52 protein-coding genes and 2 tRNA genes (1 of these 54 only partly in view) are annotated in these 56,748 nt (G+C 70.2%); 11 read left to right on the top strand and 43 right to left on the bottom strand.

The genetic code is table 11. The features are described 5' to 3' along the window. The 4 genes from clpA to KAH28_RS04675 form a co-directional block, all read right to left on the bottom strand. Nucleotides 1-2,191: the 5' portion of an ATP-dependent Clp protease ATP-binding subunit ClpA gene (gene clpA / locus KAH28_RS04690; RefSeq protein WP_290574712.1), read on the bottom strand. It extends 74 nt beyond the left edge of the window; only the first 2,191 of its 2,265 coding nucleotides appear in the window; its start codon is at nt 2,189-2,191; its stop codon lies off the left edge, out of view. Then, nucleotides 2,191-2,508, bottom strand: a complete 318-nt coding sequence (gene clpS, locus KAH28_RS04685; protein ID WP_290574710.1) for an ATP-dependent Clp protease adapter ClpS — start codon at nt 2,506-2,508, stop codon at nt 2,191-2,193. Before clpS ends, clpA begins: the two co-directional genes overlap by 1 nt. A 50-nt stretch (nt 2,509-2,558) precedes the next feature. Beyond that, nucleotides 2,559-3,701, bottom strand: a complete 1,143-nt coding sequence (locus KAH28_RS04680) for an acyl-CoA dehydrogenase family protein (RefSeq protein ID WP_366918128.1) — start codon at nt 3,699-3,701, stop codon at nt 2,559-2,561. A gap of 94 nt (nt 3,702-3,795) precedes the next feature. Continuing rightward, the gene (locus KAH28_RS04675) at nt 3,796-4,632 is read right to left on the bottom strand and encodes a YetF domain-containing protein (protein ID WP_290574707.1); all 837 of its coding nucleotides are present in this window, start codon (nt 4,630-4,632) and stop codon (nt 3,796-3,798) included. A 290-nt stretch (nt 4,633-4,922) separates the two neighbouring features. Between KAH28_RS04675 and gspC the strand changes: the two genes are divergently transcribed. Genes gspC through gspF form a run of 4 tightly spaced genes read left to right on the top strand, consistent with a single transcriptional unit; the run spans nt 4,923 to nt 10,608 of the window. Then, on the top strand, nt 4,923-5,795 hold the full coding sequence (gene gspC, locus KAH28_RS04670; RefSeq protein ID WP_290574706.1) for a type II secretion system protein GspC: 873 nt from the start codon (nt 4,923-4,925) through the stop codon (nt 5,793-5,795). After that, nucleotides 5,795-7,864 (top strand): type II secretion system secretin GspD, encoded by a 2,070-nt coding sequence (gene gspD / locus KAH28_RS04665; RefSeq protein ID WP_290574705.1) that lies wholly within the window; start codon nt 5,795-5,797, stop codon nt 7,862-7,864. The genes gspC and gspD overlap by 1 nt, the downstream gene beginning before the upstream one ends. Continuing rightward, nucleotides 7,861-9,375 carry a type II secretion system ATPase GspE gene (gspE, locus tag KAH28_RS04660; protein WP_290574704.1) on the top strand — a complete coding sequence of 505 codons (1,515 nt, stop codon included), beginning with the start codon at nt 7,861-7,863 and terminating at the stop codon, nt 9,373-9,375. Before gspD ends, gspE begins: the two co-directional genes overlap by 4 nt. Nucleotides 9,376-9,384: 9 nt before the next feature. Next, nucleotides 9,385-10,608, top strand: a complete 1,224-nt coding sequence (gene gspF / locus KAH28_RS04655; RefSeq protein WP_290574702.1) for a type II secretion system inner membrane protein GspF — start codon at nt 9,385-9,387, stop codon at nt 10,606-10,608. 258 nt (nt 10,609-10,866) lie between these two features. Here gspF and alr read toward each other — a convergent pair whose 3' ends face one another. The 9 genes from alr to rnr all read right to left on the bottom strand — a co-directional run bounded on the left by alr (nt 10,867) and on the right by rnr (nt 20,999). Beyond that, nucleotides 10,867-12,009 carry an alanine racemase gene (gene alr, locus KAH28_RS04650; protein ID WP_290574700.1) on the bottom strand — a complete coding sequence of 381 codons (1,143 nt, stop codon included), beginning with the start codon at nt 12,007-12,009 and terminating at the stop codon, nt 10,867-10,869. A gap of 21 nt (nt 12,010-12,030) precedes the next feature. Continuing rightward, nucleotides 12,031-13,395 (bottom strand): replicative DNA helicase, encoded by a 1,365-nt coding sequence (dnaB, locus tag KAH28_RS04645; RefSeq protein ID WP_290574698.1) that lies wholly within the window; start codon nt 13,393-13,395, stop codon nt 12,031-12,033. A gap of 97 nt (nt 13,396-13,492) precedes the next feature. After that, nucleotides 13,493-13,954 (bottom strand): 50S ribosomal protein L9, encoded by a 462-nt coding sequence (gene rplI, locus KAH28_RS04640; RefSeq protein ID WP_290574696.1) that lies wholly within the window; start codon nt 13,952-13,954, stop codon nt 13,493-13,495. Between the two features lie 7 nt (nt 13,955-13,961). Then, nucleotides 13,962-14,192 carry a 30S ribosomal protein S18 gene (gene rpsR / locus KAH28_RS04635; RefSeq protein ID WP_290574694.1) on the bottom strand — a complete coding sequence of 77 codons (231 nt, stop codon included), beginning with the start codon at nt 14,190-14,192 and terminating at the stop codon, nt 13,962-13,964. A 2-nt stretch (nt 14,193-14,194) separates the two neighbouring features. Further along, a complete protein-coding gene (gene rpsF, locus KAH28_RS04630; protein ID WP_290574693.1) occupies nt 14,195-14,644 on the bottom strand; it encodes a 30S ribosomal protein S6 in 450 nt (149 codons plus the stop codon). 204 nt (nt 14,645-14,848) lie between these two features. Further along, nucleotides 14,849-16,954: a hypothetical protein gene (locus KAH28_RS04625; RefSeq protein WP_290574691.1), complete on the bottom strand. Its 2,106-nt coding sequence runs from the start codon at nt 16,952-16,954 to the stop codon at nt 14,849-14,851. A gap of 164 nt (nt 16,955-17,118) precedes the next feature. Further along, nucleotides 17,119-17,871 carry a 23S rRNA (guanosine(2251)-2'-O)-methyltransferase RlmB gene (gene rlmB, locus KAH28_RS04620; protein WP_290574690.1) on the bottom strand — a complete coding sequence of 251 codons (753 nt, stop codon included), beginning with the start codon at nt 17,869-17,871 and terminating at the stop codon, nt 17,119-17,121. Nucleotides 17,872-17,878: 7 nt separating this feature from the next. Further along, on the bottom strand, nt 17,879-18,574 hold the full coding sequence (locus KAH28_RS04615) for an OmpA family protein (protein WP_290574688.1): 696 nt from the start codon (nt 18,572-18,574) through the stop codon (nt 17,879-17,881). A 22-nt stretch (nt 18,575-18,596) separates the two neighbouring features. Continuing rightward, nucleotides 18,597-20,999 carry a ribonuclease R gene (rnr, locus tag KAH28_RS04610; RefSeq protein ID WP_290574686.1) on the bottom strand — a complete coding sequence of 801 codons (2,403 nt, stop codon included), beginning with the start codon at nt 20,997-20,999 and terminating at the stop codon, nt 18,597-18,599. Between the two features lie 39 nt (nt 21,000-21,038). On the opposite strand from rnr, the gene KAH28_RS04605 reads away from it, so the two are divergent. After that, nucleotides 21,039-21,124: transfer RNA gene (locus KAH28_RS04605), tRNA-Leu, on the top strand. Between the two features lie 151 nt (nt 21,125-21,275). On the opposite strand, the gene KAH28_RS04600 is transcribed toward KAH28_RS04605, so the two are convergent. The 9 genes from KAH28_RS04600 to mutL form a co-directional block, all read right to left on the bottom strand. Further along, entirely contained in the window at nt 21,276-22,568 is a 1,293-nt protein-coding gene (locus tag KAH28_RS04600; RefSeq protein WP_290574685.1) for an adenylosuccinate synthase, read from the bottom strand. A 39-nt stretch (nt 22,569-22,607) separates the two neighbouring features. Continuing rightward, nucleotides 22,608-23,591 carry an ATP phosphoribosyltransferase regulatory subunit gene (locus KAH28_RS04595; protein ID WP_290574684.1) on the bottom strand — a complete coding sequence of 328 codons (984 nt, stop codon included), beginning with the start codon at nt 23,589-23,591 and terminating at the stop codon, nt 22,608-22,610. After that, nucleotides 23,588-23,779 carry a DUF2065 domain-containing protein gene (locus tag KAH28_RS04590; protein WP_290574683.1) on the bottom strand — a complete coding sequence of 64 codons (192 nt, stop codon included), beginning with the start codon at nt 23,777-23,779 and terminating at the stop codon, nt 23,588-23,590. The genes KAH28_RS04595 and KAH28_RS04590 overlap by 4 nt, the downstream gene beginning before the upstream one ends. Before the next feature lie 8 nt (nt 23,780-23,787). Beyond that, nucleotides 23,788-24,657 (bottom strand): protease modulator HflC, encoded by an 870-nt coding sequence (hflC, locus tag KAH28_RS04585; protein ID WP_290574682.1) that lies wholly within the window; start codon nt 24,655-24,657, stop codon nt 23,788-23,790. Continuing rightward, complete coding sequence (hflK, locus tag KAH28_RS04580) at nt 24,657-25,832, bottom strand: FtsH protease activity modulator HflK (protein ID WP_290574681.1); 1,176 nt, start codon at nt 25,830-25,832, stop codon at nt 24,657-24,659. Before hflK ends, hflC begins: the two co-directional genes overlap by 1 nt. Nucleotides 25,833-25,964: 132 nt before the next feature. Next, entirely contained in the window at nt 25,965-27,260 is a 1,296-nt protein-coding gene (hflX, locus tag KAH28_RS04575; RefSeq protein WP_290574680.1) for a ribosome rescue GTPase HflX, read from the bottom strand. An 18-nt stretch (nt 27,261-27,278) separates the two neighbouring features. Next, nucleotides 27,279-27,527, bottom strand: a complete 249-nt coding sequence (gene hfq / locus KAH28_RS04570) for an RNA chaperone Hfq (RefSeq protein ID WP_290574679.1) — start codon at nt 27,525-27,527, stop codon at nt 27,279-27,281. A 72-nt stretch (nt 27,528-27,599) separates the two neighbouring features. Beyond that, complete coding sequence (miaA, locus tag KAH28_RS04565; RefSeq protein ID WP_290574678.1) at nt 27,600-28,556, bottom strand: tRNA (adenosine(37)-N6)-dimethylallyltransferase MiaA; 957 nt, start codon at nt 28,554-28,556, stop codon at nt 27,600-27,602. Nucleotides 28,557-28,562: 6 nt separating this feature from the next. After that, nucleotides 28,563-30,428: a DNA mismatch repair endonuclease MutL gene (mutL, locus tag KAH28_RS04560; RefSeq protein ID WP_290574677.1), complete on the bottom strand. Its 1,866-nt coding sequence runs from the start codon at nt 30,426-30,428 to the stop codon at nt 28,563-28,565. Between the two features lie 203 nt (nt 30,429-30,631). Between mutL and KAH28_RS04555 the strand changes: the two genes are divergently transcribed. Together KAH28_RS04555 and KAH28_RS04550 are read left to right on the top strand one after the other, a co-directional pair. Next, nucleotides 30,632-31,468 (top strand): DUF6544 family protein, encoded by an 837-nt coding sequence (locus tag KAH28_RS04555; protein ID WP_290574676.1) that lies wholly within the window; start codon nt 30,632-30,634, stop codon nt 31,466-31,468. Further along, nucleotides 31,465-32,406, top strand: coding sequence for a peptidoglycan DD-metalloendopeptidase family protein (locus KAH28_RS04550; RefSeq protein WP_290574675.1), 942 nt, complete (start codon nt 31,465-31,467; stop codon nt 32,404-32,406). The genes KAH28_RS04555 and KAH28_RS04550 overlap by 4 nt, the downstream gene beginning before the upstream one ends. A gap of 71 nt (nt 32,407-32,477) precedes the next feature. Here KAH28_RS04550 and KAH28_RS04545 read toward each other — a convergent pair whose 3' ends face one another. Together KAH28_RS04545 and KAH28_RS04540 are read right to left on the bottom strand one after the other, a co-directional pair. Further along, nucleotides 32,478-32,726, bottom strand: coding sequence for a hypothetical protein (locus tag KAH28_RS04545; RefSeq protein ID WP_290574674.1), 249 nt, complete (start codon nt 32,724-32,726; stop codon nt 32,478-32,480). Continuing rightward, complete coding sequence (locus tag KAH28_RS04540; protein WP_290574673.1) at nt 32,719-33,495, bottom strand: DUF899 domain-containing protein; 777 nt, start codon at nt 33,493-33,495, stop codon at nt 32,719-32,721. The genes KAH28_RS04545 and KAH28_RS04540 overlap by 8 nt, the downstream gene beginning before the upstream one ends. A gap of 98 nt (nt 33,496-33,593) precedes the next feature. On the opposite strand from KAH28_RS04540, the gene KAH28_RS04535 reads away from it, so the two are divergent. Both KAH28_RS04535 and KAH28_RS04530 read left to right on the top strand, forming a co-directional pair. Then, nucleotides 33,594-34,814: a helix-turn-helix domain-containing protein gene (locus KAH28_RS04535; protein WP_290574672.1), complete on the top strand. Its 1,221-nt coding sequence runs from the start codon at nt 33,594-33,596 to the stop codon at nt 34,812-34,814. A 10-nt stretch (nt 34,815-34,824) separates the two neighbouring features. After that, nucleotides 34,825-35,463, top strand: a complete 639-nt coding sequence (locus KAH28_RS04530; RefSeq protein ID WP_290574671.1) for a PQQ-binding-like beta-propeller repeat protein — start codon at nt 34,825-34,827, stop codon at nt 35,461-35,463. Nucleotides 35,464-35,594: 131 nt separating this feature from the next. Here the strand turns inward: KAH28_RS04530 and KAH28_RS04525 are convergent, their stop codons facing one another. From KAH28_RS04525 to KAH28_RS04490, 8 genes are all read right to left on the bottom strand, one after another. Continuing rightward, nucleotides 35,595-36,587 carry an oligopeptide/dipeptide ABC transporter ATP-binding protein gene (locus tag KAH28_RS04525; protein ID WP_290574669.1) on the bottom strand — a complete coding sequence of 331 codons (993 nt, stop codon included), beginning with the start codon at nt 36,585-36,587 and terminating at the stop codon, nt 35,595-35,597. Then, entirely contained in the window at nt 36,584-37,552 is a 969-nt protein-coding gene (locus tag KAH28_RS04520) for an ABC transporter ATP-binding protein (RefSeq protein ID WP_290574667.1), read from the bottom strand. The genes KAH28_RS04525 and KAH28_RS04520 overlap by 4 nt, the downstream gene beginning before the upstream one ends. Then, the gene (locus tag KAH28_RS04515) at nt 37,549-38,409 is read right to left on the bottom strand and encodes an ABC transporter permease (RefSeq protein WP_290574665.1); all 861 of its coding nucleotides are present in this window, start codon (nt 38,407-38,409) and stop codon (nt 37,549-37,551) included. Before KAH28_RS04515 ends, KAH28_RS04520 begins: the two co-directional genes overlap by 4 nt. Then, a complete protein-coding gene (locus KAH28_RS04510; protein ID WP_290574663.1) occupies nt 38,406-39,359 on the bottom strand; it encodes an ABC transporter permease in 954 nt (317 codons plus the stop codon). The genes KAH28_RS04515 and KAH28_RS04510 overlap by 4 nt, the downstream gene beginning before the upstream one ends. A gap of 7 nt (nt 39,360-39,366) precedes the next feature. After that, nucleotides 39,367-41,148, bottom strand: a complete 1,782-nt coding sequence (locus KAH28_RS04505) for an ABC transporter substrate-binding protein (RefSeq protein WP_290574661.1) — start codon at nt 41,146-41,148, stop codon at nt 39,367-39,369. A gap of 95 nt (nt 41,149-41,243) precedes the next feature. After that, the gene (locus tag KAH28_RS04500) at nt 41,244-42,617 is read right to left on the bottom strand and encodes an N-acetylmuramoyl-L-alanine amidase (protein WP_290574659.1); all 1,374 of its coding nucleotides are present in this window, start codon (nt 42,615-42,617) and stop codon (nt 41,244-41,246) included. Between the two features lie 95 nt (nt 42,618-42,712). After that, nucleotides 42,713-43,201, bottom strand: coding sequence for a tRNA (adenosine(37)-N6)-threonylcarbamoyltransferase complex ATPase subunit type 1 TsaE (tsaE, locus tag KAH28_RS04495; RefSeq protein ID WP_290574657.1), 489 nt, complete (start codon nt 43,199-43,201; stop codon nt 42,713-42,715). Next, nucleotides 43,198-44,727 (bottom strand): NAD(P)H-hydrate dehydratase, encoded by a 1,530-nt coding sequence (locus tag KAH28_RS04490; RefSeq protein WP_290574655.1) that lies wholly within the window; start codon nt 44,725-44,727, stop codon nt 43,198-43,200. The genes tsaE and KAH28_RS04490 overlap by 4 nt, the downstream gene beginning before the upstream one ends. Before the next feature lie 126 nt (nt 44,728-44,853). Here KAH28_RS04490 and queG point away from each other — a divergent pair, with 126 nt between their 5' ends. Continuing rightward, nucleotides 44,854-45,930: a tRNA epoxyqueuosine(34) reductase QueG gene (queG, locus tag KAH28_RS04485; RefSeq protein ID WP_290574654.1), complete on the top strand. Its 1,077-nt coding sequence runs from the start codon at nt 44,854-44,856 to the stop codon at nt 45,928-45,930. 8 nt (nt 45,931-45,938) lie between these two features. Here queG and KAH28_RS04480 read toward each other — a convergent pair whose 3' ends face one another. The 11 genes from KAH28_RS04480 to pcnB form a co-directional block, all read right to left on the bottom strand. Further along, a complete protein-coding gene (locus tag KAH28_RS04480; RefSeq protein WP_290574652.1) occupies nt 45,939-47,342 on the bottom strand; it encodes a hypothetical protein in 1,404 nt (467 codons plus the stop codon). A 175-nt stretch (nt 47,343-47,517) separates the two neighbouring features. Next, nucleotides 47,518-48,660, bottom strand: coding sequence for an alanine--glyoxylate aminotransferase family protein (locus KAH28_RS04475; protein ID WP_290574651.1), 1,143 nt, complete (start codon nt 48,658-48,660; stop codon nt 47,518-47,520). Nucleotides 48,661-48,743: 83 nt separating this feature from the next. Next, entirely contained in the window at nt 48,744-49,586 is an 843-nt protein-coding gene (locus tag KAH28_RS04470) for a PA2778 family cysteine peptidase (RefSeq protein WP_290574650.1), read from the bottom strand. A gap of 1 nt (nt 49,587) precedes the next feature. Further along, entirely contained in the window at nt 49,588-49,974 is a 387-nt protein-coding gene (locus tag KAH28_RS04465; protein WP_290574648.1) for a PA2779 family protein, read from the bottom strand. A 38-nt stretch (nt 49,975-50,012) separates the two neighbouring features. After that, nucleotides 50,013-51,647 carry a glucose-6-phosphate isomerase gene (gene pgi, locus KAH28_RS04460; RefSeq protein WP_290574646.1) on the bottom strand — a complete coding sequence of 545 codons (1,635 nt, stop codon included), beginning with the start codon at nt 51,645-51,647 and terminating at the stop codon, nt 50,013-50,015. Nucleotides 51,648-51,696: 49 nt separating this feature from the next. Next, a complete protein-coding gene (locus KAH28_RS04455) occupies nt 51,697-52,338 on the bottom strand; it encodes a TIGR02466 family protein (RefSeq protein WP_290574644.1) in 642 nt (213 codons plus the stop codon). Continuing rightward, nucleotides 52,335-52,715, bottom strand: coding sequence for an aspartate 1-decarboxylase (gene panD, locus KAH28_RS04450; RefSeq protein WP_290574642.1), 381 nt, complete (start codon nt 52,713-52,715; stop codon nt 52,335-52,337). The genes KAH28_RS04455 and panD overlap by 4 nt, the downstream gene beginning before the upstream one ends. 183 nt (nt 52,716-52,898) lie before the next feature. Further along, nucleotides 52,899-53,738, bottom strand: a complete 840-nt coding sequence (panC, locus tag KAH28_RS04445) for a pantoate--beta-alanine ligase (RefSeq protein WP_290574640.1) — start codon at nt 53,736-53,738, stop codon at nt 52,899-52,901. A 9-nt stretch (nt 53,739-53,747) separates the two neighbouring features. Further along, a complete protein-coding gene (gene panB, locus KAH28_RS04440; protein ID WP_290574639.1) occupies nt 53,748-54,563 on the bottom strand; it encodes a 3-methyl-2-oxobutanoate hydroxymethyltransferase in 816 nt (271 codons plus the stop codon). Nucleotides 54,564-54,591: 28 nt separating this feature from the next. Then, the gene (gene folK, locus KAH28_RS04435; RefSeq protein ID WP_290574638.1) at nt 54,592-55,101 is read right to left on the bottom strand and encodes a 2-amino-4-hydroxy-6-hydroxymethyldihydropteridine diphosphokinase; all 510 of its coding nucleotides are present in this window, start codon (nt 55,099-55,101) and stop codon (nt 54,592-54,594) included. After that, nucleotides 55,098-56,372 (bottom strand): polynucleotide adenylyltransferase PcnB, encoded by a 1,275-nt coding sequence (gene pcnB / locus KAH28_RS04430; protein ID WP_290574920.1) that lies wholly within the window; start codon nt 56,370-56,372, stop codon nt 55,098-55,100. Before pcnB ends, folK begins: the two co-directional genes overlap by 4 nt. Before the next feature lie 124 nt (nt 56,373-56,496). Here pcnB and KAH28_RS04425 point away from each other — a divergent pair. Then, a tRNA-Glu gene (locus KAH28_RS04425) sits at nt 56,497-56,572 on the top strand. The last annotated feature ends 176 nt before the right edge of the window (nt 56,573-56,748 follow it).

Below are 56,748 nucleotides of genomic sequence, written 5' to 3'. Positions count from 1 at the left end.
CACCGTCGGCCAGCCGCCCGAAGAGCAGCTCCTCGGCCAGCGGCCGCTTGATGTGTTCCTGGATGACGCGCGCCATCGGGCGGGCGCCCATGGTGGCGTCGAAGCCGTGCTCGGCCAGCCAGGCGCGGGCGTCCTCGTCCACCTCGAGCTGCACCTTCTTGGCCCCGAGCTGGGCTTCGAGCTGCATGATGAACTTGTCGACCACGCGCGCCACCGCCTCGGCCGGCAGCGAGTCGAAGGACACGATGGCATCCAGCCGGTTGCGGAACTCGGGCGAGAACGACTTGCGGATGATCTCCATGGCGTCGCTGGCGTGATCCTGCTCGGTGAAGCCGATCGAGCGCCGAGCCTGGACTTCGGCGCCGGCATTGGTGGTCATCACCAGGATGATGTTGCGGAAATCGACCTTGCGGCCGTTGTTGTCGGTCAGCGTGCCGTGGTCCATGACCTGCAGCAGCAGATTGAACACGTCCGGATGCGCCTTCTCGATCTCGTCGAGCAGCACGACCGCGTGCGGATGCTTGAGGGCGGCATCGGTGAGCAGCCCGCCCTGGTCGAAGCCGACATAGCCGGGCGGCGCGCCGATCAGCCGCGACACGGTGTGGCGCTCCATGTACTCGGACATGTCGTAGCGCAGCAGCTCGATGCCGAGGATTTCCGACAGCTGGCGCGTGACCTCGGTCTTGCCGACACCGGTGGGACCGGCGAGCAGGAAGGCGCCGATGGGCTTGTCCGGGTTGGCGAGACCGGAACGCGACATCTTGATCGCCGACGCCAGCGTCTCGACCGCCTGATCCTGGCCGAAGATGACCAGCTTGAGGTCGCGCTCGAGCCGCTCGAGCCGCTCGCGGTCGTCGGTGGAGACCGACTTGGCGGGGATCCGGGCGATGCGTGCCACGGTGTCCTCGATGTCGCGCACCTGCACCGTCTTGCGCTTGCGCGAGCCGGGCAGCAGGCGCAGTCGCGCCGCGGCCTCGTCGATGACGTCGATGGCCTTGTCCGGCAGGAAGCGGTCGGTGATGTGGCGCGAGGCCAGATGCACCGCGGCTTCCAGCGCCGGATGCGAGAAGGTGACCTCGTGATGTGCCTCGAAGCGGCTCTTGAGGCCCTCGAGAATGCGCACGGTGTCCTCTTCGGTGGGCTCGACCACGTCCACCTTCTGGAAGCGGCGCGCCAGCGCGCGGTCCTTCTCGAAGATGCCGCGGTACTCACTGTAGGTGGTCGAGCCGATGCAGCGCAGCTCACCAGCCGCCAGCAGCGGCTTGAGCAGGTTGGACGCATCCATCACGCCGCCCGAGGCCGCACCGGCGCCGATCAGGGTGTGGATCTCGTCGATGAACAGCACCGCGCCGGGGATATCGCCGAGCTCGGCGAGCACGGCCTTGAGCCGCTTCTCGAAGTCGCCGCGATACTTGGTGCCGGCGATGAGGGCACCCAGATCGAGGCTGAAGATGGTGCTGTCGCGCAGCGCCTGCGGCACGCGACCCTCGGTCACCAGCCAGGCCAGGCCCTCCGCGATGGCGGTCTTGCCGACACCGGCCTCGCCCACCAGCAGCGGGTTGTTCTTGCGGCGGCGGCAGAGCGTCTGCATGACGCGCTCGACCTCGTGCTCGCGGCCGATCAGCGGGTCGACCGAGCCCTTGCGGGCGCGCTCGTTGAGATTGGTGGCGTACTGCTCCAGCGCCGAGGCCTCGTCGCTGCTGCGCGTCTGCGCACTGTTGGCGGCGGAGGCCCCTTCCTCGCCGGATTCGGTGCCCGGCACCTTGGAGATGCCGTGCGACAGGTAGTTGACCACGTCGAGGCGCGAGACGCCTTCCTGGGCGAGCAGGAACACGGCGTGGGTGTCCTTCTCCGAGAAGATCGCCACCAGTACATTCAGGGTCGAGACCTGCTTCCGGCCCGCCGACTGCACGTGGTAGATGGCGCGCTGGAGCACGCGCTGGAAGGACAGCGTCGGCTGGACGTCGCGGTCGGCGGCCTCGCCGTCGGCCTGGACGTTGTGGGCAATGTACTCGCGCAGGGCGTTCTCCAGCTGCTCGAGATTGGCCCCGGTCGCGCCCAGCACCTCGCTGACGTTGGCGTCGGAGAGCAGCGCCAGCAACAGGTGCTCGACGGTGAGCATGTCGTGATGCTCATTGCGCGCCTGGACAAAGGCGGCGTCCAGGGCTTTCTGCAGTTCATCGGAGAGCATCAGGCTTCCTCCATTACGGTCAGCAGCGGGTGCTGGTGGCGACGGGCGTAGTCATTGACCTGCGCCACCTTGGTCTCGGCGATCTCGGCGGGGAAGATGCCCGCCACGCTTCGCCCCTGGGTATGGACCTGCATCATGATCTGCACCGCCTTCTCTCGCGAGTGACGGAAGAACTGCTGCAAAACCTGGACCACAAACTCCATCGGCGTGTAGTCATCGTTGAGCATGATCACCTTGTAGCGCGGCGGCTCCTGCAGCCGCGGCTTTGCCGTCTCGGTGGCGACGCCGGTTCCATGCTGATCGTGTGACTCGCTCATGACTCCATTGTAGCGATGCTGATTCGCGAAACCCGGCGGGTTGGACAACGTCAGAAAGCGGCGATTCCCGTCTGGGCACGGCCCAGGATCAGCGCATGCACGTCGTGGGTGCCCTCGTAGGTGTTCACCGTTTCCAGATTCACCATGTGGCGCATCACCGGATAGGCGTCGCTGATCCCGTTGGCGCCCAGCATATCGCGGGCCTGCCTGGCGATGTCGAGCGCCTTGCCGCAGTTGTTGCGCTTGAGCATTGACACCGCTTCGTGCCGGGCGTTCCCGGCGTCGAACAGGCGCCCGAGCTGCAGCGCGGCCTGCAGACCGAGCGCGATCTCGGTCTGCATGTCGGCGAGCTTGCGCTGCACGAGCTGGTTGGCCGCCAGCGGGCGATCGAACTGCCGCCGCTCCACGGTGTAGTCGCGGGCCGCGTGCCAGCACGCCTCCGCCGCCCCCATGGCACCCCAGCAGATGCCGAAGCGTGCCTTGGTGAGGCAGGCGAACGGCGCCGCCAGTCCCTCGGCGTCGGGCAGACGCCGGCTGTCCGGCACGAACGCATCGTCCAGCACGATCTGCCCGGTCGGCGATGCGCGCAGCGACAGCTTGTCGTCGATCGCGGGGGTATCGAGGCCGGGGGTGTCCCGATCGACCAGAAAGCCGCGCACCGTGCCGGCCTCGTCGCGCGCCCAGACCAGGAGGACGTCGGCCAGTGGCGCGTGGCTGATCCAGGTCTTGGTGCCACTCAGACGCCAGCCGCCGTCGTCGCTCCGACGGGCACACGTGCGCATGCCGGCCGGATCCGAACCGTGGTCGGGCTCGGTCAGACCGAAGGCGCCCAGCAGGCGACCGGAGGCGAGCGCGGGCAGATAGTGCTGGCGCTGCGCATCACTGCCGAAGCGGTGGATCGGGTACATGACCAGACTGGACTGCACCGAGAGCAGCGAACGGTAGGCCGAATCGACGCGCTCGATCTCGCGCGCCACGGCCCCGTAGAGCACGTGACTGCCACCCGGGCAGCCATGGCCGTCCAGCGTGAGGCCGAACAGGCCCATGGCCCCGAAATCCGCGACCAGGGTGCGGTCGAAGGACGCCTCGCGGAATGCCCGCGTGACCCCGGGGGCCAGCCGCTCGCGCGCGAATCGTGCCGCCGACTCGGCCGCCGCGGCCTCCTCGGGTGCGAGCTGAGCCCGCAGCTGCAGCGGATCCTGCCAGTCGAAGGCCACGCCGAACTCCGTCGAATGCGAATGCACCGACGATCATGCCATCACCGCCCGGCCGACAGCCCCCGGTCAGCTAGGGGTCGAAGCGCCGCTCCTCGCGGAACGCCGCGCCGGCTTCGTCCTGCACCAGCACGCGCGCCACGCGGCCGTCCGCCTGCGAGTTCTGGGCGGACAGAATCGCCGCCGACACCGCCGCTTCCTTGTCATCGTAGAGCGGCAGGTCGGCATCGCCCTGCGACTCGTCCGTCACCACCCGCCAGACCGCATCCTCGGGCACGACGTAGAGGATGTCCCTCGACATGGAATCTCCGTTGTCCTGAATGGCGCCCGCAGGATGCGTGGTCGAACTGGACGGCGGGTGAATGCCCCGACTGCCGTCGTGATCGCGCACATCCCGCAGCAGCCACGCACCGGGGGCCGGAGCCGGTCCGTTGCCGTGCAGCACGTGGATGCTGCCGGTGCCCTCCATCACCACGGCGTGCACGCGGCCCGGATCGACGACATTGGCGCCCCGGAGATGCGCGCGCAGGTCGTTCTCGGTTACGCGCGCAATGCGGAGGTTCTCGTGAAGGATGCGACCGCCGGCCCCCATCAGGAGGATGGGCGCGTTGTCGGTGGCCCGTTCGACCGGGCGGTAGCGACGCCGCAGGCGCGAGACCAGCAGCTGGACCGTGTACAGCGTGGCCAGCGCGGCCATGCCGTGCAGCAGCGGGGGTTCGCGCGCGACCACGGTGGTCGCCATCAGCGAACCGATGGCGATGGTCACGGCAATGTCGAAGGTCGACATCTGCGCGAAGCTGCGCACCCCGGACCAGCGCGCGAACAGGATGATCGTCGCGTACATGACCAGGGTGCCGAGCACGACCAGAAGTAGCGGGGGCAGCGATGTAACGAACCAGTCGGTGGGCATGCGGTCTCCGGGTGGACGATCGAAGCCGCGCCGTTCGGCGGCCCGGAATCGGCAACGCGGGCGCGGATGCGGCGGAGACGCTGCGGCCCGCCCGCTTGCGCGCCACTGAAGCGCCCCGTCCCGGGGCACGAACCGTCGGATACGCGATCGCCCGCCGCGGCACCGGCGACCGGAGCGCCGCCGGGGAACGGATGCCCGGCAGCAGGCCGTTCCCGGGCGGCACGATTCGCGCGGCATCACTGCGCAGCGCTCTGCCGGCAAGTATCATCACGCCGGTGGATGCCTCCCGCATGATCAATCTCTACGAGCAGCACGCCGGCCGCCTGGCGGGCGCGGTCTCGCTCGTCCTCGCGATCGCGCTCGGCGTGCTGGTCGCGCGCCTCGGCTGGGCGCTGGTACCGCCGCCGGAAGGCATCTGGCAGCCGGCACCGGTGCAGCCGCGCACCGAGAGCGGTGGCGGACCGGCCTACGACATGCAGCGGCTGGTATCGGCCGAGCTCATGGGCAGCTACGAGGCGCCCGAGCAGACCGCATCGGAGCAGGCCGTGGAGGACGCGCCCGAGACACGGCTGTCGCTGACGCTGCTGGGCGTCTATGCGGCCGACGAGGACTCGATGTCGCGCGCCATCATCGCGTCGTCGCAGGGCGACGAGGACATCTACGCCATCGGCGACACCATCTCCCGCAACGTCACGCTGCACTCGGTGTTCGCCGATCGGGTCATCATTTCGCGCGAGGGGACGCTCGAGACGCTGCGCATGGAGCGCGACGGGGTCGGCGACGCGCGCACGGCCGGCAGCGGTGCCTCGCGCACGCCGGTCAGCAACAGCGGCAACCTGCAGGCGCCCAACCCCGAGCGGCTCGGCGACATCCGCAACGAGCTGCTGTCGGACCCGAGCAAGGCCAGCAACTACATCCGGGTGGTGCCGGCATCGTCCGGCGGCGCCCAGCGCGGCTACCGCATCTACCCGGGACGCGAGCGCGCGCTCTTCGAGGCGGCCGGCCTGCGGCCCGGCGACCTGGTCACCGCCGTCAACGGCATTCCGCTCGACAGCGCCCAGCGCGCGCTGTCGCTACTGAACGAACTGAGCAACGCGCAGTCGATCAATGTCACGGTCGAACGCGGCGGCTCCGTCCAGAACTACACGCTGAGTACCAACTGATGCGCCTTACGCTGATCCGACCGCTCGCGGTCTTAGTGGCCCTGCTGCTGGCCGCGCCCCTGCAGGCCCAGAACGCGGTCACCCTCAACCTCAAGGACGCGGATATCAGCGCGCTGATCGAGACCGTCAGCGATGTCACCGGGCGCAACTTCATCGTCGACCCGCGCGTGAAGGCCAAGATCAACGTCGTCAGTGCCTCGCCGATGACGCCGGATGCAGTCTACGAGACCTTCCTGTCCATCCTGCAGGTCTACGGCTTCGCCGCGATCCCGGCCGGCAACGCCACCAAGATCGTGCCCGAGACCAACGCGCGCCAGGACGGCGGCAGCGTGGAAGAGGTGCGCGGGGCGCCCGATGACGAGATCATCACCCGCGTGGTCGACATCGAGAACGTGCCGGCCGCGCAGCTGGTGCCGATCCTGCGCCCGCTGGTTCCGCAGTGGGGGCACCTGGCCGCGTACTCGCCGTCGAACATGCTGATCATCTCGGACCGCGCGGCCAACATCCGGCGCCTCGACCGCATCATCGCCGAGATCGACCGCGCCGGCGACGACGACATCCAGCTCGTCCGGCTCGAGCACGCCTCGGCCAGCGAGGTGGTCGAGATCCTGAGCTCGCTGGCGCAGGGCGACCGTCAGGAAGGGGAAAGCGCGTCGGCCCTGATCGCCGACGAGCGCAGCAACTCGGTGCTGGTGGGCGGCGACAAGGCACGGCGCCAGCGCCTGATGGAGCTCATCCGCTCGCTCGACGTCGAGGTCGATGCCGGTGGCGCCACCCAGGTGGTCTACCTACGCCACGCCAGCGCCGAGGATCTGGCGTCGATCCTGCAGGGCTTCGCGCCGAGCGGCGATTCCGAGAGCGGCAGCGGCGGCGGACAGGCCCGCACGGCCAGCAGCAACCGCTCGCAGAGCAGCGGTGGCGGCAGCTCCATCGCGGGCGACGCCAACATCATCGCCGAGCCCGATACCAACTCGCTGGTCATTACCGCCCCCCCGAAGCGGATGCGGGCCCTGAAGAGCGTGATCGACCAGCTCGACATCAAGCGCGCCCAGGTCATGGTCGAAACGCTGATCGCCGAGATCAGCAGCAGCAAGCAGGCCGAGCTCGGCCTCGACTGGGTGGTATTCAACGAGGACCGCGTCGCCGCCGCCGGCATCTTCGACCCGGACACCTCGTCCATCCTCTCCGGACTGGGCAACAGCGCGGGATCCTCCAACATCGACGCCAGCGCCCTCGCCGGCCTCCTCGGTCAGGGCGTGACCGCGGGCTTCGGGCGCATCAACGACGGCGGCACCAGCTTCGGCGTCCTGGTCAAGGCGCTGCAGGGCGACGGAGACACCAACATCCTGTCGGCCCCCACCCTCCTGACCATGGATAACGAGGAGGCCGAGTTCTCGGTGGGCCAGGAAGTGCCCTTCCTCACCGGTCAGTTCACCAACACCGGCACCCAGACCGGCAGCATCAATCCGTTCCAGACCATCGAGCGCCGCGACGTCGGCCTGACCCTGACGCTGACGCCGCAGATCAACGAGGGCAGCCAGGTGAAGCTCGAGCTCAGCCTCGAAATATCCAGCCTGGGCGCATCCTCGGCCGGCGACCTGACGCAGACCACGAACACGCGCTCGATCACCAACACCGTCACCGTCGAGGACGGCCAGGTGCTCATCCTCGGCGGCCTGATCGATGACAACGTCACCGACTCCAAGTCCGGCATTCCCTTCCTGAGCCAGATCCCGCTGATCGGCTCGCTGTTCCGCTTCCAGTCGGTGCAGAGCGAGAAGCGCAATCTCATGCTGTTCATGCGCCCGCGCATCCTCCGCGACCGCGAGACCGCCGACTACTACACGCGCCGCAAGTACGAGCAGACCCAGCGCGCGCAGGCACAGACCAAGAAGGACGTGCCCATCATCAACCGCGCCTACCCGCGCCTCGAGGATTTCGAGATATTCCTCGACGGACCGGACGGCCCCGGCAAGCCGCTCTCCGGCAACGTCGGCGCCATGCCCGAGGACCGCATGCCCGCGCCGGCCTCGCAGCGCAAGCCCGGGAGCGCCGCGCCCAGCCGATGAACGCGCCGGATACGCCAACCGAGGCCGCCGCCATCCAGCGGCCGAGCTACTCCTTCTGCAAGCGCAACGGCGTCCTGATCTCCAGTGACGGCGAAGGCCACCCGGTCGTGCTGGTGCGCGAGGGCGCCTCGATGGATGCCTTTACCGAGATCCAGCGCCTCAACGCCGGCGCCCTGCCGGTCAAGCCGTGCGATGCGGCCAGCTTCGACCTCGAGCTGCAGCGCGCCTACGAACAGGGCGAAGGCGCCGCCGCCGAACTGGTCGAGGGGCTGGGCGGCGACGAGCAGCCGGACGATCTCGACGCGCTGGCCCACGCGCTGGCCGAGAACCAGGACCTGCTCGAGGCCGAGGACGACGCGCCGGTCATCCGCTTCATCAACGGACTGCTGATCGAGGCCATCAAGGACAACGCCTCGGACATCCACATCGAGACCTTCGAATCGCGCTGCAGCGTGCGCTTCCGCGTCGACGGCGTGCTGCGCGAGGTGATGGCGCCGCCGCGCGCGCTGGCGCCGCGCCTGGTGTCGCGCATCAAGATCATGGCGAAGCTGGACATCGCGGAGAAGCGCCTCCCGCAGGATGGCCGCATCACCCGCGCCATCGGCGGCCGCAAGGTCGATCTCCGCGTCTCGACCATCCCTACCGGCACCGGCAACGAGCGCGTGGTGCTGCGTGTCCTGGACAAGCAGACCGAGAACATCGACCTCGAGCATCTCGGGCTGGGCGAGCGCCAGACGCGCGTGCTCAAGCGCATCATCCACAAGCCCTACGGCATCATGCTGGTCACCGGCCCCACCGGCTCGGGCAAGTCGACCACCCTCTACGCGGCGCTGTCGGTGCTCAACGACAAGTCGCGCAACATCATGACGGTCGAGGACCCCATCGAGTACAACATCGAGGGGATCGGCCAGACCCAGGTCAACACCAAGGTCAACATGACCTTCGCGCGCGGGCTGCGGGCCATCCTCCGTCAGGATCCCGATGTCGTCATGATCGGCGAGATCCGCGACCTGGAGACCGCCGAGATCGCCGTGCAGGCATCGCTCACCGGCCATCTGGTGCTGTCCACGCTGCACACCAATACCGCGGTGGGTGCGGTGACCCGCCTGCGCGACATGGGCGTCGAGCCCTATCTGCTGTCGACCTCGCTGATCGGCCTGATGGCGCAGCGCCTGGTGCGCGTCCTCTGTCCGCACTGCAAGGAACCCTATGAGGCCGAGCAGGTCGAGCGCGAGACGCTCGGCGTCAACGACCGCGACAGCGTCGTCCTCTATCGCGAGAAGGGCTGCTCGCAGTGCCGCGGCACCGGCTTCCAGGGGCGCACGGGCATCCACGAGATCATCGAGGTGGACCAGGACATGGAAGTCCTCATCCACGACAACGTCGGCGAGCAGAGCCTGGAGCAGCACGCGCGCAAGCAGACACCGGGCATCATGCAGTCCGGGCGCGACAAGGTACTGGCCGGCACCACGACGCTGCGCGAGATCCTGCGCGTCACCAGCGAAGACTGACGGCGCGTCATGGCCGCATTCGAATACGTCGCCCTCAACGCCAAGGGCCGGCAGCAGAAGGGCCTGATCGAGGGCGATACCGCGCGCCACGTGCGCGAGCAGCTGCGCGGCAAGGGACTGATACCGGTCTCGCTGCGCGAAGTGGCGGACCGGAGCGGCAGCGAGGGCGGCGGCGGCTTCTCGCTGCGCCGCAGCGGCAACCTCAGCACCACCGATCTGTCGCTGTTCACACGGCAGCTCTCCACGCTGCTGCGCTCGGGGCTGCCGCTGGACGAGTCGCTCTCGGCCGTGGCGCAGCAGTCGGAGGGTCGCAACATCAAGCGGGTGGCGCTGGGCGTTCGCGCGCAGATCGTCGAGGGCGCCAGTCTGGCCTCGGCCCTCCGCGAGTTCCCCGCCGCCTTTCCGGCGCTCTACCGCTCCACGGTGGAGGCGGGCGAGCAGTCGGGCAAGCTGGATGCCGTTCTGGTGCGCCTGGCCGACTACGTCGAGGGGCGGCAGGCCATGCGCCAGAAGATGATGCTGGCCGCCTTCTACCCCGCCATCCTCACCGTGGTGGCGATCACGGTGGTCATCCTGCTGCTGTCCTACGTGGTGCCGCAGGTGGTGGGCGTGTTCGACTCCATCGACCAGCCCCTGCCCGGCCTCACCCTCGGGCTGATCGCGGTGAGCGACTTCCTGCGCGCCAACGGCCCGCTGCTGCTGCTGGCGCTGGTCGCCGGCATCGTGGTGTTCGCGCTGGCCATGCGACGCCCGGCCTTCAAGCGACGCGTGCACGCCTGGCAGCTGCGCATTCCGCTCATCGGGCGGCTGACGCGGGGCGCCAACACCGGACGCTTCATGCGCACGCTGGGCATCCTGTCGCAGTCCGGCGTTCCCATCCTGGAAGCCATGCGCATCGGCGCCCAGGTGGTGTCCAACGTGCCCATGCGCGAGGCCATCGAGGTCGCCGCGAAGAAGGTGCGCGAGGGCGGCTCGGTCTACCGCGCGCTGTCGGAATCCAGGCTGTTCCCGCCGATCACGCTGCACCTGCTGGGCAGCGGCGAGCAGTCCGGCAAGCTCGACGAGATGCTGGAACATGCCGCCGAGAACCAGGAACGCGAGGTCGAGACCACGGTCTCGGCGCTCATGGGCATCTTCGAGCCAGTGCTCATCCTGGTCATGGGCGGCGTGGTGCTGCTCATCGTGCTCGCCATCCTGCTGCCCATCTTCGACCTCAACCAGCTCGTGCAGTAGCGCCCGCCACGGCGAGCGCCCGATCGTGCCGAAGGGAATGCGCGCTGTTCAGGATCGGGAACCGCAGATATGAAAAGAACCACAGATTCCACCGATTGAAGGGATTGTTTACTGGTGGCGCTGACGCTGTCAGCGCACACCAGAACCGAAACAGAATCTGTGGAAATCTGTGCAATCTGTGGTTGATGTTGCTCTTGAAGCTGCGCAATCTGCGCGGTTCATCCACCCCGCAGGATTGCCCCCGCCACCGCAACGCACTCACGCGCCGGCCGCAATCTCCGGCATCCCGGTTTCGGTGATCTTGCGCACGCGCTGGGTCAGTCCGCACACGAGTTCGTAGCCCAGCGTGCCGGCGGCGGCAGCCTGCTCCTCGACCGGCAGCCCCTCGCCCCACAGCAGCACTTCGTCGCCGACCGCGACATCGGGGATGCCGGTGGCGTCCACCGCCGTCATGTCCATCGAGACGCGCCCGACCACCGGTGCCGACCGGCCACGCAGCAGCACCCGCCCGCGCCCGCCCAGGGCGCGCTGGAAGCCGTCGGCGTAGCCCACCGCGATGGTCGCGATGCGCCGGTCCCGGTCGCACACGTAGGCGCCGCCGTAGCCGATGCGATCGCCCGGCGCGCAGTCCCGCAGTGACAGCACCCGGGTGTGGAGGCTCATCGCCGGGCGCAGTCCGATCTCTTCGGCGGTGCGGCCCGCCCGCGGCGAGATGCCGTAGAGCATCAGGCCCGGACGGACCCAGTCGCGATGCAGCGCGGCATCGGCGAGCACTCCGGCCGAATTGGCGATCGAGCGCGCACCGGGCGTATCGCCCACCGCATCGTCGAAGCGCCGCGCCTGCGCCAGCGCGGACGCGGTGTCATCGTCGGCGCAGGCGAGATGGGTCATGAAACCGTGCAGCGCCCACTCCGGCCGCGCCTGTACACGCCCCAGTGCTGCCGGCACCGCCCCGGGATCGAAGCCGAGCCGATGCATGCCGCTGTCGATCTTGAGCCAGAGATCGGCGCGCGCACCGCGCGGAAGCTGCTCCAGCAGTGCCAGCTGCCAGTGATCGTGCACCACGATCTGCAGTCGTTCGCGCAGGCAGACGCGCGCCTCCTCCAGCGACAGCACGCCCTCGAGCACCACGATCGGGGCGTAGACGCGGGCCGCACGCAGCGCCAGCGCCTCCTCCAGGCAGGCCACCGCGAAGGCATCCGCCTCCCAGTCTGCGCGCGGGTGCGCATCGCCGGGCACGCGCAGATCGCGCAGGGCGCGGGCTGCGGTATCGGCACCGTGGCCGTAGGCGTTGGCCTTGACTACCGCCATCACCCGCGACCGCGGCGCCATGCGCCGGATGCGCGCGAGATTGTGGCGCAACGCCTCCGGGCTGACATGCGCCCAGACGCGCGGCGTCACGGCCCGGTCTCCGGCGCGCGCTCAGTCATCGTCGTGCCGGTACGACAGGTTCTCGAAGCGCGTGGAGGCCCCCAGGAACGCCACGTGCACGGTGCCGGTGGGACCGTTGCGGTGCTTGGCCACGATGATCTCGGTACGGTTGTCGTCGTCGCCCGCCATCTCGCCCTCCTTGCGCCGATAGTAGGCGTCGCGGTAGATGAAGATGACGATGTCGGCATCCTGCTCGATGGAGCCGGACTCGCGCAGGTCGGACATCACCGGGCGCTTGTTCTCGCGCTTCTCGACTTCGCGCGAGAGCTGGGAGAGGGCGATCACCGGGACTTCGAGCTCCTTGGCCAGGGCCTTCAGATTGCGCGAGATCTGCGAGATCTCGTTGGTGCGGTTCTCGCGCGTGCCCGGCACCTGCATGAGCTGGATGTAGTCCACCACCAGCAGCGACAGGCCGTGACGGCGCTTCATGCGGCGGGCCCGGGCGCGGAGCTCCAACGGCGACAGCGCCGGCGTCTCGTCGATGTAGAGCGGCGCCTCGCGGATGTCGCGGCTCGCCTGCGCCAGCCAGTCCCATTCGTGGTCGGCGATCTGCCCGGAGCGCAGGGCGGACTGGTCCATGCGGCAGTACGACGCCAGCACGCGCATGGCGAGCTGGTCGGCGCCCATCTCCATGCTGAACACGCCCACCGGATGCCCTTCGCGCAACGCCACGTTCTCGGCGATGTTCATCGCGAAGCTGGTCTTGCCCATGCCGGGGCGGCCGGCGACGATGAGCAGGTCGCCGGGCGACAGACCGTGGATCTTGCGGTCGAGATCGGACAGGCCCGTGGGCACCCCGGTGAGCTGATCGGGGTTGTCGCGCAGCGTCTGCAGGCGCTCCTCCACCTTGTCCAGCGCCTGCCCGACGTGCTGGAACTCCTGATTGCCGCGCTCGCCCTTTTCGCGGATCGCGAACACACGCTGCTCCGCGCTCTCCATGAGGTCGGAGTAGGTCTGCTCGCCCGGGCGGAACCCGAGGTCGGCAATCTCCTGCCCGACCTTGATGAGGCTGCGCAGGACCGCCCGTTCGCGCACGATGTCGGCGTAGGCCAGCACGTTGGCCGCGCTCGGAGTGTCGTTGGCGAGCGCACCCAGATAGCTCAGCCCGCCGGCCGGATCGAGTCCGCCGCGGCCGCGCAGATACTCGGAGAGGGTGACGAAATCGCAGGGCTTGCCGGTTTCCAGCAGCTCGCGGATGCCGCGGAAGATCAGCCGGTGATCCTCGCGGTAGAAATCGTCCTCGGCGAGACGCCCGGCGAGCTCCAGCCAGGCGTTGTTGTTGAGCATGAGCCCGCCGAGGACCGACTGCTCGGCCTCGATGGAATGCGGCGGTTGCTTGACCGGAATGTCGTCCACGTTCGAGCTCGCGTACCCGCCGGGCGGGCCTCCGGAAACGAAAACGCCCCGGTCGGCCGGGTGGCCGCCGGGGCGTCAGGATACGACGAAAGCGGCCCTACTCGTCGCTGGCGTTGGCGTCCTTCACGACCACCGTGATCTGGCACTCGATCTCCGAGTGCAGCATCAGGCGCAGCTCGTACTCGCCGATCACCCGGATCGGGCCGTCCGGCATGTCGACCTCGGCACGCTCGATCTCGAGCCCCTGTGCAGCCGCCGCGTCGGCGATGTCCGCGGGCGCGACCGAGCCGTAGAGCTTGCCCTGGTCGGCGACGCGCGCCTCGATGGTGATGACGGCGCCGTTGATCTTGTCGCCGCGCATCTTCGCAGCATTGAGCGATTCCTCGGCCCGCTTCATCAGCTCGGCCTTGCGCTCCTCGAAGACCTTGCGGTTGGCGTCGTTGGCCGGCAGCGCCTTGCCCTGCGGCAGCAGGTAGTTGCGCCCGTAGCCGTTGCGCACCTTCACGGTATCGCCGAGGTCGCCCAGCTTGTGGATCCTTTCCAGAAGAATGACGTCCATGGCGGCCTCAGAGGTCGTGCTTGTCGGTGTACGGGAGCAGCGCGAGATAGCGCGCGCGCTTGACGGCCGTGGACAGCTGGCGCTGATAGCGCGAGCGCGTCCCGGTGATGCGCGACGGCACGATCTTGCCGTTCTCGGCGACGTTCTGCTTGAGCATGTTGAGATCCTTGTAGTCGATCTCGGTGATGCCCTCGGCGGTGAACCGGCAGCTGCGCTTCTTGCGGAAGTAACGGGCCATGCTTACGCTCCGGCGGTTTCGGCCTTCTCGGCCGCGTCGTTGTCGGAATCCTCGTCACCATCGGCGGTATCGGCTTCGCCGTCGTCACCGCTGTCGGAGGCACTGTCGTCACGGGCCGCGGGCTTCTTGTCGTCCTCGGACTTGAACAGCGGCGACTGCTCGGTGACCGCCTCGTCCTTGCGCACGACCAGGCGCCGCAGGACGGCGTCGTTGAAGCGGAATGCTTCCTCGATCTCCGAGAGCGCGCTGCCGCTGCACTCGATGTTCATGAGGAAGTAGTGCGCCTTGTGCAGGCCGTTGATGGTGTAGGCCAGCTGACGGCGGCCCCAGTCCTCGAAACGGTGCACGGCCCCGCCTTCGGCGGTGACCATGGTGCGGTAGCGGTCGACCATGGCGGGCACCTGATCGGACTGATCAGGATGCACCAGGACGACGATCTCGTAGTGACGCATATCGTCGGAACTCCTTGTGGACACGCCGCGGGCGGCGCGGTCCCCCGTCGGAAAGCGGTGGGACAAGGTGGTGGAATCGCGCCCGCAGGCGCAAAGCGAGCGCGGATTCTACGCGCGGCCCGTGGCGCGCGCAACGCCGCGGTGCCCGTGCGACCGAAGCGCCCGGGCGGAGCCGGGCGCTTCGGCGATGCGGCGGATGGCCGCTCAGAGCGTCTTGAGGTACTCGATGATCGCCCGCCGCTCGATGTCGGTCAGCACATCGGTGAAGCGATGCCCCTCGTTGCCCTGGCTGTACTCGCCGGTGTTGTAGATCTTGCGGTTCTCGATCTGGCGGTCGCTCATCACCGGCAGCGCCAGGTTCCAGCCCAGGCCGATGGTGCGATAGAGCACGGCGCGCAGCTGCTGGATGATCGTCGACTCCACCCGCTCGAAGTTGTTGCAGTTGAGCAGCGGCGTCGTGCCGCGGTCGCCGCAGTCGACAGTTTCGTACTTCCAGCCCATGCGATCGGGGTCGTAGGCGCGCTCCAGATCGGTATCGAACCCGACCACGACATCCTGGCCCGACAGATCGGGCGCCGAGACGCGGCGCCAGATGGGCTGGCGATCCTCCGCCTTGAGGACCTCCCAGACATTCGGCACCGAGCCGTTGTGGAAGTAAGGCCCGGACGCCCAGACACCGTAGAGCGGCGGCGCCAGATAGCCCCGGTACGCCTCGGCCTCATTGGGGCCGTAGCAGGCACCCACGTCGCCGGGCGACTCGGGATAGAACAGCCAGCTGTACTCGAAGTAGTCCGAGACGCCCTGGTTGGTGGCGTAGGTATAGGCCGGATCGGTGCCGATGATGTCGTTCGGCACGCGGAACGACGCCTGGCCCGCCATCTCCGGGGATGCGAGGAAATCGGGATCATGCGTGTAGCGGGGCGAGTAGGCACCGTGGCAAGAGGCACAGGACCCGTTCCCGCCTTCGGGGCGCGGCACCGGGTTCTCCAGGCCCTCCGCCCAGAGGTCCTTGCTGTGGAACAGGATCGCGCCCTGCTCGGCCAGTCCGGTATCGATCTCGCCGAGAGTCTGCTCGGGCCAGTCGGGCGCCTCCAGCTGCCCGATCCACGCCTCGGCCTTGCGGTCGTGCGCATCGGTCCAGCGCTTGATCTCCTCCCAGTCGTAGCCGTTCTCGCCGAGCAGCGGCATGTACGCCTGCAGCATGATGCGCGTCGCATCGGACGGCATGGCGCCGCTGTAGAACTTGGCGGGGCGGTGTCCGATGTTCCACCACACAGGAGAATCCTCGGTCGCCGTCGCGGGCGCGAATATGAACGAATCGAGGTCGATGCCGCGCCGGGCCGGCTGATCGCCGATCAGCCACAGCATGACCAGCAGCTGGTAGTTGGTGACGTTGCCGGTGCCGCGGATACGGTTCATGGTGATCGGCAGCAGCCGGCCGACACCGTTGCCGAAATCGCTCAGGAAGGCGCCGAGGTCGCCCTGCCCCGCGGTGCCGTAGACCGCACCGAGATCGGCACCGTCCGCCTTCGAGCCGATACGGGCGCTGTGGCAGACATGACAGGTGATGCCGAGGCGACCGGTCCAGGTGCCGTCCGCCTCGCGAAGCTGCGTCAGCGCCATGGGCAGCTGACCCGACCCGCCGCCGGTCCGGTTGGGGTCCTCTCCGGGCAGCGGATAGGGGTTGGGCTCGTCCGGCAGCGCGTAGCCCCAGCGGTTCGCCACCAGCTGGTCGAAGTTGTCCGGCCGGCCCGGCAGCCCCCACAGGCGCCACATGCGGTTGTAGGTGTCGACCTCGATCGCCATGCCGTTGTCGGGCGTGTCGCCGCCCACGATGCTGCCCGCGCCGATGGCGCCGTTGCCCTTGATGAGCGCGCGGCCCTCATCCACCCACTGGCGATACTCGCCACAGTTCTGCGGATCGCGATAGTCCGGATCGGCTTCGGAGCGGCATTCCTCCCAGTGGACATTGAAATGCACTGCGCGGCCGTCGCTCACGCCGGGCTGTACGAGCGTACGGGCGTCCGGTGGCAGTGCCGCGTCATCGGGACGGCCTTCGCAGAAGCGCGCCCAGGAGTGGCCGCCCTCGTGCCCGTCGGCGAGCAGCGGCAGTTGCTCGGGATCGTCGGTGTTCAATGGCGGCGCCTGCTCACCGTTGCCGGGCGCGCCGCCGGATCCGGCCTGCGACCCGCACGCCGCCAGAAGCACCGAGAACGCCGCGACCAGCCAGGCCCCGCGCACGCGGGAGCGCCGTGCGCGTCCAGGGGCCTGCGCCGTCGTGCACGCGCGCTCGATATCCACTGCCGTCATCGCCCCATAGCCATCCATAGTCTGCCTCCGAGAAGCGGGTTCGCTGCCGAAACCCTACTTATGTTGGTTTAATGGGCGAATTGTTACTTATGTCATCTTTTGCTGTCAATCACCCGGCGCCGCCCCGCACGGAGGGGCGAATGCGGGCATGGAGCTGCCCCGGCTCAGCCGGTGGCGGCCGCAGCCGCGCGCTGCCGACGCGCCTCGAACAGGCAGACCGCGGCTGCCACCGAGACGTTGAGACTCTCGACCTCGCCCGCCATGGGAATGCGCAGCACGCGATCGCAGCGCTCCCGGGTGAGACGGCGCATGCCGCCTTCCTCGGCGCCCATGACCATGACCAGCGGTCCGTCGAGGCGGACCGACCACAGGCTCTCGTCGGCGTCACCGGCCAGGCCCACGACCCAGTAGCCGAGCTCGCGCAGCCGATCGAGTGCCCGCGCAAGATTGGTCACCGGTACCAGGGGCACGCGCTCGGCGCTGCCGGCAGCGACCTTGCGCACGGCCGGGGACATCTGGGCGGAGCGGTCGCGCGGGACGATCACGGCACCGGCGCCGGCGGCCTCTGCGCTGCGCAGGCAGGCGCCGAGGTTGCGCGGATCCTGCACGCCGTCGAGCACGAGCAGCAGCGCGTCGGGTTCCGGCGGCGTGTAGAGCAGCGCATCGGGGTCCGCGCTTGCGGCCTGCGCCGCGACCCGTGCCGCAACCCCCTGATGCCGGATGCCCGGCAGAAGAAGATCGAGGCGGTCGCGCGCGCACCGCTGCAGCGGCACACCGCGCGTACGCGCCTGCTCGCGCACGCGCGCGGCGCGCCCGTCGCGGCGGCTGTCCGCGATCAGGACTTCGCTGGGGGGATCGGCGGATTCCAGCGCCGCCAGAACGGCGTGGAACCCGCCGACGTAGTGCTCCCGCGGCACCCGCCGATCAGGCGCCGAGGTAGGGCGGCGGCTGCGCGGCCTCGGCCTCGCGACCCTCGACCACCGGCTTGATCACGATATCGACGCGGCGGTTCTCCTTGCGGCCGGCGGCGGTGTCATTGGTCGCGATGGGCTCGCTCTCGCCGCGCCCTTCCTGGCGCAGCCGTGCGCCGTTGACACCGTTGCCGGTCAGATGGGAGACCACCGACGCGGCACGGCGCTCGGAGAGCCCCTGGTTGTACTGATCCGAGCCGGTGGCATCGGTGTGGCCGACGACGTGGATGATGGTCGAGTCGTAGTCGCGCAGGACTTCGGCGATGCGCGTGAAGGTCGCCTGCGCGTTCGACTTGAGGGTGGAGCTGTCGACGTCGAAGGAGACGTCGCTGGCCACGCCGATCTTCAGCGCATTGCCGGAGAGCTGCGTGATCTGCAGCTCGTCGCGCGCACGCTCGGCGGCGAGCTCTTTCTCGAGCTCCCGTTGCTGCTTGTCCATGTAGTTGCCGACGGCACCGCCTGCCAGCGCGCCGACGACGCCGCCGATCACGGCACCCTCGGTATCGCCCACGGCACTGCCCGCAAGCGCCCCGCCGATGGCACCGATGAGCGCGCCCTGCTTGGCGCGGCGGTTGGGATCATCGGCCGCACACGCGCCCAGCGTGAGGCTGACAGCCGTCACGATGCCGATGGTAGTGGTTCGATTCATGTCGCTCTCCTATTCGCTGGAATCAGGACCCACGCGGCTTGCGCCGGCGATCGCATCCCTTCTTGGCGGCCTTGGCACGCTTGGCGCCGGACTGCTTGCCGGATGCCTTGCTCCCCCTGCCGCCCTTCCGGGATTGTGCGCCAGCATCGTCGCCGGTCGCCACCGAAGCCCGCTTCTTCGCCTTGCCCGCTGATTCTGCCCTGCCCGAGCTTGACGGCCGCTGAGCGCCGTCCTTCCCGTTCTGGGCAGGCTCGAGATCGATGCGACGCTCGTCGAGCGAGACGCGCACCACCTGGACCCGCAGGCTGTCGCCCATGCCGTGCTTGCGCCCGCTGCGCCGCCCCACCAGACGGCTGCGCGTGGCGTCGTGCTCGTAGTAGTCGTTGTCGAGCGCGGTGATGTGCACCAGCCCTTCGACATGGATGTCATCGAGGGTGACGAACAGACCGAAGGGGGCCACCCCGGAGATGGTGCCGTCGAAGGTCTCGCCGACGTGCTGCTGCATGTACTCGCACTTGAGCCACAGCGTGACGTCGCGGGTGGCCTCGTCGGCGCGCCGCTCGGTGGTCGAGCAGGCGGCGCCCAGCCCCTCCAGGGCTTCGTGGCTCATGGGCTCGTCGCGCCTGGACACGCCGCGCAGCGCGCGCTTGATGGCACGATGCAGGACCAGGTCGGGGTAGCGGCGGATGGGCGACGTGAAGTGCGCGTACTCGTCCAGGGCCAGCCCGAAGTGCCCCTCGCAGTCCGGGGCGTAGCGCGCCTGCATCATGGCGCGCAGCATCATGGTCTGGATGACGTCCTGATCGGGGCGCCCGGCGGCCTGCTGCATGACCGCCTGGAAGTCGGCGGGCTCGGGCTCCTCGCCGCCACCGAGCGCGAGCCCGCGGGTGGCGAGGAACTCGCGCAGCGTCTGCACCTTCTCGCCGGTGGGCCGCTGATGAACGCGGAAGAGCGCGCCGCGCTTGTGCTTGATGACGAAGCGTGCGGCCGCGACATTGGCCGCGATCATGCACTCCTCGATGATGACGTGGGCGCGGTTGCGCGTCACCGGGACGATGCGCTCGATCTTCTGGTCCCGGTCGAAGATGAAGCGCGTCTCGCCGGACTCGAACGCCACCGTACCCCGCTGCTCGCGCGCCTTCGCCAGCGCACCGTAGAGCGCGTCCAGCTCGCGGAGATTGCCGAGTAGCCGCTTGTCGATGCCCTCCCGCGACGCGCCGTCGAGTGCGGCGGCGACCTGGTTGTAGGTGAGCCGCGCGTGCGAGCGCATGACGGCCTCGTAGAAGCGGCTGCGCACGATCTCGCCGCTGCGCCGGATCTGCATCTCGCAGACCATGCACAGGCGGTCGACATCCGGGTTCAGCGAACAAAGGCCGTTGGAGATCTTCTCCGGCAGCATCGGCACCACGCGCTCGGGGAAGTACACCGAGTTGCCGCGTTCGCGCGCATGCAGGTCGAGCGGGGTGTCGCGCGGCACGTAGGCATCGACATCGGCGATCGCCACCCAGAGCTTCCAGCCGGTGACGGTGCGGCGCGCGTGGACGGCATCGTCGAAGTCGCGCGCGTCCTCGCCGTCGATGGTGACCAGCGGCAGCTTGCGGAGGTCCTTGCGCCCCTTGCAGTCGGCCTCGCGCACCCGGTCGGGCAGGGCCTCGGCCTGCGCCAGCGCATCGTCCGGGAACTCGTGCGGGATGCCGTGCGCGCGGATGGCGGCCTCGATCTCCATGCCGGGACCGAGATGCTCGCCGAGCACCTCGACGACACGCCCCACCGGCGACTTGCGCGGCTGCGGATCGGAAAGGATGTCGACCACCACCATGTCGCCGTCGCGGGCCTCGCCGCGCTCGCGCTCGGGGATCAGGACCTCGTGGGTGATGCGCGGGTTCTCCGGCACCACCATGGCGACGCCGTGATCGAGGCCGTAGCGCCCCACCACCTGCTGCACGCCGCGCTCCAGGATCTCCACCACCGCGCCCTCGCGCCGGCCCCGGCGGTCGGCCTCGCCGGCGCGCGCGACGACCCGGTCGCCCGGCCACAGGCGCTGCATCTGCTGCGGCGACAGGAACAGGTCACCGCCGCCGTCATCCGGCGTCAGGAAGCCGAAGCCGTCCTTGTGGGCCAGCACGCGGCCGGCGACCAGGCTCATCTCCGCCGGCACGCCGTAGCCGCCGCGGCGATTGCGCACCAGCTGGCCGTCGCGGACCATCGCGGACAGGCGATGGCCGAACCCTTCCACCGGGTCGTCCGCGCCGATGCCGAGGAGCTCGGCGAGCTGTTCCGCCGAGCGCGGGCCGTCGGCCTCGCGCAGCGTGCGGAGAATCCACTCGCGGCTGGGCAGCGCCTGGCCGTAGCGGCGCTGCTCGTCGGTCAACGCGGGGTCGGCCGAGCGCCAGGCGCGCGGGTCGTGGACATTCTTGCGCTTCATTGACAAGGAATCCTTCTGCCGATACATTTCGCGCCCACTGCCGAGGTGGCGGAATTGGTAGACGCACTAGTTTCAGGTACTAGCGGGGATAACCCGTGGAGGTTCGAGTCCTCTCCTCGGCACCACTCGACACGATAGCGCAGGCAATCAGGCCGATTCCGGCCCCGCCTGCCGGAGCGGACCAGCCGCTCGCACCGACGCCGCGCACTGCGCGGCGTTGCTGTTTGCGCTGATGGCGAATAGTGGCGGCCGCTCCCGCCCTGGAGACGCGCGGGCTCAGTCGAAGGGATGCTCGAGCACCATGGTATGCGCGCGGTCGGGCCCGGTCGAGACCACCTGCACCGGCACGCCGGCAACGTCCGCGATGCGCGCGAGGTAGTCGCGCGCCTGCGGCGGCAGGTCCTCGTAGCGATCCAGCCCGGCCGTCGAGCTGCGCCAGCCCGGCACGTCCTCGTAGATGGGCTGGATGTCGGCATAGCCCTCGGCCCCGACCGGCGGCTGCTCCATGCGCTCGCCGTCGACGCGATAGCCGACGCAGACGCGCAGCACGTCGAGCTCGTCGAGCACATCCATCTTGGTGATGCACAGTCCGGTCATCGAGTTGTTGAATGCCGCGCGCCGCAGCGCCACCGCATCGAACCAGCCGCAGCGCCGCGTTCGTCCCGTGGTGGTACCGATCTCGCCGCCCTTCTCGCGGAGATGCGAACCGATGTCGTCGTCGAGCTCGGTCGGAAACGGCCCCGAACCGACCCGCGTCGAATAGGCCTTGACGATGCCGAGCACGGCATCCAGCCGCCGCGGGCCGACACCGGTGCCGGTGGACGCGCCGCCCGCGGTGGTGTTGCTGGACGTGACGTAGGGATAGGTCCCGTGGTCGATGTCGAGCAGGGCACCCTGGGCGCCTTCGAACAGGATGTTCTCGCCGTTCCGCATGCGGGTCTCGAGGATCCCGGTGACGTCGTCGGCGAGCTCGCGGAGCGACTCCGCATACCCGAGACAGCGCTCCTGCACCTGCTGGAAGTCGACCGGTGCCTCGCCGAAGTACCGCTGGAGCACGAAGTTGTGGTAGTCGAGCACCTCGCCGAGCTTGGCGGCGAGACGCTCGCGGTGGAACAGATCGCCGACGCGGATGGCGCGACGGGCGATCTTGTCCTCGTAGGCCGGCCCGATGCCGCGGCCGGTCGTGCCGATCTTGGCGTCGCCGCGCGCCCTCTCGCGCGCCTGGTCGAGCCGCACGTGGTAGTCGAGGATCAGCGGTGCGGCCGCGGAGATGCGCAGGCGGTCGCGCACCGCCACGCCGCGGGCCTCCAGCCCGCCCATCTCCTCGAGCAGCTTCTCGGGCGACAGCACGACACCGTTGCCGATGAGACACGCCACGTCGGGCCGCATGATCCCGGACGGGATGAGATGCAACGCCGTCTTCTCGCCGCCGATGACCAGCGTGTGGCCGGCGTTGTGGCCGCCCTGGAAGCGCACCACCGCGTGCGCGCGGTCGGTGAGCAGGTCGACGATCTTGCCCTTGCCTTCATCGCCCCACTGGGCGCCGATGACGACTACCGATTTCCCCATGGTGTCCTTGTGTGCTTTGCGTGCAGGCGGATGCGCCGGTCAGCCCAGCGCCAGCAGCTCGTTGAGATCGGCCGAGAAGCCGGTGGCCGGCCGCGGCGCACCGTAGATGTCGCCGATACCGTCGTAGCGGCCACCGCGCGCCAGTTCGCGCGCGCTGCCGGAGCCGAAGGCGGCATAGCTCAGCCCGGTCTGGTAGCGGTAACCCCGGAGCTCGGAAAGATCGATGTGCAACCCGGCGATGGCCGGATTGGCCTGCAGGCGCTCCGAGACGGTCTCCAGCGCCAGCAGCGCGGCCTTCACCGGTTCGCTGTCGGGCAGCGCCTCGCGCGCCGCCGGGAGCACCTGCTCCGGCGGCCCGTGCAGCTCGATCAGCTCGGTGAGCGCATCGCGGGTTGCGGCGGGCAGACCGGTCGCGCGCAGCCACTCGCCGAGCTCCGGCACGCACTTGCGCTGGAGGATGTCGAACAGGACGTGCTCGTCGGCCGGCTTCAGCGCGCAATCCGCGAGCAGATGACTGTAGATGCCGATGTGGCCGAGATCGACCAGCGGTTCGCGGACGCCCGCCAGTGACAGCGTGCCGATCATCAGGTCGAGCACTTCCATGTCGCCCTCGAGCGAGGCATCCCCGAACAGCTCGCATCCGACCTGCCGCGGCGCGCGCGCGCCGCCCGGCGTGTCGGGATGCGTGCGCAGCACCGATCCCAGATAGCACAGGCGCACCGCCTGATCGGCCGGGAAGCGGGTCGCGGCGATGCGCGCGGCCTGCGGCGTCATGTCGGCGCGCACGCCCAGCATGCGCCCGCTCGCCGGATCGACGAAGCGGAAGGTCTGCTCCTCGAGATCCTCTCCGGCCCCGACCAGCAGGCTGTCGAGATGCTCGACGAGGGGCGGCAGGATCAGGCCGTAGCCGCGCTCGCGATAGTGGTCGAGCAGCCGCCGACGGAGATCCTCGGCCATCCACGCCGCGTCCGGCAGGAGCTCCTCGACACCGTCGGGCAGGAAGGCGGCACGCTGGGCGCTCACAGCAGCCGCACCAGCTGGAGAATGATCATGCCGCCGACGATGGCGCTGACGCCGACGAAGCGGAGCTGCCGGTCGTCCAGCGATGCCAGGCGCAGCATGGTCTCGCGCCAGCGCGCGGGCGCCGCGAACGGCAGCAGCCCCTCGATCACCAGCACCAGCGCGAGTGCTCGGAACAGGTCATCCCACACGGCCGGCTCTACTGACCGGTGCCGGGATTGAAGTACCGGAAGAGCTCGCCCTCGGGCTCCAGCACCATGACATTGTCCTTGGTCGCAAAGGCGTTCCGGTAGATGTTCAGCGAACGATAGAAGCGGTAGAACTCGTCGTCGTTGCTGTAGGCCTCGGCGTAGATGTCGGCGGCGCGCGCATCGCCCTCACCGCGGATCTCCTCGGCCGACTTGTAGGCATTGGCCACGATGATCTCAGCCTCGCGGTCGGCATTGGCGCGGATCTCCTCGGCGCGCTCGGCGCCGCGGGCCCGGAAGTCGGCCGCCACGCGCTGACGCTCGGCGCGCATGCGCTGGTAGACCGACTCGCTGACCTGGTCCGGGAGGTCGATGACCTTGACGCGCACGTCGACGATCTTGACGCCCAATTCCTGGACCGGCTCGCGGGTGTTGGCCTGCACCGCCTCCATGATGGCGTTGCGCTCGTCCGACACCGCCTCGCGGATGGTGCGCGTGGAGAACTGGTCCCGCATCGCGCGATTCATGATCGAGGACAGGCGATCGGCCGCGACCATTTCCTGGCCGCCGGTCGCACGGTAGAACTCCCGGAGTTCCTCGACCTGCCACTTGACGTAGTAGTTGACCTTGACCTGCTTCTTCTCGGAGGTCAGGAACTCCTCCGGCCGCGAGTCGAGGTTCATCACCCGCCGCTCGACGCGGCGCACGTTCTGCACGAACGGAGCCTTGAGATGCAGGCCCGGCTCGTAGTCGAGCCCCTGCACCTCGCCGAACTGGAAGAGGATGACGCGTTCGCGCTCGTCGACGATGAAGAACGACTGGCTCAGCGTGAACAGGCCGAGCAGGACGATGGCGATCAGGAATATCGAACGGTTGCTCATCAGCGCGTCTCCCGCTGGCGCGACCGGGGATCGGGCAGCGTCGTGCGCCCCGGCAGGCCGCTGCCGGAGCCGCCTCCCAGAATGCCGCTGCTGCTGCCCGAGCTGCTGCCACTGCTGCCGCTACCCGAGCTGCTGCCGATGTTGCGCAGCATCTGCTCGAGCGGAAGCATCATCACCGAGCCGGATCCGTCGAGGTCGACCAGCACCTTGCTGGTCTCCGCCATGATCTCGGTCATGGTGTCGAAATAGAGGCGATCGCGCGTGATCTCGGGTGCCTTGCGCACCTCCGCGACCAGCTGCCGGAAGCGCGACGCATCACCCTCGGCGCGCGCCACCACGCGTTCGCGGTAGCCCTCGGCCTGCTCGACGGCGCGGGCCGCCTCGCCGCGCGCCCGCGGAATGCGGTCGTTGGCGTAGGACTCGGCCTCGTTGATCAGGCGCACGTTGTCCTCGCGCGCCTTGATGGCGTCGAAGAAGGCTTCCTGCACCTGCGACGGCGGCTTGGCGTCGGTGAGGTTGACGTTGGTCACGAACAGGCCGGTGCCGTAGCTCTCGAGGATCGACTGCAGCCGGTCCCGGGTGACATTGGCGGCCTGCTCGCGGCCCTCGACCAGCACGAAGTCGAGCGTGTTCTGGCCGACCACCTCGCGCAGCGCGCTCTTGGTCGCCTGCTGGAGCGTCTCGTCCGGATTGCGCACGTTGAACAGGTACGCCTCGACATCCGAGATGCGGTACTGCACACGCAGCTCGACGTCGACGATGTTCTCGTCCTGGGTCAGCATGAGCGTGCGGTCGGAGGCCTCGCGGATCTCGGTGACGTTGATGGTCTCGACCTGCTCCACCGGCCAGGGCATGTGCCAGCGCAGGCCGGGCTCGGTGACCCGCGAGAAGGCGCCGAACTGCAGCACCACGCCCTGCTCCCGCTCGTCGACGATGTAGAAGCCCGACGCCAGCCACAGCGCCGCGATGATGCCGGCGATGACGACCGCCGCTCCCATGATCGGACCCGCTCCGGGCCCGCCGCTTCCGCCGCTGCCGTTACCACCGCCGCCGCCACGTCCGCCGAAGCGGTTCTTGAAGCGCTTGATCAGCTGCTCGAGATCGGGGGGCGAATTGGACCCGCGGCCGCCCGATCCCCAGGGATCCTGACTGCCGCCCGGCTCGTTCCAGGCCATTGTTGACTCCATCCAGGACAGACGGCCGGATTGGCCGGCCTTGCAGCGCAACAGTCTAGCAGCCCGCGTGGGCACGGGACCGCCTGTCGCACCGTTCGGGCGGCAACCGGGAGCGGTCGCCGCCCTCGATTCTCAGTCGACGGCACTCTCCAGCGGAATGCCGGCGCGCGCACACATGCGGCGCAGCTGATCGCGCGGCATGCGCACGCGCAGATGCAGCGTGCCGTCGTCGTCGGTGTGCTCGGCGCACACCGCGTGCGCCTCGTAGAAACGCGCGCGCAGTCTCGCCTCTTCCGGCGGCAGGTGCACCTCGATCTCCTCGAGGCGGCCGTGGAAGAAGCCGCGCACCGCCTCGCGGAGACCGTCGAGCCCCGCCCCGCTGACCGCGGACACGTAGACGCGCTGCGCCGCCCCGTCGGCGTCGCGCTCGATGCCGCAGCGCTCGTCACCATCCGCCACCCGGTCCATCTTGTTGCAGACCAGCAGGCGCGGCACCTCGTCCGCCCCGATGTCGCGGAGGACGGCTTCGACCTGCGCGATGCGCTGATCGCGCTCGGGGTCGGACCAGTCGACGACGTGCAGCAGCAGACCGGCCTCGCGCGTCTCCTCGAGGGTGGCGCGGAAGGCCGCCACCAGGTCCGGGGGCAGGTCGCGGATGAAGCCGACCGTGTCGGCGAGCACGACGTGCTCGCCCGGATGCAGCGCGAAGCGGCGGATGGTGGGATCGAGCGTCGCGAAGAGCTGATCGGAGGCGAAGGTGTCCCCGGTGGTCAGCACGTTGAACAGCGTCGACTTGCCGGCGTTGGTGTACCCGACCAGGGAGACCGTCGGCGTCTCGTTGCGCTGGCGCGAGGCGCGCGAGCGCGCGCGCCGCTTGCGCACCGCGTCCAGCCGGCCCTCCAGCGTGCGCATGCGGTGCCGGATCAGGCGCCGGTCGGTCTCCAGCTGCGACTCGCCGGGACCGCGCAGGCCGATGCCGCCCTTCTGCCGCTCGAGATGCGACCAGCCGCGCACCAGACGGGTCGCCAGATGCTGGAGCTGGGCGAGCTCGACCTGCAGCTTGCCCTCGTGCGTGCGGGCGCGCGAGGCGAAGATGTCCAGGATCAACCCGGCACGATCGAGCACGCGGCAGTTCAGGAGGCGCTCGAGATTGCGCTCCTGGCTCGGCGTGAGGTCATGGTTGAACACCACCAGCTCGACGCATTCCGCGGCCACCAGCTGCGCGATCTCCTCGGCCTTGCCGCGACCGACGAAGTGCCGGGGATCCGGGCGCTGCCGGCGTCCGCCCACGCAGTGGCGCACGTCGGCGTTCGCCGAGCGGGCAAGCTCGACGAACTCCGCCGTGTCGGCCTCGGTGTCCGAACCGGGGAAACTGACATGCACCAGGATCGCGGTCTGCCCGACCGCGGTGACCTCGTGCTCGATCATGCGGGCAGCAAGGCGATATCAGCTCTCGGACTGACCGCCGTCGGCGTCGGTATCGGCCACGCGCACCGGGCGCGAGGGCACGATCGTGGAAATGGCGTGCTTGTAGACCATCTGGCTGACCGCATTGCGCAGCAGGACCACGAACTGATCGAAGGATTCGACCTGGCCCTGCAGCTTGATGCCGTTGACCAGGTACACCGAAACCGGGATGCGCTCCTTGCGGAGGGTGTTGAGGAAGGGTTCCTGCAGCGTTTGTCCCTTTGTCATGTCTGCTTTCCTTGTTTCATTTCGGTCGGGCCGGTATTCCCCTTGGCGCGACCTTGTATCGGGCTCTATTGGTTATCGACGCGTTGCAACTTCTTGTTCACACGAAGACAGGACAGCGATTTCGTCCGCGCGTTCCCGCACATTGAACACCGCGTCGCCCTCGCGCACAAGCGCGCGCTCGACGAGCCCGCCGCCGAGCCAGGTCGACTGGCGCTTGGCGAGCAGCCGCGTGGCCTTGATGCCGGCAGCCCGCGCGGCCTCCCTATCGAGCTCCCCGTCGAGATGGCGCCAGATCTGGCGATAGCCCACCGCCCGCATGGACGGCAGGTCGGCATGGATGTCGCTGCGGGCCCGGAGGGCCGCCACTTCGTCCACCAGCCCGGCCGCGAGCATGGCGTCGAAGCGTTCGGCGATGCGCTCGCGCAGGGCCGCGCGATCGTACGGCTGCCAGCGCACCACGCACAGCGGCCCCAGCGACGGTCGCGACCCGCCGCCACGCCGCTGACTGGCGGGCGCACCGCCGGCGCGCGTGATCTCCAGCGCGCGCTGGATGCGGGCGCTGTCGTTAGGGTGCAGGCGCGCGGCGCTTTCCGGATCGAGCCGCGCCAGCTCCGCGTGCAGCGCCGGCCAGCCCTCGCGGTTGGCGCGCGCGGCGATCCCGGCGCGCAGCTCCGGATCGGCCGGCGGCAGGTCGGACAGGCCGGCGAACAGCGCGCGGAAGTAGAGCATGGTGCCGCCGGCCAGCACCGGCACCCGCCCGCGCGCGCGCACATCGCCGATCAGGCGTTCGGCATCGGCCGCGAAGGCGGCGGCCGAATAGGCCTCGGCGGGGTCGCGGATATCGAGCAGGTGATGCGGCACCCGCGCGCGATCGGCCGCGCCGGGCTTGGCGGTGCCGATATCCATGCCGCGGTACACCTGTGCCGAGTCGACGCTGATCAGCTCACCGTCGACGCGCTCGCAGAGCGTGACCGCGAAGTCGGACTTGCCGGACGCCGTCGGCCCGAGCACGGCAATGACGGGCAGCATCGCCGGCTACTGGCCGCGCAGGAAGAGGCGGTCCAGCGCCTCCATCGGCATCTGCACCCAGGTGGGGCGGCCATGGTTGCACTGCCCGGAACGCTCGGTGGCCTCGATGTCGCGCAGCAGCTGCGCCATCTCCGGCAGGCTCATCCGCCGGTTGGCCTTGATGGCGCTGCGGCAGGCGACATCGGCGAGCACGCGCTCCTGCGCATCCAGCACCTCGCCCAGATGATTGCCGCCGTCCGCCTCCACGGCCACGCCCAGCACGCGCCGAAGCAGCTCGCCGGCCGACTCAGCGGACAGGATCGGCGGCGCGCCGCGCAGGCGGACTTGGCGCGGCGCGCTGCGCTCGATGTCGAGACCGAGCTCGGCGAGCTCGTCCGCCCGCGCCTCGGCGAGGTCGGCGGCATCCTCGTCGAGCGCCACCGCCACCGGCACCAGGAACTGCTGGCGCGCGATCGTGCCGCTGCGGTACTGCTTCTTGAGCCGCTCGTAGAGCACGCGTTCGTGCGCTGCATGCTGGTCGACCACCACCAGCCCCAGGCTGTTCTGCGCCACGATGTAGATGCCGTGCACCTGACCGATGGGCTCGCCGAGACCGGGACCGTAGTCGTCCGCAGGGGCCGGCTCCGGGGCCGGCATCGCCGCTGCCGCGGCGCCGGCATCGCCGGCGTCGAACGTCCCGGCGGGCTCGACCGCGGGCGCCCCGTCGGACGCCGCGCCCGCCGCGGGCGATGCATCGCTCCGGCTCGCCGGCGTCGCCTCCGCAACGTAGCGCGCCTCGACCTCGGCCACCCGCACCCAGTCCGCGGCCGGCGTCGCCGGTGCCGGAGGCGGCGCGGCGCGACCGGCGCCGCCACCCGCCGGCGCGTGGCGATGCTGCGTCGTGTCGGGCCGGATATCCCGCAGCGCCCGCTCCAGACTCTGGTAGAGGAAGTCGTGCACGCGCCCCGAATCGCGGAAGCGCACCTCGCGCTTGGCGGGATGCACGTTCACGTCCACCTGCCCCGGATCCAGCGACAGGAAGAGCAGGAAGGCCGGATGCCGCGCGCCGTGCAGCACGTCGCTGTACGCCCGTCGCACCGCCCCGGCCACCACGCGGTCGCGCGCCGCGCGGCCGTTGATGTAGAAGTGCTGCATGTCGGCCTGCGCGCGCGAGAACGCCGGCACGCTGATCCAGCCCTGCAGCGTCAGTCCCATCGCGGCGCTCTCCACCGGCACGGCCTGGGCGAAGAACTCCTCGCCTATGAGCTGCCGGGCGCGCGCCGCGATGTCCTGCGGCGGGCAGTGCCACAGCCGGCGCCCGTTGTGCGACAGCGCCATGCCGACATCCGCGCGCGCCAGCGCCAGCCTGCGCAGCGCCTGATCGACGTGCCGCGCCTCGGTGGCCTCGGCGCGCAGAAACTTGCGCCGCGCCGGCGTGTTGCAGAACAGGTCGCGTACCTCGACGGTCGTGCCCAGCGGCTGGGCATCGGGGGTCAGCTCGCCGTCGAGTCCGCCCTCTCCGGTCACGGCCCAGCCGTGCTCGGCATCGGGCGTGCGCGACGCCAGGCGAAAGCGTGACACCGACAGGATGCTCGCCAGCGCCTCGCCGCGGAAGCCGAAGCTTCCGACCCGCTCGAGATCGTCCAGGGAGCCGATCTTGCTGGTCGCATGCGCGCTGCAGGCCAGCGCCAGATCGCCGGCATCGATGCCGCAGCCGTCATCGCGCACGCGCAGCAAGCGCAGTCCGCCCTGCTCGAGATCCACCGTGATGGCGCGCGCACCGGCATCGAGACTGTTCTCGACCAGTTCCTTGATCACCGACGCGGGGCGTTCCACGACCTCGCCGGCCGCGATCTGGTTGACGAGTTCGGTGGGGAGCTTCTGTATGGTCATCGGGAAGGATCGTGAGTGCTGCGTGCGGGCCGGACCAGACTCGGCGCGATCCCGCTATTGTGTCCCGAATGCGGCTGCCGCATGTGCGACGCGCCTGGCGGGCGCGGGGTATCCGGTGCGCGTCGGGTCGTTGACGCAGATCAGCATGCCGGCCGCGCGGCGACCGCACACTGAGCCGGTTCGCAACCGCTGGTGGTGCCCCCTTGCTGATCTGGCTGCCCGTACCGCTGCTCGCTGCCGTCGCCGCCCTGCTGGCGCTGCGGGCGTGCGATGCGCGCGACGATCGCGCCGAGTGGCGGCGGCTGCTGCGCTGCCAGCCCGCCGACGACATCCCGTTCGAACCCGCCGAGATCCTGGCGCTGCCGGAACCAGCCCGGCGCTACTTCACTTTCGCGATCGCGCCCGGTACCCGGCTGCGCACGGTTGCCGAGATCCGCATGGGCGGCCGGTTCGGCATGGGCACCAGGTTCCGACCGGGTTACCGCGCCATGCGCGCCGAGCAGGTGCTCGCCACGCCGCACGGCTTCGTATGGCGGATGCGCAACACCGGCCTGCCGTGGCTGTCCGGATCGGATAGCGGTCACTGGACGCGGTTCCGGCTGTTCGGGCTGCTGCCCGTGGCCCGCCTCGGCGGCACCCGCGATCACGCCCGCTCGGCCTTCGGGCGCCATGTCGCGGAAGCGGTCCTGTGGTGCCCCGCCGCCCTGCTCCCGCGATTCGGCGCGCGGTGGGAGGCAACCGGAACCGACACGGCCCGCATCACACTCGGCGCGGAGCACCTCGAGCAGGCGGTCGACATCACGGTCGATGGTGATGGACGCCCGCTGAGCGTGCGATTCGCGCGCTGGAGCAATGCGAACCCCGAACGCGCATGGCGCTTGCAGCCATTCGGCGCACTGCCCGACGATTTCCGCGAGGTCGCCGGCTACCGCCTGCCCTTCCGAGTGGACGCCGGCAACCAGTTCGGCACCCCGGACTACTTCCCCTTCTTCCGCGCCGAGGTGCGCACGATCCGGTTCCCGGAGCCGCCCGGGCCATGACCGTGGTACTGCTGCAGATCCTGCTGCCGCTCGCGCTGCTGGCGTGGCTGATCGTCCTGCCGGCCGACACCCGCTCCGCGCTCGCGGCCCAGGCCTGCGGCGTCGGTGCCGTCCTGCTGGCGCTGGTGGCGTTGTGGACCTTCCCGCCGTGGTGGACACCCGGTGTCTATGCCGTCATCTGGGCCGCCGCCACCGTCGTTCACGGACTGCGGCGGCGACCCGCGTCAGCGTGGCGGTCGACGGCGCGCACCGCGACTGCCCTCGCGCTCGGCGCGGTACTGGCAACACTCGGAGGCGCGATCAGCGCCCTGGCGCTGACGGCGCGCGCCACGCCCCCGGTCGCCGTCGTCGATATTCCGAACCCGCTCGGGGCCGGCAACTACCTGGTCGCCCATGGCGGCTCGCGTCCGCTGCTGAACGCGCATCTCAAGACGCTCGACCCGACCGTGCCCCGCTTCGCCGCCTGGCGCGGCCAGAGTCACGCCGTGGACCTGATCGCCCTCGATGGCGCGGGACTGCACATGGACGGATGGTGGCCCACCGACCCCGCGCGCTATGCCAGCTTCGGACGCCCGGTCCACGCCCCCTGCAGCGGCACCATCATAGGCACCGCGAACGACCTGCCGGACAACCGGGTCCCCGACATGGACCGGGCGCACATGCTGGGCAACCATGTCCTGCTGCAGTGCGGGCCGGTGGTGATCGTGCTGGCCCACTTCCGGCGCGGCACGGTCCGCGTGGCGGTGGATCAGGCGGTCGCTGCAGGCGCCCTGCTGGGGGCGGTCGGCAACTCCGGGAACAGCTCCGAACCGCACCTGCACGTCCACGCACAACGGCCGGGCACGGCCGCACAACCGATCGGCGGCGAACCGCTCGCCCTGCGCATCAATGGGCGCTACCCGGTGCGGAATACCCGTCTGAACGGGGGCGGCTGGTAGCACCTCGTCGCCCCCGGGCACCGTCGCGCGCAATGCCCGCGCCGGATCCCGAGGTAGCGGACCCGCATCGATCATCCGGCGCCGCGGTGCCGTTGCACCGTCGGCCCGAGCGCCCTGACCCAGGGAGGCAGATGGAACACGCTCATCAGCAGGTACATGAACGCCATGCCGTTCAATGCCGCGTTTGCGTCCCCTGCCGTGCAGAGCGCCGGCTGGCCGTCGCCCGCAACCCCGCTGATCACCGCCATCACCGCGAATGCCGGCGCTGCCGCCAGACCGAGCCAGTCGGCCATCTCGCGCGTATCGACGGCGTCAGTCATCGCCATACTCGTCGCGGCGGCGCCACCAGACGTCCTGCTCGTTGCGCCCCAGCGGCGCCCGGTCGAGCCACTGGTACATGCTCCACAGGCCGTCCAGCCCCCGTGCATAGGTGGAATAGGCGTGATGGACGACGCCGTCGTCGAGCACGAAGGTGCTCATGCCCGGCCGGTCGCGGTGGAAGGTGGGCACGTCGGTGCCGCACATGGCCGCCATCCGGGCTTCAGCTGCATCAGCCGTGTCCTCGGTACCGGGACGCCAGTCGAGCGCGCGCTCGCGCCGGTAGTTGTACGCGATATCGCCTGCGCGCTGCTGCGCCTCGGTGAACCAGATGCCGAAGTCGGCATTGAAGTCGCTGCCCCCGGACGACACCCAGGGGAAGCGCCACCCCATGCGGCGCCTGTAGGCCAGCAGGCGGTCGAGCGGCGCGCGGGAGACCGCCACCAGCGCGACGTCGTGATGGGCCAGATGGACCACGATGGGGTCGAAGCCATCCGCGATCGACGAGCACGAGGGACACCCTGCCGTGTAGTCGGGCCCGAACATGAAGTGGTAGACGAGGAGCTGCGACCGGCCGTCGAACAGATCCGCCAGCGAGGCCGGCCCGGTCTCGGTCTCGAAGCGGTAGGCCTTGTCGACCCGTACCCGCGGCAGCGCCTGCCGCTTCCGGGCCAGCTCGTCGCTGCGCCGCGTCAGCGCCTTCTCCTCCTCGAGCAGCGCGAGTCGGGCCGCTATCCACTCCTCGCGCGTTCCGGTCGTATGCTGTGTCATCGCGTTCTCCGCTGCGATCGATTGATGCGGGAGAAGCTAATCGCCGGGCAACGCGTGACGAGAGTGACAAGTTTGGCGCGATCCCGAAGGCCTCGCCGATGGACTCGTTGATCAACGCTGCGGCGCGCGCGCTTGCCGAGGGCAACCCGCTGGCGGCGCTCAACCGGGTGGCGCTGCGCGACGACGCGGCGGCCCTGGCACTGCGCGGCATCGCGATGGCGCAGCTCGACGAGCTCGATCGCGCGCGGGCACTGCTGCGTCGCGCGGCGCGCACGTTCGCCCCCGTAGAGGTCGTGCAGCGGGCACGCTGCGCCATCGCCGAGGCAGAAGTGGCCTTCGCCATGCGCGACCTGAGCAGATCGGGCCGGGCGCTGATCGCCGCCCGCAGCGTGCTGGACGCGCACGGCGACACTGCGAACGCGGCGCACGCGGGCATCCTGGAAGCACGGCGCCTGCTGCTGGTCGGCCGCATCGACGAGGCCGAAGCCATGCTGGGCGCTCCCCCGGTCGCGACCCTGCCGCCCGCGACCGAGACCATCCGCGCCCTGGTCGCGGCCGGCATCGCGATGCGCCGCCTGCGCACGGCGGACGCGCGCGCCGCGCTGGACCGGGCCGAGACGTCGGCGCGCAGCGCGCGGATCCCCGCGCTGGCGGCGGAGGTCGGGAACGCGACCCGCATGCTGAGGGTGCCGGCGGCGCGCCGGTGGCGAAACGGCGGGCAACGGCTGCTCAACCTCGCCGAGGTCGAAGCCCTGCTGGCTTCGGGGGCGCTGGTAGTCGATGCCTGCCGGTTCGCGTTGCGACACGGCGGCAGCACGATCGCGCTGGCCGGTCGTCCGGTCCTGTTCACCCTTGCCCGTGCGCTGGGCGAGGCCTGGCCGGACGACGTCCCGCGCGCAGCGCTGGTCACACGCGCCTTCCGCCTGCGCCTCGACGACGAATCGCATCGCGCTCGCCTGCGCGTCGAGATGGGCCGTCTGCGTGCCGTGCTACGACCGTTCGCCGACATCCGGGCGACCACGCCCGGCTATGTGCTGGCACCGCGATGCGCCGGCGAAGTCGTCGTCCTGGCCCCGCCCGTCGACGAAGCGCACGCACAGGTCCTGGCGATGCTGGCGGACGGCCGTACCTGGTCGAGCTCGGCGCTGGCGACCGCGCTAGGGATGAGCCAGCGCAGCGTGCAGCGGTCGCTGGAAGCACTCGCAGCCGCCGGGAAAGTGCAGTGGCTCGGACGCGGCCGCGCCCGTCGCTGGACGCTGCCCTCGGTGCCCGGATTCACGACAACCTTGTTACTCCCACCGACACTGGCGACTGACTAGGATGCGGCGCATGAAACGATCAAGCGCAGACATCATCCAGGAGCACGGTCCCTTCCCCGGTGTCGAGGGCGTGCACGGGCTCACCTATGACGGCGACAGCATCTGGTTCGCCAGCAAGCGCGGGCTGACGGCGCTCGACCCGGACAGCGGCGCCATCCGGCGTACCCTGGAGGTCACCGCCGATGCCGGAACCGCGTACGACGGCCGGCACCTGTTCCAGCTCGCCGATGGCCGCATCCAGAAACTGGATCCGGAGACCGGTAGCGTGCTCGGCACCATTCCGGCCCCGGAGGGCGGCGCATCCGGCATGGCCTGGGCCGAGGGCCGGCTGTGGGTCGGCCAGTACCGTGCCCGCCGGATCCACCAGATCGACCCGCAGACCGGCGCGATCCTGCGGACCATCGAGAGCGACCGCTTCGTCACCGGCGTGACCTGGCTCGACGGAGGACTCTGGCACGGCTGCAGCGATGGCGACGAGTGGGCGATCCGCCGCATCGATGCCACGAGCGGCGAGGTGCAGGAGAGCCTCGACCTTCCCGCCGGCACCATGGTCTCCGGACTCGAATCGGACGGCGTCGACCGCTTCTTCTGCGGCGGTGGCGGCAGCGGCAAGGTGCGGGTGGTTCGCCGGTCCGGCGCCAAGCGCTGAATCGCACGCGGGCGCCGATCCGGAAAAGCTCTGGAACCACGGATTGCACAGATTCCGGGGATTATCGACTGGTGGCGCCGACAAGGTCGGCGCACACCAGGACCAAAGGGAATCTGTGGAAATCCGTGGTTCTATCGCGGTTCGCCGCCACCACCGCCCGCCGGGTGCAGATGGCACGCCACCAGGTGCACCGGCTGTCCCGGCGCTGCGGCATTGACCAGCGGCGGGGTCTCCGTGCGGCAGCGATCGAAGGCCTCCGGGCAGCGCGGATGGAACGGGCACCCCGGTGGCGGCGCCGTGGCGGAGGGCACGTCGCCCGGCAGCACGATGCGGCTGCGCCTGGTTTCCGGGTCCGGCACCGGCACCGCCGACAGCAGTGCGCACGTGTAGGGGTGACGCGGCGCCGCGAACAGCGTCGCGGTGTCGGTCTGCTCGACGATGCGCCCGAGATACATCACCGCCACCCGATCCGCGATGTTGCGCACCACGGCGAGATCGTGCGAGATGAACAGGAAGCTGATGCCGAAGTCGGTCTGGATGCCGCGCAGCAGATTGAGGATCTGCGCCTGCACCGATACGTCCAGCGCCGAAACGGCCTCGTCCGCGACGATGAAGCTCGGCGACAGCGCCAGCGCACGGGCGATGCCGACGCGCTGGCGCTGGCCGCCGGAGAATTCGTGCGGATAGCGCGCGGCCATGGCCGGGCGCAGGCCGACGATGTCGAGCAGCTCGGCCACGCGCTGCCGGCGTGCGGCCCGGTCGCCGCGCGCATGCACGCGCAGCGGTTCCTCGAGGATCTGACCGATCGAGCGTCGCGGATTGAGCGACGCGTAGGGGTCCTGGAAGACGATCTGCATCTCGCCGCGGCGCGCGCGCAGCGCGCGCCGGCCGATGCCGGTCACCGGTCGGCCGTCGAGCAGCACTTCGCCGGCAGTGGGCTCCTGCAGCCGCAGGATGGCGCGGCCCAGCGTCGACTTGCCGCAGCCGGACTCGCCGACCAGCGCCATCGTGCTGGCGCGCGCGATGTCCAGATCGACGCCGTCGACCGCGCGCACCGGCGGCCGGTACGGCCACCGTGAGCCACCGAACCACTTCGTGAGACCGCGGACGCTGAGCAGGCTCATGCCGGCATCGGGTGCAGACAGGCCACCCGCGCATTGCCGTGCCGGGTCAGCGGGGGCGGCGCGGTGCGGCAGTCCTCCTGCACATTGGGGCAGCGGTCGGCGAAGGCGCAGCCCGGCGGCAGCGCGTGCAGCTCCGGCACGCGGCCGGGGATCGTGGGCAGTGCCTCGCCCACCCCGCCGGTGACGCGCGGGAGGCAGGCCAGCAGGCCCGCCGTGTAGGGGTGGCGGGGCGCGGCGAAGAGATCGCGCACCGGCGCTTCCTCGACCACGCGGCCGCAGTACATGACGTGGACCCGGTCGCAGGTCTCCGCGACCACGCCCATGTCGTGCGTGATCAGCAGCATCGCCACGCCCTCGGCGCGCACCAGGCCGGTGATCAGTTCCAGCACCTGCGCCTGGATGGTGACGTCCAGCGCGGTAGTGGGCTCGTCGGCGATCAGCAGGCGCGGCCGGCAGGACAGCGCCATCGCGATCATCACGCGCTGGCGCATGCCGCCGGAGAGCTGGTGGGGGTAGGCCTTCAGCTTGCCCTGCGGGTCCGGGATTCCGACCCGCCCCAGCCAGTCGGCGGCGCGCGCATCGGCGGCACGACGCGACAGGCGCTCGTGCCGGCGCAGCACGTCGCGCATCTGGCTGCCGATGGTGAACACCGGATTGAGCGCGGTCATCGGCTCCTGGAAGATCATCGCCATGCCGGGCCCGCGCAGCGGCCGCCACTGGCGCGCGGACAGCCCCAGCACGTCGCGCCCGTCGAAGCGCACGCTGCCGCCCGCGATGCGCGCCGGCGGCGTCGGCAGCAGTCCCATGACGGCCGAGGCGGTGACGCTCTTGCCGCAACCGGACTCGCCCACCACGCCCACGATCTCGCCGGGCGCCACCTGCAGGTCGACGCCGTGCAGCGCCTGCACCTCGCCATCGTCGGTCCGGAAGCGGATATCGAGGCCGTCGACCGCGAGCAGGCTCATTCGGCCACCTTCCGCGGGTCGAGCGCGTCCTGCAGCGCGTCGGAGAAGAAGTTGAAGGCCATCACCAGCACGAACATCGCAGCCGACGCGGCGATGAAGTTGTTGAAGAAGCCGGCGGTCACCTCGTTGGTGGACTGCGAGATCATCAACCCCCACGACACCCCGTCCTGGACGCCCAGCCCGAGGAAGGACAGGATCACCTCGGCCTTGATGGCGGTGACGAAGACGATGGTGCCCTGCACCAGCAGGATGTGCATGGTGTTGGGCACCACATGACGGAAGATGATGGCGGGCTGCGACACGCCCACCGCCCTCGCCGCCTCGACGAACTCCATCGCGCGCAGCTTGATGACCTCGCCGCGCACGTAGCGGCCGGTAGTGGTCCAGAACGTCGAGATCATCGCCAGGTGCATGGCGAGCGCGTGCCCCTGCATGGCATAGGCCACCGCGACCACGAACAGGAAGAACGGGATGGCGTCGAGCGTGCCCTTCAGCCACAGGATCACCTCGTCCAGCCACGAGCCCGCGAAGTAGCCCGCCAGCGCACCGAACAGCGCGCCCAGCAGCACCGAGCTCGCCGCCACCACCAGGCCGATCTCGAAGGCGACGCGCGTCGAGTAGACGGTGCGCGCGAAGATGTCCTGGCCGTTGCGAGTGGTGCCGAACCAGTGCTCGCCGGAAGCGGGCGCGAAGCTGTCCGCCCCGAGCGCGGCCCAATCCTGCCCCGCCAGTCCCAGCCACACCGCGCAGGCCACGGCCAGATAGGCCAGCACCACGATCAGCGCCGCCATCCCCGCGCGATCGCGCAGCAGCCGCTGCGCGGCGCGCCCCCACAGACCGCCGCCGGACGCGGTCATCGCAGCGCCACCCGCGGATCGACCGCGCGATAGAGCAGGTCGTTGGCGATCAGCACCAGCACGAACAGCAGCGCGGTGGCGCCGACCACGGCCTTGAGCACCGGCTGATCGCCGGTGGTCACGGCGTCGAACGCGAGCTTGCCGACACCGGGAATGCCGAAATAGCTCTCGATCAGCAGGCTGCCGGCGATGACGATCGACGGAATCGAGAACATCACGCGCGTGATGATCGGAATCAGGCTGTTCTTGAGCACGTACTTCCACAGGATGGCACCGGCGCCGGCGCCGAACGCGCGCGCGGTGCGGATGTGGTCGCGGCCGATCTCCTCGACGAAGACCGCCCGGTAGAAGCGCGTGTTGTAGCCCAGCGACACGAAGACGATGGCCAGCGTCGGCACCGTCACGTAGTACAGGTAGCGACCGGGGCTGCTCATGTCCCAGCCGCGGATCGGGAAGAAATTGAGCCCGTAGCGCGACGAGAACAGGATCTGGAACGCGATGATGATGATGATGAAGCTGATGCTCATCCCGATCACCGAGAAGGCCATGATGCCGCGGTCGATCCAGCCGCCGCGGAACCACGCCGCCGCCAGCGCCAGCGCGATGCCCAGCAGATTGCCGATGACGAAGCCCGGCAGCGTCAGCGCCAGCGAGATCGGCACCGCATCGGCCAGCAGGCTGCGCACCGACTGGCCGGTGGACATGGAGTCGCCGAAGTCCAGCGTCAGCATCTCCCACAGGTAGTCGGCGTAGCGTGCCCAGAACGGCTGATCGAGGCCCAGTTGTGCCCGCACCTGCGCGATCTGCTCGGCAGTCGGATTCTTGCCGAGCAGCTCGTAGGTCATGTCCGGCCCGAAGTAGACCATCAGCAGGAAGCTGATGAAGGTCACGCCCAGGATCAACGGGACGCCGGTGGCGATCCGCTGCAGCAGGAAGACCAGAAAGGTCATGCGCGGATCAGGGCTCGACGACGTCCACGAAGCGCATCCAGAAGCCGCCGAGGATCTGCCGGTCCGGCAGCGCGCGCACCTTCTTGTGCCACAGCGTCACCCGCGAGCGGGTCAGCCCGATGATGCCGACGCAGTCCTCGATCAGCATGCGGTTCATGCGGTGGTAGATGGCGGTGCGCTCGGGGCCGGGCTGCATGGTCGAGGCCTGCTCGAACAGCCGGTTGTACTCCGGGTTGTCGTAGTTCGACGCATTGCTGCCCGGCGCACCGTTCGGACCGTAGAACAGCTGCAGCACGTTCTCGGCGTCAGGATAGTCCAGGCCCCAGCCGTAGCCCATGATCGACAGCTCCGAGCTGCGCAGCGCGCGGTTGTAGTCACCGAAGGTGGCGTAGGTCTGGGCCTTGATCCTGTCGCCCGGAATGCCGGCCGCCTCCATGTAGCCGCGGAATTCCTCGTACATCTCGCGCGCCAGGACCGACGACACCAGTCCGTAGTCGAGCTCGGGCAGGTTCTCGGCCGTCCACCCGGCTTCCTCGAGCCGCGCGCGGGCGCGCTCGACGTCCTGGGTCACGGACGCGCGCGACAGATCCTCGTCGAACTCCTCGAGGATGGGCGGAATGACCCCGGGGAAGACGATGCCCAGATCCGAATAGAAGCGCTCGTTCCGGGTCTGCCAGTCGAAGGCATCGCGCATCGCGCAGCGCAGGGCGCGGTTGCGTTCCTCGCGCTCGGGGTCCTCGTGGTAGCCGATGGCCGGGTCGTCCATGTTGAACACGCTGAACACCAGCCCGGCCTCGGGACCGGTATCCATGCGATAGCGCTCGGCGTACTCCGGCTTGAGCGTGACCGGGTCCTTGGAGGCGAGCACGGCATCGGTCTGCTCCACCGGCAGGCCCGACAGCATGATCTCGCGGCCGGAGGTGAACGACGCCCAGCGCGCCGCCGACTCCTGGATGAAATCGATCTCCAGGCGGTCGACGAAGGGCGGCACCTTCCCGTCCAGGTGCTCGATACCGAGATCGCCGTGCTCGGCCTCGTCGTAGCCCTCGAAGGCGAGGTCCAGGGACTCCTCGCGGAAGTTCGGATTGGGCGCGAAGCGCACCTGCGTGCGCGAGTAGTGCGTCAGCTCCCATGGCCCCGATCCCACCGCGCGCGTGCCGAGGTCGCGCCCGTGGGCGGCCACCGCCTCGTGCGGCACCAGCGCCGAGAACCCCATCGCCAGCGTGTGCACGAACTGCGGGAAGGGCTTGGTGAGCTCGACGCGCACGGTGAAGTCGTCCAGGGCGCGCAGCCCCGGAACCGCCTCGTCGTAGTCGGCACCGGCCTCGGCCCACTCGGCCATGCCCTTGATCTTGCCTTCCCAGAGCCAGCGTCCCTGCGAGATGTTCTCGGGATCGAAGTGGCGCTTGATCGAGTAGACGAAATCGTGCGCCGTGACCCGGCGCCCCTTGCCGTCCTCGAAGACCTCGCTGTCGATGTAGCGGCCGGTTTCCTTGAGCGGGATGGTGTAGACCAGCCCGTCCTCCGAGATCTCGGGCATGGCCGCCGCCAGGTTCGGCGTCAGCTCGTAGGGACGCGCGAGGTACTTGTAGCGGTAGAGCGTGTCGTAGGCGTTGACCACGACCTCGTTGGCATAGACCGTCGCCGCCTGCAGCGGATCGAGATTGGTCGGCACGCCATCCTCGGAATGGCGATAGACCTTCTCCTCGGGCCCTGCATCACCGCCGCCACCACAGGCACTCAGCCCCAGACACAACCCCAGCAGCACCCCGAACGGGCGCGCGTGCATTCGCCACTTCATAACCAGACGATTCCGTAGCCGAAGGCCGCCGCGGCGGCAATGCCGCAAGGCTAGCAAGGATCGCGCGCGGCGCGCGCCCGGCATCACGGAATGCGCAACACCTGACCGACGCGCAGCACGTCGTCGTCGAGATCGTTGACGTTGCGCAGCCGCCCGGAGTCCGTGCTGTAGCGCTGCGCCAGCTCGCTCAGCGTATCGCCGCGTTCCACCCGGTGCCGCCGCGGCTCCGCCGATGCCTGCGTCGGGCCGCTGCCATCGACATAGCGCAGCGGACGATAGTTCGTGAAGTAGCCGCGCACCCCGTTGAAGATCGACTGCGCAATGCGCCGCTGGAAGGCATCCGTGCCGAGCTTGCGCTCCTCGCCGGGATTGGTGATGAAGGCCGTCTCCACCAGCATAGACGGGATGTCGGGCGCCTTGAGCACCATGAAGCCGGCCCGCTGGACCTCGCCGCGCTGGAGCTGGTTGAGCTTGCCGATCGACTCGAGCACGCGCTTGCCCGCATCGACGCTGGCCTCGATGGCGGCTGACTGCGAGATATCCAGGAGCACGTGCGCCAGCGTGTCCTCCTTGGACGCCAGATCCACGCCGCCGACCAGATCGGCCGCGTTCTCGCGCTGCGCCAGCCAGCGCGCCTGCTCCGAGCTGGCGCCGCTCGGCGACAGCGTGTAGACGGCGCTGCCGCGGACGCGGGAATCGGTGAAGGCGTTGGCGTGCAGCGACACGAAGAGATCGGCCTCGGCCTCGCGCGCCGCCGAGACGCGCTCGCGCAGCCCGAGGTAGTAGTCGCCCTTGCGGATCATGACCGCGCGGAAGCCCGGCTCGTCATCGACCATGTCGGCCAGCTTGCGCGCGATCGCGAGCACCACATCCTTCTCGCGCAGACCGCTCGGGCCGCTCGCGCCCGGATCCTCGCCGCCGTGACCGGCGTCGATGGCGATGACGATGTCCTTCTGCTCCAGCCGCGATGCCGGTGCCGCCGGATCGGGCCCCTCCGGTGCCGGATTCGCGGCCGCCGTCTGCGTCGCCGGGGCGCTGCCGCTGCGCGACGACTCCAGGTCCACCACGACCCGGTGCCCGTAGTCGGCCTGCGGGGCAAGCGCGAAGCTGCTCGCCTTGGCGCTGCGCGCGAGGTCGAGCACCACGCGCAGCCGGCCGTCCGGCTGGCGCGCGCTGCGCACGCTGCGCACCACGCCCTCGGCGGCGAGCTCGGGCGAGGCAACGCGGCTTTCCTGCACGCCGCGCAGATCGATGACCACGCGCTCGGGATTGTCCAGCGTGAACAGCGTGTGCTCCGACGCGCCGCTGAGATCGAAGACCACCCGGGTGTTCTGGGGTCCGTCCCACACGCGGATATCGCGCAGCTCGCTGGCGGTTGCCTGCGCGCACAGTAACGCGCCGACTGCCAGCGGCAGCCAGCGAGCAAACCAACGGCGGGAACGCGCGAACTGGCTCATTGACGGGACCCGGGTTACTCCCCGTCCAGAACGCTACGCCGACTGGCCAGCGATTGCAAGCCTAAATCGCTTTCCAAACAGCGACTAACGCAGCTTTACTCAGGCATTGAATGCAGTATCGCGTCTAGCAGGCCGTTTTCCGGTGCGCGCAGCACCGCTTCGCGTCCACTGCCACTCGTGCCCAGCGCCACCATCAGATCGGCCGGCGGCAGCGCGTCGGCGGCGCGCTCGGGCCATTCCACCAGCCACAGCGCATCGGACGGCGGGGTGTCGCGCAGGCCCAGCATCGCCAGCTCATCCGGCCCGCCCAGTCGGTAGCAATCCATGTGCAGCACCGCGCCGGCATCGGTGCGGTACGGCTCCACGAGTGTGTAGGTCGGACTGCGCACGGCACCGGTGACGCCCAGCGCGCGCAGGAAGGCGCGTGCCAGCGTGCTCTTGCCGGCACCGAGGTCGCCCTGCAGCCAGATCACCCCGGCCAGCGGCCGCGTCCAGACGGCCGCGATGGCGCCTCCCAGTGCCTGCGTCGCGGCCTCGTCGCCGAGATGGCGGCGCTGCGTCGCCTCGCCGGCGGTGTCGCTCAACCCGGCTGCCCCGCCGGATTCACCACCGCGCGCAGCTGCGCGATGAGGTCCGACGGCACCATGCCGCGCTCGCCGTTCTCCGCGGCGAGATCGCCGGCGTGCGCGTGCGCCAGCACCGCGGCGCGCGCGGCGGTGGCCGGCGCCATGCCCTGGGCCATGCAAGCCGCAACCACGCCGGTGAGCACATCGCCGCTGCCGCCACTGGCCATGCCGGGATTGCCGGCGGTGCACAGCCAGGGTGTGCCGTCCTCGCCACTGACCAGCGACCCGGCGCCCTTGAGCACCACGGCGGCGCCGTATCGATCCTCCAGTGCCCGCAGCGCAGCCGGGCGGTCGGCCTCGACGGCTGCGGTTCCGATACCGAGCAGACGGCCGGCCTCGCCCGGATGTGGCGTGATCGCCGCCCGCGTCAGCGGGCGCGGTGCCTCGGCCAGCAGGTTGAGCGCGTCGGCGTCGAGCACCAGCGGCAGACCATGGTCGAGCAACGCGGCGAACAGCGTGCGCGACCACGCCTCCGTACCGAGGCCCGGCCCGAGTGCCACCACGGACGCGCGCGCCAGCAGCGGCGCGAGATCGTCGCCGCCCGCTACGCTCCGCACCATCAGCTCGGGCTGCGCGGCGCACAGTGCGGCAGCGTGTTCGCCATGCGTCGCGACGCTGACCAGTCCGCTGCCCGCGCGCAGTGCCGCACGGCCTGCCAGCAGCGCGGCACCGGCCATCCCCGGCGCGCCGCCGACCACCAGCACATGCCCGTGGCGATTCTTGTGCGCATCGCGCGGGCGCCGGCCGAACAGGGCGCCCAGCTGGCGTGCATCCAGGCGCCGTGCGCGCGGCTGCATGCCTTCGTAGACCGCCCCGGGCACGCCCAGCGCCGCGCAGTGGACAACACCGGCGGCGGCGGCGCCGCCGCCGGTGTGCAGGCCCGGCTTGTCACCGATGAAGGTGACCGTCATGTCGGCGACCACCGCATCACCCGGCGCCCGCCCGGTGTCGGCGTCGCGCCCGGAGGGCACATCCACCGCCAGCACCCGGGCGCCTTCGGCACGCGCGCGGTTGATGACGGCGATGGCATCGGCGGCCGCGCCCTCGGGCGCCCGTGACAGGCCGGTTCCGAAGATGGCGTCGACCACCCACACCGTTTCGTCGTAGGCATTGGGGTCGGGCGCGCGCGCCGGCGCCTCGATGGCTGCCGCGCAGTCATCCGAGACCGTGCCGCGCGTCAGCCAGGCCGCACGCGCGGTGGCGGCGTCGCCGCGCCGCTCGCCGCCCAGCTCGCGCACCTCGACCGCGACCCCGTCGGCCGCTGCCAGACAGGCGATCTCGTAGCCGTCGCCGCCGTTGTTGCCACTGCCGCAGAACACCACCAGTCGATCCGGCAGGCCCCAGGCACGACGCGCGATCTGCCAGGCCGACGCGGCCGCGCGCTGCATGAGGGTGTAGCCGGGGATGCCGTGGTCCTCGATGGCGCGACGGTCGAGCTCGCGCACATCGGCAGCGGCGTAGAATTGCAGCCATGGTTCGCTCATCGCGCCGAGTATAGGAAACGCTGCCGCTGCGCTGCGCTCGGCCCCAACCGCCCGCGGGGTCCGCCATGCGACCGACCGTCCGCCAACACCGCCATCGATGCGCGCCGACGCCCGACCGCCCGCCCCATGACCGCTAGCGCACTACCCCGGGAACTGCGCGATCTGCCGGGCCGACTGCGCGACTGGGCCGCCGCGGAAGGCTTCAGCGACGCCGCCGTGGCGCGCCCCGACCTCGACGCCGACCACGAGCACCTGCGCGACTGGCTGGACGCCGGCCACCACGGTGACATGCGATGGATGGCGGACACCGCATCGCTGCGTGCAGACCCCGAGGCGCTGCGGCAGGGCACGCGCAGCGTCATCTGCGTGCGCATGGACTACGGGCTGGACACCGAAGCGGCCTGGCCGGTGCTCAATGACGGCAGCCGCGGCTACGTCTCGCGCTACGCCCTGGGTCGCGACTATCACAAGGTCATGCGCAAGCGGCTGGCGCGGCTTGCCGACCGTATCGCGGCAGTGCTCGGCCCGCACGGCTACCGCGTCTTCGCCGACAGCGCACCGGTGCTGGAGAAGGCGCTGGCGCGCAATGCGGCGCTGGGCTGGATCGGCAAGCACACGCTGCTGCTGAACCGTGAGGCCGGCTCCGGCTTCTTCCTCGGCGAGATCTACACCGACCTCGCGCTGCCGCCCACCGAGGCACGGCCGGGCGCCTACTGCGGCAGCTGCCGCGCCTGCATCGACGTCTGCCCCACCGGCGCCATCGTCGCGCCCTACCAGCTCGATGCGCGCCGCTGCATCTCGTACCTCACCATCGAGCATCGCGGCAGCATCCCCGAAGCGCTGCGCCCGGCCATCGGCAACCGCATCTTCGGCTGCGACGACTGCCAGCTGGTCTGCCCCTGGAACCGCTACGCGCAGGAAGCCGCGGTGCCCGACTTCGCGCCGCGCCACGGGCTGGACAGCGCCGCGCTGACCGAGCTCTTCGCCTGGGACGAGGCCACCTGGTCGGCCAACACCGAGGGCATGGCGCTGCGCCGTGCCGGCTATCGGGGCTGGCTGCGCAACATCGCCGTGGCGCTGGGCAATGCGCCCACCGGGTCGGCCGTCATCGCGGCACTGCAGTCACGCGCCGACCACGAGGACACCGTCGTGCGCGAGCACGTCCGCTGGGCGCTTGCCCGGCATGACGCGGTCGCCGGCTAGCCGACGCATCAGGCGCGCCCGGATCCGTCGTCATCGCCGGCATCGCCGCGACGACGCGCGATGGTGCCGTCGTCCTCGCCCTGAAGGAAGCGCCGGCCGTGGATCAGCAGGCACAGCGCGACACCGACCGGAAACGCCCACGCCGCACCCTTGGTGACCAGCACGCCGGCAACCACGCCGGCGATGCCGAGATCGCGCTGGCTGCGCGCCTCCATGATCCCGATGCGGACGCTGACATAGCCCTGGATCAGCAGCGTCAACGCCAGCGCCACCGCCAGCACCGGCTCCACGAGACTGACGATGGGCAGCAGCAGCAGGCCGGTATTGGTGCCCCAGCGGAACGAGCCCGAGCCCCCGAAGATGGAATCCATCGCCGCCCTGCCCTGCTTGTAACGCTCGATAACCACGACGTGCATGGCCGACCACAGCGGCCCGCACATGGTGACGTCGGGTCCGAACACGCTCATGCCGAGATTGCGGCCACCGAAGAGCAGATGGGCACGGTCGGGGTCGTAGTCGATCTTTTCGTCGGAGCGCACCCCGTCGGCCTCGTCGAGCAGGGCCTTGCTCTGCAGCACGTCCCCGAACAGCACGATGTAGGCCGCCGCCACCGTGGGCAGCGCCGTGACGAACATCATCGCCGACGGCAAGCCGACGCCGAAGACGGTGTACTCGGCCCACATCAGCGCGAAGTCGGGCTGGCTGAAGCCCCAGCGGATGTCCGGCCACGGCGCCTCACCGAACAGCGGCGCGATCACCACCGCCAGCGCGATGATCGGGAAGATGCCGAGCGTGCCGATCAGGCCCCAGACTCCGCCGCGCGTCTTCAGAGCCGCGAAGTGACCGGAGAACAGCAGATAGAACGCCAACCCGATCGCGATGCTGATGGTGAACGGGAACTGCTCGAAGCGGCCGCCGCTCTCGAAGACCACCACCACCGCGGCCACGCCCGCCCCCATGATGATCCCCGCCTTGAGTGCCGGCGGCACCAGCCGTACCACGCGTGCGGCCCAGCCGAATCGGCCCAGCACGATGGCGAAGAGCCCGAGCATCATCTGGAAGGCGATCAGCGCGTGCACCCGCGCCTCGCCTTCCGGGAACTGCTCCACGTAGGCCATGAGCAGCGGAATCGCGGGCGTGATCCATCCCGGCACCACCGGGTCGCCGAGCAGATGGTGCGTCAGGTAGAGCAGCCCGTTGAGGATGACGATGGCGAGCGCCGCCTCGAAGGGCATGCCCAGCAGCTCGGCCATGAGCGGAATGGCGGCAAGGTCCACCGCGCACATCAGCAGGCCCTGCAGGAAGTCGGGCAGCTCGAAGCGGTAGTGGACGAAGGGCAGCCGCAGCTTGAAGGGCCCGAACGGAAGGTACGGGCTCTCGGCGCCATCCGGGCGCTGTCTCCAGGCAGACATGGCGGCTCCCCCGGGTCGTCGTCGGTTGGATCACGGTCCTGCGATGGCGTGACAGCGGCAGCGGCGCCGCTCACTCGCCGTCGGGCCAGTGTGCCACCGCCCCGAACGCGTCGATGCGTCGGGTGGTGGCATCACCACGCCGCGGTTGCAGGCGCGTCCCCGGACGCGCCCCCGCTCAGGCGGTCTGCGCGGCCTCGCTGCGCTGCGCGGCCAGCGCGCCGGAAAGCGCGCCCAGGCACAGGTCGACGTGGGCGTCGTCGGCGCACTGCCCCATCAGGCCGATGCGCCAGACCTTGCCGGCGAGATCGCCCAGGCCGGCGCCGATTTCCAGGTTGTGCGCGTTGAGCAGGGTCGCGCGCACGGCGGCCTCGTCGATGTCGTCCGGGACGATGACGCTGTTGAGCTGCGGCAGGCGCTCGGCCTCCGGGACCAGCAACTCCAGGCCCAGATCGGCGAGACCGGCGACCAGGCGCTGGTGCGCGTCGACGTGGCGCTGCCAGCTCTGCTCGAGGCCGATCTCGTGCAGCATCAGCAGGCCCTCGTGCAGGCCGTAGAGCGCGTTGATGGGCGCGGTGTGGTGGTAGGCACGCTTGGTGCCGCCCTGCCAGTAGCCCATCACCAGGCGCAGGTCCATGAACCAGCTCTGCACCTCGGTCCAGCGCTCCTGCACGCGCGCCACGGCGCGCGGCGAGAAGGTCACCGGCGCCAGTCCCGGCGGGCAGGACAGGCACTTCTGGGTGCCGGAATAGACCGCGTCGAGCCCCCAGCCGTCGACTTCGAGCGGAATGCCGCCCAGCGAGGTGACGGTGTCGACGATGGTCAGCATGTCGTGCTGCTGAGCGAGGCGGGCGAGCGTCTCGGCGTCCGAGCGCGCGCCGGTGGAGGTCTCGGCATGCACGAAGGCGAGCACGCGCGCCTCGGGATGCTCGGCGATGGCGCGCTCGACGGCGGCGATCTCCACCGCGCGACCCCAGGGGCTGTGCACCATGACGACCGTGGCGCCGGCGCGCTCGGCCATCTGCTTCATGCGACCGCCGAAGACGCCATTGGCGCAGACGATGATGGTGTCGCCGGGCTCCAGCAGGTTGACGAAGCACGCCTCCATCGCCACCGAACCGGGGCCGGAGACCGGGAAGGTCAGCGCGTTGTCGGTGCGGAAGGTCTTGCGCAGCAGGTCGCAGATCTCGTCCATCAGCCCGACGAAGGCGGGATCGAGATGGCCAATGGTGGGACGCGCCATGGCGTCCAGCACGCGCTGGTGGACATCGGACGGGCCGGGGCCCATGAGCGTGCGGCGGGGCGGATCGAAACGGGTCATGTGCAGGCCGGGCGCCTTTTCAGCGCGCGGCGCGTCGTGGCGAAGCGAATGAGGCGCGCGAGTATAGACAAGCGGCCGCGCTTTCACATCCCGCCGGTCGGCTCCGGAGACCCGTCCGCCGTGGCCGCGAGATTGTCGCGGACGGCCTTCAGGTCGGGGTCCCGCTCGAGCGCGGCGCGCCAGGCCGCACGCGCGGCCGTCACGTCGCCGCGTGCGTGCAGCGCGTTGCCGCGCGCGGCGTGTGCCAGCGCCGCTTCCGGCCATCGCGCGACCGCGGCATCGTAGGCGGCGAGCGCCAGATCGAGCTGCCCGGCGCTTTCCGCCGGGGCGGCGGCAGTCAGCCAGCCGCGGAGGTCGGCGAACGCCGGGATCCGCTCCGGCGGCGCCGCGACGAAGGCCCAGCGTCCGGCCAGCGACCAGCTGCGCATGAAGTCCCCGGCCGGCTCGTGGCGGCGTCGCTCGCGACCCGACCGCAGGATCACGGTCTCCGCGTCCGGGCGCAGCGCCACCACCACCGCGTAGTGCCAGACCGGGGTCCACGGCGTGCCAAGGTTCTGCAGCACCAGCACCGGATCGCCGCCGGCCAGCGCGTCGGCGATGGCCTGCATGTTGCCCGCCAGCCGCACCGGCACGCGGCCGTGGTGGCGGGCCGTGGCCAGCATCTCGGCCTGCAGGCTGCCGCCGCGCTCGGGCAGGAACAGGCGATCGGACAGCGCTTCCGGCCCCGCCCCGCGCACGCCGCTGTCCTCCAGCACGGTGGCGAGCGCCGCAGGGCCGCACTGCAGCGCGGTCTGCGGGTGGAAGGGCGTGCCCACCAGCTCGACCGGCGCGCGGTCGATGACGCTGCCCAGCGGCGGTGCGCCGCCCAGGCAACCGGTCAGCCCGAGCGCCGCGGCGACCACCGCCGCGGCGCCACGAACGGACACGCTAGATCGACTTGAAGATATCGGTCACGCCGGCGGCCTCGAGGATCAGCAGCACGACGAAGACGATGCCCACGACCGCGAGCACGTCGCCGCCGGCCGGCGCCGACTCGATGTTGCCGGCCAGCTTCTGCACCTCGGCGTCCGAGAGCGTCGCGACGCGCTCGGCGGCCATGTCGGGATCGACACCCATGGCGGCCATCTGCGCGCGCACATCGTCGCGCGCCAGCTGCGCCTGGACGGTGGCACGCGCATCGGCGGCGGGCGCATCGCCGGCCAGCATGGCCTCGGTGCCGGTGACGCTGCCGGCGGCGGCCGCCGCCGCGACACCCTGGAAGCAGAAGACCAGCGCGAGGAACGGCACGACCGCGGTTCGAAGCAGGCGTTGCATGATTCTTCTCCCTAAACGTTTCGATATGCCACGACAGGCTAGCGCGCCTGCTTGAGCGCCAGCTGAACCAGCGCAGCGGTGTCCGGGTCCATGGATCCCGCCTCGTCCGCCCCGCCCTGCAGCAGCGCGTCCACGTCCCTGGCCAGGCGCTTGCCCAGCTCGACACCCCACTGATCGAAGGCATTGATGCCCCAGAGCACGCTCTGCACGTAGGTGCGGTGTTCGTAGGCCGCCAGCAGGGCGCCCAGGTGATGCGCGTCCAGCCGCGCCAGCAGCAGCGTGGCGGACGGCCGGTTGCCGGAGAAGACTCGATGCGGCGCCGCGGCGCGCGCCTCCGCCTCGGTCATGCCGCCGGCCTGCAGCTCGGCCTCGACGGTGGCGACATCGCGCCCGCGCATCAGGGCCGCCGACTGCGCGAAGCAGTTGGCCAGCAACAGGCGCTGCTGCTCGGCGTCGTCGTGGTCGGCGCGGAGCACGGCGATGAAATCGACCGGATGCGCCACCGGCCCCTGGTGCAGCATCTGGAAGAAGGCGTGCTGGGCGTTGGTGCCGACGTCGCCCCACAGCGCCGGCGTGGTGGCGCCCGATACCGGCCGGCCGTCGCGCGTCACGGCCTTGCCGTTGGACTCCATCTCCAGCTGCTGCAGCCAGCCGACGAAGTGCACCAGCCGCTGCGCATACGGCACGACCACCTGGCTCTCGCCGCCGAGCAGGTTGCGGTTCCAGACCCCGACCAGTCCCATCAGCACCGGCAGGTTCTCGGCCGGCGGCGCGTCGCGGAAGTGCGCGTCCATGGCGCGGGCGCCGGCCATCAGCGCCTCGAAACCGGCGCGCCCGATCGCCAGCGCGATGGGCAGCCCCACCGCCGACCACAGCGAGTACCGCCCGCCGACCCAGTCCCAGAACCCGAAGACCCGGTCGGGGTCGACCCCGAATGCACCGGCGCCGTCCACATTGGTCGATACCGCCGCGAACTGCGCCGATACCGCCGCCTCGCCCAGCGCGTCGACCAGCCAGCGGCGCGTCGAGCGCGCATTGGCCATGGTCTCCTGGGTGGTGAAGGTCTTGGAGGTCACGATGACCAGGGTGCGCGCCGGATCGCAGCGCGCCAGCACCGCCTCGCGCTCGGCGGCATCGACATTGGCGATGAAGTGCGTACGCGGTCCGTCCGCGCGCGCGGCCATGGCTGCGCAGACCATGCGCGGCCCCAGATCGGACCCGCCGATACCGATGTTGACGACGTCGGTGAAGGCGCCGCCATCGGCAGCCGCGATGCGGCCGTCGCGCACTGCCTCGGCGAAGTCGAGGAAGCGCTCGCGGGTCGCGACCACCTCGCCGTCCACGATTTCGCCGCGCGCGCGCCATGCCTCCCCGGCCGGCGCGCGCAGCGCCATGTGCAGGGCCGCCCGGTTCTCGGTGTTGTTCACCGCCTCGCCCGCGAACAGCGCGGCGATGCGCCCCTCCAGCCCCACGCCGGATGCAAAGTCCAGCAGCGCGCGCATGGCGGCGTCGTCGAGCCGCTGCTTGGCGTAACTGTAGGTGATGCCGGCGGCGTGCAGGCGATAGCGTTCGGCACGGCCGGTGTCATCGGCGAAGAGATCGAGCAGCGAGCGGGCCGCGAGGGCATCGCGCGCTGCACGCAGCGCGTCGTCGCGTTCGGGAACGGGCGGCATGGTGGCTTCCGGCGGGGTCACCGGGCCAGTGTAGCCGCAGCCGCGCCCGCTATTCCCAGACGAAGTTGAAGCTGAAGCTGATGCGCTCGTCCTCGACCGGATTGGGCGGCACCTCGTGGCGCAGCCAGCTCTCGAACAGGTAGAGCCGGCCCTCGCGCGCCGGCAGCAGCACGTGCGGGCGCATGGCCTCCGGGGCGTCGGCGCGGCGCGGGGGCGCGGCCATGAAGGACGCCAGCCGCGGATCCTCGAAGCGCAGACCCGAGGTGCCGCGCGGCGCCTCGGCGTAGTAGGTGCCACTGATCACGGCGAGCGGATGCAGATGGCCGGGGTGACCGCAGCCCTCGCCCATGATGCTGACCCAGCAGTCGCTCATCACCAGCGAGCGGCCGCGCAGATCCCAGTGCAGCGACTCGGCGAAGCGCAGCGCGTGCCGGGTCAGGTAGCGCTCCAGCCGCATGACCGAGGGCGCCATGCGCTGCAACTGGTCGAGCGAGCCGTAGCTGGTGTAGCCGCCGGGATAGCGCTCGGCCGACCAAGCCTGGCCGGCTTCATCACCGGCCTCGATCTGGCGCGCCTCGGCGGCCAGATCGCGGTTCAGCGCGCGCATGCCGCGCGCGCCGAGCGCCGCGTCGTAGATCAGCGTCGGGAACAGCGCGCGGGGTTCGCCGCCCGCCGGCCCCGGCCGCGTCAAGCGGCCTGGACGGGGATGGTGTTGGCGGTACGCACGACGCGGTTAGCCTCGTCGAGGTAGAGCAGGCGCGGCTTGAAGTTGCGCGCGCTGCCCGCCTCCATCTGGCCGAAGGCGCAGATGATGACGCGATCACCGACCCGCGCCTTGTGCGCGGCGGCGCCGTTGATCGATATCACGCGCGAGCCGGGCTCGGCCCGGATGGCGTAGGTCGTGAAACGCTCGCCATTGGCGATGTCGTAGATATCGATCTGTTCGAATTCGAGAATGCCAGCGGCGTCGAGCAGCTCGCCGTCAATGGCGCAGGAACCGTCGTAGTCAAGCTCGGCATGCGTAACGCAGGCCTTGTGGAGCTTGGCCTTGAGAAGGGTCAATTGCATGGCGTCGGAGTTCGGGAAATCGGAAAGGGGTGGCCCACCAAGACATGCACCCTGAGCTTTCCGCGCAACGTTTCTCGATACGGGTGGCCCACTAAGACATGCACCCACGCGACGGGCCCCGCTTCGGGGGCCAAGAGGCGGGCGAAAGTGTAGCTATCCGGACGGCGCGCAGCAACCTTGGTGTCACACAACCACCCGGATATTGTCGATGAGGCGGGTGCTGCCGAGCCGCGCCGCGGCGGCGATCACCACCTCGCCGGGCAGCTGCGGCGGACCCAGCGCCGGATCGAGGACGCGCAGATACACCGGCTGGAAGCCCGCGGTGCGCAGCGCCGCCATGCCGCGCGCCTCCAGCGCGGCCGGATCGCGCTCGCCGGCCCGCAGCGCTGCGGCCGCCTCGCGCAGGGTTGCGTACAGCGCCGGCGCCCGTTCGCGCTGCGCGGCATCCAGATACTGGTTGCGCGATGACAGCGCCAGCCCATCGCTGTCGCGCGCGATCGGATGCCCGTGCACCGCGACCGGCATGTGCAGGTCGCGCACCATGCGGCGGATGATCTGCAGCTGCTGGTAGTCCTTCTCGCCGAACACCGCGACGTCGGGCTCCACGAGGTGGAACAGCAGCGAGACCACGGTGGTCACGCCGTCGAAGTGTCCGGGCCGATCCTCGCCGCAGAGCAGGTTGCCGAGATCGGGCACGCAGACCTGCGTGATGTGACGGCCGTGCGGGTAGAGCGTGGCCTCGCCGGGCGCGAACACGGCCGCGCAGCCGGCGCCGGACAGCGCCGCGACGTCGTCCTCGAAGGTGCGCGGGTAGCGATCGAAATCCTCGCCGGGCCCGAACTGCAGCGGATTGACGAAGATGCTGGCGATGATGATGTCGGCATGCGCACGCGCCGTGTCGAGCAGCGCCAGATGACCGGCATGGAGATTCCCCATGGTGGGAACCAGGGCCACGCGCAGGCCGGCGTCGCGCTGCCGGCCGCGCCAGGCGCGAAGGGCGTCGATGCGCTCGAGGATCTCCAACGCGCCTGCCTAGAAGCAGTGCTCGGCGGCGGGGTAGGCCCCGCTCTTGACCGCCTCGACATACGCCCGGAAGGCGCTCTCGATGTCGGGCTGGCCGTCCATGAAGTTGCGCACGAAGCGCGGCGGGCGGCCGCTGCGCGCCTGCGGCGATACCCCCAGCATGTCGTGCATGACGAGGATCTGACCGTCGACATCGCCGCCCGCCCCGATGCCGATGACCGGCACGCCGGCGGCTTCGGTGATGCTCGCGCCCAGCGCCGCCGGCACGCATTCGAGTAGCAGCATGTCGGCGCCGGCGTCCTCCAGCACGCGCGCGTCGCGGCGCATGGCGTCGGCGGAGGCGGCCTCGCGCCCCTGCACCCGGAAGCGCCCCATCTTGTGGATGAGCTGGGGCTGCAGGCCGAGATGCGCGCACACCGGCACGCCCCGCTCGCTCAGGAATTCGACGATCCGCGCCTGCTCGCGACCGCCCTCGAGCTTGACCATGGCGGCACCGCCTTCCTGCATCAGGCGCTGCGCGGCGTCGAGCGCACGCGAGCGAGTGGCGTAGGACAGGAAGGGCATGTCCGCGACCAGGAAGGCGCGCGACAGCGCCGGCGCGACGTAGCGCGAGTGATAGGCGATGTCGTCGAGCGTCACGGCAGTGGTGGCGCCGCGCCCCTGGATCACCATGCCCAGCGAGTCGCCGACCAGCACCAGATCGACTCCGGCCGCATCCATGACCGACGCGAAGCTGGCGTCGTAGGCGGTCAGGCAGGCGATGCGCTGCTTCTCGGCGCTCATGGCGCGCAGCACGGACAGGTTCACGGGCGACTGGGCGTTCACGGCATCGGGCTCCGCTGGCGTCGGGCGCTCATGGTAATGCACCCCACAGCGCCAGACCGTCGCGCCCGCAGCGGTCCGCCAGCGCCGCCACCGGACCGTGCCCGGGGATAACGAGATCGGGTGCGATCTCGGCCAGCGGCACCAGCACGAAGTTACGCTCGCTCACGCCCGGATGCGGCACGCGCAGGCCCGGCTCGTCGAAGACGCCATCGCCGTAGACCAGAACGTCGAGATCGAGCTCCCGCGGCAGCCAGCGGGCGTCGGTCCGCCGGCGCCCCGCCGCGTGCTCGATGCGGTGACACGCGGCCAGCAGCGCATGGGCGGACAGCGCCGTGCTCAGCAGGCAGACGGCATTGCAGTAGTCGGGCTGCGGCGGTCCCATGGCGGCGCTCCGGTAGAGCGCCGAGCGCGCGGTCAGGCGGGTATCGGGCAGCTGCGCCAGCGCGTCGAGCGCGGCGCCGACCTGTGCCGCCGGATCGCCGATGTTGGCGCCGATCGCGACCGCCGCGCGCACCGGCGGATGCGCCGCGTCGGTCACTGCTCGCTGTCGCCGGCCCCGTTGCCGCCACCGCTGCGGCGCCGCCTGCGACGGCGCCGGCGCGGCGGGCCGGCGGCATCGGCCGGCGCCGGGGGCGGCGCATCCTGCGACGACTGCGCCTCGGTCCACCACTGCGCGATCTCGGGATCGGCCTCGCCGGCCTGCGCGCGCAGGCAGTAGAAATCGTAGGCCGCACGGAAGCGCGGATGCCCCATCAGCCGCTCTGCGCGCTTACCGCGGCGGAACGCGAAGCGCCCCTGCATCATCCAGATCTCGCGCGCCGGCGCCGAGAAGCGCTTGGGAATCGCCACGCGCTCGACCTGCTCGCCGAGCACGCGGTCGGCCGCCGTGCCCAGCGCGACCGCCGGCGGCATGTCCTCCTCCGCCTCGTGCCGGGCCGCGAGCCGGCTCACGACCGGCCACAGGAGCGTCGCGAACAGGAATGCCGGCGTCACCGGCTGATCGTTGGCGATGCGACGCGCGGTGTTGGCCAGCGCCGCATCGATGAGCGGGCGCACGCCGGGCTCGTCGATGCAGGCATGCAGGCCGGGGAACAGCTCGGCGAGCAGACCGGTCTCGACCAGGCCCTGGAAGTTGGCCACCGCATCCCGGCACTGCAGCAGCTTGAGCACCTCGTCGAACAGCCGCGCCGGCGGCACTTCGCAGAGCAGCGACGCCAGCCGCGGAATGGGCTCGCGCGTCTCGGGCGTCATGTGGAACTGGAGCTTGTTGGCAATGCGCACGGCGCGCAGCATGCGCACCGGATCCTCGCGGTAGCGCAGCTCGGCATCACCGATCAGCCGGATGGCCCGCGCCTGCATGTCCTGGATGCCCCCGACGTAGTCCAGCAGGCTGTAGTCCGCGATGTCGTAGTAGAGACCGTTGACCGTGAAGTCGCGCCGCAGCGCGTCGGCACAGATGTCGGACCCGTAGACGTTGTCGGACAGGATGCGCCCGGTCTCGTCGCGTTCGTGCGAATCGGTCAGCGCGCCCCGGAAGGTGGTCACCTCGATGACCTCGCGCCCGAAGCGCACGTGCGCGATGACGAAGCGGCGCCCCACCAGCCGGCAGCTGCGGAACAGCTCGCGCACCTGCTCGGGGTGCGCGTCGGTGGCCACATCGAAGTCCTTGGGTTCGATGCCCGCCAGGATGTCGCGCACGCCGCCGCCCACGAGATAGGCCGAGTAGCCCGCCTCGTTGAGGGTGTAGAGCACTTTCAGCGCCGCGGGGGAAATGAGCTTGCGCGAAACCGGGTGGTGTTCGCGCGCGATACGTGCTGCCTCGCTGATGGTGACCCTTCCTCGAAATGGTGGCGGTCGTGTTGTATGGCGCCGAGTACTTGGCGGCGGCCGACCGAATGCCGCATAATGTGCCCATTGTAGGTCAAAGACCTCCGCTCCCATCGTCTAGCGGCCTAGGACGTCGCCCTCTCACGGCGAAAACCGGGGTTCGAGTCCCCGTGGGAGCGCCAAGCGATCATCGATACGGGACCCTCGCGGTCCCGTTTTCGTTTGCGCCGCCCGAAGCGGGCTGCTCCCCTGCCCCGATCACGCCGCGCGCGCCGTCACGCACCCCGCCCGAAACGAAGAAGCCCCGCACGAGGCGGGGCTTCGGTGTACCGCTTTGGCGTCCCCAAGGGGATTCGAA

Origin of the sequence: Algiphilus sp. (assembly GCF_023145115.1) — a bacterium.
Classification (GTDB): Bacteria; Pseudomonadota; Gammaproteobacteria; order Nevskiales; family Nevskiaceae; genus Algiphilus.
Note: the sequence above shows the minus strand (reverse complement) of the source record. Positions and strands in the feature narration are given on the sequence as shown.

Excerpts from the sequence above, each read along its gene's own strand:
- clpS (WP_290574710.1), bottom strand. The coding sequence starts at position 2,508 with ATGAGCGAGTCACACGATCAGCATGGAACCGGCGTCGCCACCGAGACG.
- KAH28_RS04675 (WP_290574707.1), bottom strand. The coding sequence starts at position 4,632 with ATGCCCACCGACTGGTTCGTTACATCGCTGCCCCCGCTACTTCTGGTC.
- gspC (WP_290574706.1), top strand. The coding sequence starts at position 4,923 with ATGATCAATCTCTACGAGCAGCACGCCGGCCGCCTGGCGGGCGCGGTC.
- gspD (WP_290574705.1), top strand. The coding sequence starts at position 5,795 with ATGCGCCTTACGCTGATCCGACCGCTCGCGGTCTTAGTGGCCCTGCTG.
- gspE (WP_290574704.1), top strand. The coding sequence starts at position 7,861 with ATGAACGCGCCGGATACGCCAACCGAGGCCGCCGCCATCCAGCGGCCG.
- gspF (WP_290574702.1), top strand. The coding sequence starts at position 9,385 with ATGGCCGCATTCGAATACGTCGCCCTCAACGCCAAGGGCCGGCAGCAG.
- rplI (WP_290574696.1), bottom strand. The coding sequence starts at position 13,954 with ATGGACGTCATTCTTCTGGAAAGGATCCACAAGCTGGGCGACCTCGGC.
- rpsR (WP_290574694.1), bottom strand. The coding sequence starts at position 14,192 with ATGGCCCGTTACTTCCGCAAGAAGCGCAGCTGCCGGTTCACCGCCGAG.
- rpsF (WP_290574693.1), bottom strand. The coding sequence starts at position 14,644 with ATGCGTCACTACGAGATCGTCGTCCTGGTGCATCCTGATCAGTCCGAT.
- KAH28_RS04625 (WP_290574691.1), bottom strand. The coding sequence starts at position 16,954 with ATGACGGCAGTGGATATCGAGCGCGCGTGCACGACGGCGCAGGCCCCT.
- KAH28_RS04615 (WP_290574688.1), bottom strand. The coding sequence starts at position 18,574 with ATGAATCGAACCACTACCATCGGCATCGTGACGGCTGTCAGCCTCACG.
- rnr (WP_290574686.1), bottom strand. The coding sequence starts at position 20,999 with ATGAAGCGCAAGAATGTCCACGACCCGCGCGCCTGGCGCTCGGCCGAC.
- KAH28_RS04600 (WP_290574685.1), bottom strand. The coding sequence starts at position 22,568 with ATGGGGAAATCGGTAGTCGTCATCGGCGCCCAGTGGGGCGATGAAGGC.
- hflC (WP_290574682.1), bottom strand. The coding sequence starts at position 24,657 with ATGAGCAACCGTTCGATATTCCTGATCGCCATCGTCCTGCTCGGCCTG.
- hflK (WP_290574681.1), bottom strand. The coding sequence starts at position 25,832 with ATGGCCTGGAACGAGCCGGGCGGCAGTCAGGATCCCTGGGGATCGGGC.
- hflX (WP_290574680.1), bottom strand. The coding sequence starts at position 27,260 with ATGATCGAGCACGAGGTCACCGCGGTCGGGCAGACCGCGATCCTGGTG.
- hfq (WP_290574679.1), bottom strand. The coding sequence starts at position 27,527 with ATGACAAAGGGACAAACGCTGCAGGAACCCTTCCTCAACACCCTCCGC.
- miaA (WP_290574678.1), bottom strand. The coding sequence starts at position 28,556 with ATGCTGCCCGTCATTGCCGTGCTCGGGCCGACGGCGTCCGGCAAGTCC.
- mutL (WP_290574677.1), bottom strand. The coding sequence starts at position 30,428 with ATGACCATACAGAAGCTCCCCACCGAACTCGTCAACCAGATCGCGGCC.
- KAH28_RS04550 (WP_290574675.1), top strand. The coding sequence starts at position 31,465 with ATGACCGTGGTACTGCTGCAGATCCTGCTGCCGCTCGCGCTGCTGGCG.
- KAH28_RS04545 (WP_290574674.1), bottom strand. The coding sequence starts at position 32,726 with ATGACTGACGCCGTCGATACGCGCGAGATGGCCGACTGGCTCGGTCTG.
- KAH28_RS04540 (WP_290574673.1), bottom strand. The coding sequence starts at position 33,495 with ATGACACAGCATACGACCGGAACGCGCGAGGAGTGGATAGCGGCCCGA.
- KAH28_RS04535 (WP_290574672.1), top strand. The coding sequence starts at position 33,594 with ATGGACTCGTTGATCAACGCTGCGGCGCGCGCGCTTGCCGAGGGCAAC.
- KAH28_RS04530 (WP_290574671.1), top strand. The coding sequence starts at position 34,825 with ATGAAACGATCAAGCGCAGACATCATCCAGGAGCACGGTCCCTTCCCC.
- KAH28_RS04525 (WP_290574669.1), bottom strand. The coding sequence starts at position 36,587 with ATGAGCCTGCTCAGCGTCCGCGGTCTCACGAAGTGGTTCGGTGGCTCA.
- KAH28_RS04520 (WP_290574667.1), bottom strand. The coding sequence starts at position 37,552 with ATGAGCCTGCTCGCGGTCGACGGCCTCGATATCCGCTTCCGGACCGAC.
- KAH28_RS04515 (WP_290574665.1), bottom strand. The coding sequence starts at position 38,409 with ATGACCGCGTCCGGCGGCGGTCTGTGGGGGCGCGCCGCGCAGCGGCTG.
- KAH28_RS04510 (WP_290574663.1), bottom strand. The coding sequence starts at position 39,359 with ATGACCTTTCTGGTCTTCCTGCTGCAGCGGATCGCCACCGGCGTCCCG.
- KAH28_RS04505 (WP_290574661.1), bottom strand. The coding sequence starts at position 41,148 with ATGCACGCGCGCCCGTTCGGGGTGCTGCTGGGGTTGTGTCTGGGGCTG.
- KAH28_RS04500 (WP_290574659.1), bottom strand. The coding sequence starts at position 42,617 with ATGAGCCAGTTCGCGCGTTCCCGCCGTTGGTTTGCTCGCTGGCTGCCG.
- KAH28_RS04490 (WP_290574655.1), bottom strand. The coding sequence starts at position 44,727 with ATGAGCGAACCATGGCTGCAATTCTACGCCGCTGCCGATGTGCGCGAG.
- queG (WP_290574654.1), top strand. The coding sequence starts at position 44,854 with ATGACCGCTAGCGCACTACCCCGGGAACTGCGCGATCTGCCGGGCCGA.
- KAH28_RS04480 (WP_290574652.1), bottom strand. The coding sequence starts at position 47,342 with ATGTCTGCCTGGAGACAGCGCCCGGATGGCGCCGAGAGCCCGTACCTT.
- KAH28_RS04475 (WP_290574651.1), bottom strand. The coding sequence starts at position 48,660 with ATGACCCGTTTCGATCCGCCCCGCCGCACGCTCATGGGCCCCGGCCCG.
- KAH28_RS04465 (WP_290574648.1), bottom strand. The coding sequence starts at position 49,974 with ATGCAACGCCTGCTTCGAACCGCGGTCGTGCCGTTCCTCGCGCTGGTC.
- pgi (WP_290574646.1), bottom strand. The coding sequence starts at position 51,647 with ATGCCGCCCGTTCCCGAACGCGACGACGCGCTGCGTGCAGCGCGCGAT.
- panD (WP_290574642.1), bottom strand. The coding sequence starts at position 52,715 with ATGCAATTGACCCTTCTCAAGGCCAAGCTCCACAAGGCCTGCGTTACG.